This window comes from Blautia sp. HCN-1074 (genome assembly GCF_037890165.1).
Lineage (GTDB): Bacteria > Bacillota > Clostridia > Lachnospirales > Lachnospiraceae > Blautia_A.
Genome location: NZ_JBBKBP010000027.1, coordinates 1 through 57,298, shown reverse-complemented (window position 1 = coordinate 57,298; position 57,298 = coordinate 1). Strand labels below are relative to the sequence as shown.

45 protein-coding genes and 1 pseudogene are annotated in these 57,298 nt (G+C 38.1%); 10 read left to right on the top strand and 36 right to left on the bottom strand.

Translation table 11 applies throughout. The features are described from left to right. The first annotated feature begins 100 nt into the window (after positions 1 to 100). Complete coding sequence (locus tag WKT11_RS17175) at positions 101 to 358, top strand: hypothetical protein (protein ID WP_117677204.1); 258 nt, start codon at positions 101 to 103, stop codon at positions 356 to 358. Positions 359 to 477: 119 nt separating this feature from the next. Here WKT11_RS17175 and WKT11_RS17170 read toward each other — a convergent pair whose 3' ends face one another. Both WKT11_RS17170 and WKT11_RS20105 read right to left on the bottom strand, forming a co-directional pair. Next, complete coding sequence (locus WKT11_RS17170) at positions 478 to 1,557, bottom strand: tyrosine-type recombinase/integrase (protein WP_117677203.1); 1,080 nt, start codon at positions 1,555 to 1,557, stop codon at positions 478 to 480. 769 nt (positions 1,558 to 2,326) lie between these two features. Further along, positions 2,327 to 2,667 (bottom strand): annotated as a pseudogene (locus WKT11_RS20105) (IS66 family transposase); the annotation flags it as partial. A 440-nt stretch (positions 2,668 to 3,107) separates the two neighbouring features. On the opposite strand from WKT11_RS20105, the gene WKT11_RS17160 reads away from it, so the two are divergent. The 3 genes from WKT11_RS17160 (at position 3,108) to WKT11_RS17150 (ending at position 7,438) form a co-directional block, all read left to right on the top strand. Next, a complete protein-coding gene (locus WKT11_RS17160) occupies positions 3,108 to 4,223 on the top strand; it encodes a hypothetical protein (protein WP_117677202.1) in 1,116 nt (371 codons plus the stop codon). Positions 4,224 to 4,522: 299 nt separating this feature from the next. Further along, entirely contained in the window at positions 4,523 to 6,706 is a 2,184-nt protein-coding gene (locus tag WKT11_RS17155) for an MBG domain-containing protein (RefSeq protein WP_340285242.1), read from the top strand. 474 nt (positions 6,707 to 7,180) lie between these two features. Continuing rightward, on the top strand, positions 7,181 to 7,438 hold the full coding sequence (locus WKT11_RS17150) for a hypothetical protein (RefSeq protein ID WP_147348974.1): 258 nt from the start codon (positions 7,181 to 7,183) through the stop codon (positions 7,436 to 7,438). A 919-nt stretch (positions 7,439 to 8,357) separates the two neighbouring features. On the opposite strand, the gene WKT11_RS17145 is transcribed toward WKT11_RS17150, so the two are convergent. The 5 genes from WKT11_RS17145 to WKT11_RS17125 form a co-directional block, all read right to left on the bottom strand. Continuing rightward, positions 8,358 to 9,746, bottom strand: a complete 1,389-nt coding sequence (locus WKT11_RS17145) for a hypothetical protein (protein ID WP_147324780.1) — start codon at positions 9,744 to 9,746, stop codon at positions 8,358 to 8,360. After that, a complete protein-coding gene (locus WKT11_RS17140; protein WP_117677197.1) occupies positions 9,715 to 10,725 on the bottom strand; it encodes an ATP-binding protein in 1,011 nt (336 codons plus the stop codon). Before WKT11_RS17140 ends, WKT11_RS17145 begins: the two co-directional genes overlap by 32 nt. Before the next feature lie 5 nt (positions 10,726 to 10,730). Next, positions 10,731 to 12,647, bottom strand: a complete 1,917-nt coding sequence (locus WKT11_RS17135; RefSeq protein ID WP_117677196.1) for a Mu transposase C-terminal domain-containing protein — start codon at positions 12,645 to 12,647, stop codon at positions 10,731 to 10,733. Beyond that, positions 12,637 to 13,314: a TnsA endonuclease N-terminal domain-containing protein gene (locus tag WKT11_RS17130; protein ID WP_117677195.1), complete on the bottom strand. Its 678-nt coding sequence runs from the start codon at positions 13,312 to 13,314 to the stop codon at positions 12,637 to 12,639. Before WKT11_RS17130 ends, WKT11_RS17135 begins: the two co-directional genes overlap by 11 nt. A 349-nt stretch (positions 13,315 to 13,663) precedes the next feature. Beyond that, the gene (locus tag WKT11_RS17125; protein WP_117677194.1) at positions 13,664 to 14,311 is read right to left on the bottom strand and encodes a hypothetical protein; all 648 of its coding nucleotides are present in this window, start codon (positions 14,309 to 14,311) and stop codon (positions 13,664 to 13,666) included. 243 nt (positions 14,312 to 14,554) lie between these two features. On the opposite strand from WKT11_RS17125, the gene WKT11_RS17120 reads away from it, so the two are divergent. Beyond that, on the top strand, positions 14,555 to 15,910 hold the full coding sequence (locus tag WKT11_RS17120; RefSeq protein WP_117677193.1) for a CAP domain-containing protein: 1,356 nt from the start codon (positions 14,555 to 14,557) through the stop codon (positions 15,908 to 15,910). 65 nt (positions 15,911 to 15,975) lie between these two features. On the opposite strand, the gene WKT11_RS17115 is transcribed toward WKT11_RS17120, so the two are convergent. Further along, the gene (locus tag WKT11_RS17115; protein ID WP_340285240.1) at positions 15,976 to 20,790 is read right to left on the bottom strand and encodes a SpaA isopeptide-forming pilin-related protein; all 4,815 of its coding nucleotides are present in this window, start codon (positions 20,788 to 20,790) and stop codon (positions 15,976 to 15,978) included. A 232-nt stretch (positions 20,791 to 21,022) separates the two neighbouring features. On the opposite strand from WKT11_RS17115, the gene WKT11_RS17110 reads away from it, so the two are divergent. Next, positions 21,023 to 21,223: a hypothetical protein gene (locus tag WKT11_RS17110; protein ID WP_207662551.1), complete on the top strand. Its 201-nt coding sequence runs from the start codon at positions 21,023 to 21,025 to the stop codon at positions 21,221 to 21,223. A 929-nt stretch (positions 21,224 to 22,152) separates the two neighbouring features. On the opposite strand, the gene WKT11_RS17105 is transcribed toward WKT11_RS17110, so the two are convergent. The 11 genes from WKT11_RS17105 to WKT11_RS17055 form a co-directional block, all read right to left on the bottom strand. Then, the gene (locus WKT11_RS17105) at positions 22,153 to 22,572 is read right to left on the bottom strand and encodes an acyl-CoA thioesterase (protein WP_117677191.1); all 420 of its coding nucleotides are present in this window, start codon (positions 22,570 to 22,572) and stop codon (positions 22,153 to 22,155) included. A 61-nt stretch (positions 22,573 to 22,633) separates the two neighbouring features. After that, the gene (locus WKT11_RS17100; protein ID WP_117677190.1) at positions 22,634 to 24,187 is read right to left on the bottom strand and encodes a peptidoglycan DD-metalloendopeptidase family protein; all 1,554 of its coding nucleotides are present in this window, start codon (positions 24,185 to 24,187) and stop codon (positions 22,634 to 22,636) included. 125 nt (positions 24,188 to 24,312) lie between these two features. Beyond that, positions 24,313 to 25,770, bottom strand: a complete 1,458-nt coding sequence (locus WKT11_RS17095; protein ID WP_117677189.1) for an AI-2E family transporter — start codon at positions 25,768 to 25,770, stop codon at positions 24,313 to 24,315. A gap of 357 nt (positions 25,771 to 26,127) precedes the next feature. Further along, complete coding sequence (locus tag WKT11_RS17090) at positions 26,128 to 26,763, bottom strand: cytidylate kinase-like family protein (RefSeq protein WP_117677188.1); 636 nt, start codon at positions 26,761 to 26,763, stop codon at positions 26,128 to 26,130. Positions 26,764 to 26,829: 66 nt separating this feature from the next. Continuing rightward, positions 26,830 to 27,744 (bottom strand): RluA family pseudouridine synthase, encoded by a 915-nt coding sequence (locus tag WKT11_RS17085; RefSeq protein ID WP_117677187.1) that lies wholly within the window; start codon positions 27,742 to 27,744, stop codon positions 26,830 to 26,832. Positions 27,745 to 27,748: 4 nt separating this feature from the next. Next, positions 27,749 to 28,273: a signal peptidase II gene (lspA, locus tag WKT11_RS17080; protein WP_117677186.1), complete on the bottom strand. Its 525-nt coding sequence runs from the start codon at positions 28,271 to 28,273 to the stop codon at positions 27,749 to 27,751. Next, positions 28,270 to 29,361 carry a 3-dehydroquinate synthase gene (aroB, locus tag WKT11_RS17075; protein WP_117677185.1) on the bottom strand — a complete coding sequence of 364 codons (1,092 nt, stop codon included), beginning with the start codon at positions 29,359 to 29,361 and terminating at the stop codon, positions 28,270 to 28,272. Before aroB ends, lspA begins: the two co-directional genes overlap by 4 nt. 138 nt (positions 29,362 to 29,499) lie before the next feature. Then, positions 29,500 to 30,252: a YlmH family RNA-binding protein gene (locus WKT11_RS17070; protein WP_117677184.1), complete on the bottom strand. Its 753-nt coding sequence runs from the start codon at positions 30,250 to 30,252 to the stop codon at positions 29,500 to 29,502. A gap of 7 nt (positions 30,253 to 30,259) precedes the next feature. Next, entirely contained in the window at positions 30,260 to 30,919 is a 660-nt protein-coding gene (locus WKT11_RS17065) for a cell division protein SepF (RefSeq protein WP_117677183.1), read from the bottom strand. 19 nt (positions 30,920 to 30,938) lie between these two features. Further along, positions 30,939 to 31,640, bottom strand: coding sequence for a YggS family pyridoxal phosphate-dependent enzyme (locus WKT11_RS17060; protein ID WP_117677182.1), 702 nt, complete (start codon positions 31,638 to 31,640; stop codon positions 30,939 to 30,941). A gap of 15 nt (positions 31,641 to 31,655) precedes the next feature. Next, positions 31,656 to 33,146, bottom strand: coding sequence for an HlyD family efflux transporter periplasmic adaptor subunit (locus WKT11_RS17055; RefSeq protein WP_340285239.1), 1,491 nt, complete (start codon positions 33,144 to 33,146; stop codon positions 31,656 to 31,658). Between the two features lie 496 nt (positions 33,147 to 33,642). Here WKT11_RS17055 and lexA point away from each other — a divergent pair, with 496 nt between their 5' ends. Then, a complete protein-coding gene (gene lexA, locus WKT11_RS17050) occupies positions 33,643 to 34,263 on the top strand; it encodes a transcriptional repressor LexA (protein ID WP_117677180.1) in 621 nt (206 codons plus the stop codon). 159 nt (positions 34,264 to 34,422) lie between these two features. Here the strand turns inward: lexA and rsfS are convergent, their stop codons facing one another. From rsfS to WKT11_RS16970, 16 genes are all read right to left on the bottom strand, one after another. Next, the gene (gene rsfS, locus WKT11_RS17045) at positions 34,423 to 34,782 is read right to left on the bottom strand and encodes a ribosome silencing factor (RefSeq protein ID WP_117677179.1); all 360 of its coding nucleotides are present in this window, start codon (positions 34,780 to 34,782) and stop codon (positions 34,423 to 34,425) included. A 171-nt stretch (positions 34,783 to 34,953) separates the two neighbouring features. Beyond that, on the bottom strand, positions 34,954 to 35,544 hold the full coding sequence (gene yqeK / locus WKT11_RS17040) for a bis(5'-nucleosyl)-tetraphosphatase (symmetrical) YqeK (protein ID WP_117677178.1): 591 nt from the start codon (positions 35,542 to 35,544) through the stop codon (positions 34,954 to 34,956). Between the two features lie 7 nt (positions 35,545 to 35,551). Further along, the gene (gene nadD / locus WKT11_RS17035) at positions 35,552 to 36,187 is read right to left on the bottom strand and encodes a nicotinate-nucleotide adenylyltransferase (RefSeq protein ID WP_117677177.1); all 636 of its coding nucleotides are present in this window, start codon (positions 36,185 to 36,187) and stop codon (positions 35,552 to 35,554) included. A gap of 13 nt (positions 36,188 to 36,200) precedes the next feature. Beyond that, entirely contained in the window at positions 36,201 to 36,497 is a 297-nt protein-coding gene (gene yhbY / locus WKT11_RS17030; protein ID WP_008703127.1) for a ribosome assembly RNA-binding protein YhbY, read from the bottom strand. 74 nt (positions 36,498 to 36,571) lie between these two features. Next, entirely contained in the window at positions 36,572 to 37,867 is a 1,296-nt protein-coding gene (gene obgE, locus WKT11_RS17025) for a GTPase ObgE (protein ID WP_117677176.1), read from the bottom strand. 233 nt (positions 37,868 to 38,100) lie between these two features. Beyond that, the gene (rpmA, locus tag WKT11_RS17020; RefSeq protein WP_008703124.1) at positions 38,101 to 38,388 is read right to left on the bottom strand and encodes a 50S ribosomal protein L27; all 288 of its coding nucleotides are present in this window, start codon (positions 38,386 to 38,388) and stop codon (positions 38,101 to 38,103) included. Positions 38,389 to 38,392: 4 nt separating this feature from the next. Then, positions 38,393 to 38,713, bottom strand: coding sequence for a ribosomal-processing cysteine protease Prp (locus WKT11_RS17015; protein WP_117677175.1), 321 nt, complete (start codon positions 38,711 to 38,713; stop codon positions 38,393 to 38,395). Positions 38,714 to 38,725: 12 nt separating this feature from the next. Beyond that, positions 38,726 to 39,031, bottom strand: coding sequence for a 50S ribosomal protein L21 (gene rplU, locus WKT11_RS17010; protein WP_020993901.1), 306 nt, complete (start codon positions 39,029 to 39,031; stop codon positions 38,726 to 38,728). A 260-nt stretch (positions 39,032 to 39,291) separates the two neighbouring features. Beyond that, positions 39,292 to 40,506: a ribonuclease E/G gene (locus WKT11_RS17005; RefSeq protein ID WP_340285238.1), complete on the bottom strand. Its 1,215-nt coding sequence runs from the start codon at positions 40,504 to 40,506 to the stop codon at positions 39,292 to 39,294. After that, positions 40,490 to 41,197: a TIGR03936 family radical SAM-associated protein gene (locus WKT11_RS17000; RefSeq protein ID WP_117677174.1), complete on the bottom strand. Its 708-nt coding sequence runs from the start codon at positions 41,195 to 41,197 to the stop codon at positions 40,490 to 40,492. Before WKT11_RS17000 ends, WKT11_RS17005 begins: the two co-directional genes overlap by 17 nt. Next, on the bottom strand, positions 41,181 to 43,052 hold the full coding sequence (locus WKT11_RS16995) for a TIGR03960 family B12-binding radical SAM protein (RefSeq protein ID WP_117677173.1): 1,872 nt from the start codon (positions 43,050 to 43,052) through the stop codon (positions 41,181 to 41,183). The genes WKT11_RS17000 and WKT11_RS16995 overlap by 17 nt, the downstream gene beginning before the upstream one ends. 389 nt (positions 43,053 to 43,441) lie before the next feature. Beyond that, positions 43,442 to 45,682 (bottom strand): glycoside hydrolase family 95 protein, encoded by a 2,241-nt coding sequence (locus tag WKT11_RS16990; RefSeq protein WP_117677172.1) that lies wholly within the window; start codon positions 45,680 to 45,682, stop codon positions 43,442 to 43,444. A 27-nt stretch (positions 45,683 to 45,709) separates the two neighbouring features. After that, on the bottom strand, positions 45,710 to 47,149 hold the full coding sequence (locus WKT11_RS16985) for an alpha-L-fucosidase (protein ID WP_117677171.1): 1,440 nt from the start codon (positions 47,147 to 47,149) through the stop codon (positions 45,710 to 45,712). A 46-nt stretch (positions 47,150 to 47,195) separates the two neighbouring features. Then, complete coding sequence (locus WKT11_RS16980) at positions 47,196 to 48,023, bottom strand: carbohydrate ABC transporter permease (RefSeq protein ID WP_117677170.1); 828 nt, start codon at positions 48,021 to 48,023, stop codon at positions 47,196 to 47,198. Between the two features lie 10 nt (positions 48,024 to 48,033). Further along, complete coding sequence (locus tag WKT11_RS16975) at positions 48,034 to 48,915, bottom strand: carbohydrate ABC transporter permease (RefSeq protein ID WP_117677169.1); 882 nt, start codon at positions 48,913 to 48,915, stop codon at positions 48,034 to 48,036. Positions 48,916 to 49,102: 187 nt separating this feature from the next. Beyond that, positions 49,103 to 50,449, bottom strand: a complete 1,347-nt coding sequence (locus WKT11_RS16970; RefSeq protein ID WP_117677168.1) for a carbohydrate ABC transporter substrate-binding protein — start codon at positions 50,447 to 50,449, stop codon at positions 49,103 to 49,105. 278 nt (positions 50,450 to 50,727) lie between these two features. Between WKT11_RS16970 and WKT11_RS16965 the strand changes: the two genes are divergently transcribed. Then, on the top strand, positions 50,728 to 52,530 hold the full coding sequence (locus tag WKT11_RS16965; protein WP_117677167.1) for a sensor histidine kinase: 1,803 nt from the start codon (positions 50,728 to 50,730) through the stop codon (positions 52,528 to 52,530). Between the two features lies 1 nt (position 52,531). Beyond that, entirely contained in the window at positions 52,532 to 53,707 is a 1,176-nt protein-coding gene (locus tag WKT11_RS16960) for a response regulator transcription factor (RefSeq protein ID WP_117677166.1), read from the top strand. A 139-nt stretch (positions 53,708 to 53,846) separates the two neighbouring features. Here WKT11_RS16960 and gnpA read toward each other — a convergent pair whose 3' ends face one another. Continuing rightward, on the bottom strand, positions 53,847 to 56,009 hold the full coding sequence (gnpA, locus tag WKT11_RS16955) for a 1,3-beta-galactosyl-N-acetylhexosamine phosphorylase (RefSeq protein WP_117677165.1): 2,163 nt from the start codon (positions 56,007 to 56,009) through the stop codon (positions 53,847 to 53,849). A 265-nt stretch (positions 56,010 to 56,274) separates the two neighbouring features. Between gnpA and WKT11_RS16950 the strand changes: the two genes are divergently transcribed. Continuing rightward, positions 56,275 to 57,129: a helix-turn-helix transcriptional regulator gene (locus WKT11_RS16950; RefSeq protein WP_117677164.1), complete on the top strand. Its 855-nt coding sequence runs from the start codon at positions 56,275 to 56,277 to the stop codon at positions 57,127 to 57,129. Positions 57,130 to 57,298 lie beyond the last annotated feature (169 nt).

The window sequence follows — 57,298 nt, the reverse complement described above, 5'->3', positions numbered from 1 at the left end:
TTGCATTTTCTGGTGACGTCTGTTATGATGAAAAGACCAGCAACGTGTCTCTGGCATACAGTAAGTATATTTCATAAATATCGAGAAAAAGGAGAGAAAAATGGAAGAATTATACAAATCAATAGAAGAAAAAATTAAAGCTTCCGGCTATCCAAGAGTGATTTCTGGTGAAGCGGTTTATGGAGATATCTGTGATCAGATTGAAGGAAAAGAAAATGGATCATATGTTTTGCTTTCTAAATTTGAAGATGATGTTATCTTTGAATATCACATTACCATTATGGATGATGAATTTAATCTTGGAGTGTTGACAATGCGTACTCCGGAAGGTGTATTTGAAACAGATTTTGATAAATAATAGAAATAGATATGAAAATGTAAATTCTTAAATGCATTTTCGTAGTTACAGGCGGAAAAATTCCGCCTGTTTTATTGTCTGTTTTTTGGAGGACCAGAAGTTCTGTAAAATGATAGCACTTAATCTTCACGTAAATGTACTGCAGTAGCCGCTTTACGACGTCTGGCGTCGTCCATCGCAGCATAATGCTTTTTGGTTGTATTTACGTCTCTATGCCCCAATACGTCAGCCACAAGATAAATATCACCTGTTTCCTGATATAAGGTGGTACCATAGGTGCTGCGGAGCTTATGAGGCGTAATTTTTTTTGTAGTTGTAATAGCTTTTGCATATTTTTTGACAAGGTTTTCAACAGCCTGAATACCGATTCTTTTTCTTTGAGTAGAATAGAAGAGAGCGTGTTCGTGTCCGGATATAGGAATGATATTTTCGCGAACTTCAAGGTATTTTTTTAAAGCTTTTTCTACTTCATGACCAAAATATACAACCATTTCATTTCCACCTTTTCGGGTGACTTTGATTCCATTATTTTTAAAATCTACATCTTCTACATCAAGTCCTACACATTCAGATACACGAATTCCTGTGCCAAGCAGGAGAGTAACGATTGCCAAATCACGTTCTTTTGTCTTTTCGTAATAAACACGTTTCTGACCGGTAAGTTCATCACCACAATGTTCAATGTAATCAAGCAACATAGCAACTTCATCGGCATCAAGACGTATAATACTTTTTTCGTGGGTTTTCGGAACATCCACAAGAACGGTTGGATTGGTTTGGATGAATTCATGTTTGTAGTAATATGCATAAAAACTTCTCAAAGCAGATATTTTTCTTTTGAGCCCACGTTCACCGTTTGTCTCTGTTTTATCCCCATTTTTGTAAACCTTTAAATATTCCTGATATTCCTCTATATCAACAGCCTTAAGCTGATCCAGAACATCTACGGTAAAATCTTTCATTGAACAGTCTTTAAAAGCAGGATTTTCATCCAGTAAAAACTGAAAAAAAATACGGATATCATATGCATAGGAAATTCGCGTTTTGGTGGTAGTAAGCGGGTCCATAGCACGAAAATAATCTTTACAGAAATCTGGAAGGGTTTTTAAAACAGCACGAAGCTTCAGAATATTTGAGATATCAGTTTGTTCATGGTAGGTAACTTTTTTGTTATCATTATAATCTGTGTAATTATCCATTAGAAAACTCCTTTAATCTTTAATAATTAAATTAAGTATTTCAGCTGTGGCTTATTATAAATTGTATAGTGTTATACATCCCTGAGTATTGGAAAACCCGTCTTTATGATTTGTGCGAAAAATAATAAAAGAATATAGATCATATATAAAATTAAAAATGTAAATTAGTTAACAGTAATAGCTTTATGTAAATACAGAACGTATAAAATATGCTAAAAAATTATAAACTATAGGAAATAAGTGTCCTTTTAAGTATAAATGGTTCTATAAAAACATCGATTTTATTGGGCTTTTCGATTGATATAAACCATTTATATTTAAAAAATTTAAGTGAAAAGTGGTTTATTACGGTCGATTTTAAGTGAAGTTAGATTGTTACGACCGAATTTAAGTAAAATTGAATCATAAGAAACAATTTTTTATTATTGAGACTATATCCCAATCAAATTCATCTGCTATATTCCAATCTTTTTATATTTTAAACGTAAAATGGATTCCCAGGTTTCAGAAAATCTATTTCTTTATATAACGAAAGGCCCCCGCAGGAGCCTTCCGGACTGAGGGCTTCACAAGTTTCCCCAGTGCGTTCACTAAGCAAATCGTACTATAACTTTACAGGAAAGTCAAGCAGCAAATGTTCATAATCAGGGAACAAATAAACCCAGTGTTACTGTTCAAAGGTTAGCTGGACTTAGAAGAACCGATGGTGTAGACTGATAACAGTTAAAGCCATCGGTTCTCTTTATCCAAATATCCTGGACACTCTGTCATATATATTTGCCGGAATGTCCTCATATTCTTTCCGGGCCGTTTCAAGTATCTTCAGATACCGTTCTTCAAATCCGGAGATCTTTTCCGGGTCTGGGTTACAAGACAGCCAGGTCTTATTCCGGAGGTGGATCATTTCCTGTATCAGACCATGCATTTCTTTATTCCAGTACGGTCTGGCTCATTATCCATGCTGTCTTTCAGATACCGCAGCACATGGGCAAGACATTCCCGATGGTCTGTCCCATAATTATAAAAAGTGATATCATGGTCATGGACAAGGATACCCTGGTAATCCTCCGCAACAGTTCCCTTTACTCCTTCGTGCCCTTTTTTCGCACGGGTTATCTTACTCCTGAAATCGTTGAAATCTATACACACATTATAAAGGAAAAGCCGCAAAAAAGCGAATCCGGGTGATTGTGGATAAAGTAAAAATGACGGATAAAAAACAGTACATATTTTGTGGATAAAAAGGATCTCCATATGACTGAAACAGGAAAAGTATTCCTTCGCTATCTGTATAAACGTTTCTGGTGGAAGGTTATCCACCATAAAAAAGCTCTTTCGCATTATCCACAAAAGAACTTTTGAGACATCAATGAAAAAATTAAAATTCGTCATTTTTACTAATTCCCCCTGCAAGGGTCTGAACAGTAACGCAATTTTGTCCTGTTAAAATGTATTTCGACATGGAAATATATACAAAATAAAAAAGGAGTGCTATAATTTCCTAAAAAACAAGAGATGGAAAACATCAGATAAAAAGGGAGGAATGGAGAATGATTAAGAAATCAAAGATAACTGCGGCAGTTATGGCGGCAATACTTGCTGTAACCACTATTTTCAGTCCTGTATTAGCAGGTGAATTTTCATCACCAGAAGAAATAACGGAAGAATTCTCTGATGGTCAGGAAAATCAGGATTATAAAAATGAAATTTCAGATGATATGCCACAGATTCAGAATGAAGATGGAGAAGGAGTTTCTGCTACAGAAAGTGAAACAGAGAGAGGGACAGTAGTTACAACGGATGATGAATTTAAGAGGGCAGTAAATTCTTCTGTGGATATTATTAGAATCAGAGGGAATATAGGAGGAAATGGTAAAAATATATATGAGTTGCCAGATGGTGATGGTAAGAAAATAATAATAGAAAGTGGTTATACATTTAAGATTACCAGTGGTCTCTCAAGAAAGTATACTACAGATATAGAAATTTGTGACAATGCTAAGTTAATTATAGATTCGACAAGACAATTTGAAACGATTTGGCTTAAAGGTATTATAAAAAATGAAGGTAATATCGATGCCACTGGATCTGGAAATGTATATGTGAATTACCAGGAAAATCTTGGAACGATAAATGATAAATTAAAAATCAATATATTACAGGATGGGGAGGATGAGATAAAGGTAAGTATACCGCCAAAGGTAACTGCGGGTGATATGATAACGCCAACTATAACAGGGATGATACCTGGTTCTGAAATTAAAACATCTGAGATATTTACAGGAAAATGGGAGTTAAATGGAAATCCATTGACTGGAGAAACAGGAATTTCCTATAGAGTTCCAGTTAACAGAGGCGAGTCCCGTATAAAACTTATGTTGACACTTAATGAACAATATGGTGCTGTAAAACAAAATATGCAGAATCCTGATTATGTTAATGTACAGAAAAGTACATCCCCGTCTAATGTATGTACGATAGAAAAGAAGACATTAGATATTATTTATGTAGACAATAATAACGGAAATGACCAAAATACGGGAGAAAGTGAAACTACTCCGGTTCGAACATTTTCAAGAGCTCTTGATGGTATAAGGAATGGCGGAACGATTATATTACTTTCGAACTGTGTGGAAACAAACAGGGTTTTTTTGATAAGACAGTAACAGTTGCTGGTAAATCAAATGATAGTTCTGTGACATTGACAGGAAATCAGAATTGGTATATAGATCCGAACATAACAGTTACATTGAGCAATATTTCTATAAAAACTGCTGGTATATTCCCATACAAAGAAAAACCTGGAAAACCTGGAAATCTTGTTTTGGATACTGTTAAGAATGCAAATATAAAAGAAATAAATGGATTAAGTGCTGTAACGTTGAATGATAGCAAAATTGCTTGTCCTACTATAACAGCCAATAAAGTTGAATTAAAAAATAATACGGAATTAAATGGCCGATTTTTGACCGATAATCTTACAATTGATGGAGACAACACACTTATTTATACTTTAAATTCTCCGGGAAAAATAAATCAAGGAATAGCAGGAACTGGAAAACTAAAAGTACGTTTAAATGATATAGGGCAAAAAGAATTAAGAGGAATAAAAGTACTTGAAGTACCTAAGGCAATATCTAAGATATCTAATATAGAACTGGATAGTTCATATGGTATGCAATATGAATTAAAAATCAGAGAAGACTATATGTACATTTCCGAAGGCATTGATCCCCAGATAGATTTATACGTTGGAAATGAACCACGGGATAAAGAAAATGTGGATATGTCATCCGGTGAAAATATTTCTGTTAACGCAAAGATGACAAATTTTCCCGGTGCGCATATGTCAGTAGTTGGAAAATGGAGTGGATATGGGGGAGAGAATACCGTTTGGTCTGGCGGTGATGTCCCTGTATTAACAGTAGAGGTTACATTAACTGACAGTGAGTATAATAACTGTCATTTTAATCAGATTCTGGACTTTGCAAATCTTATTAATGTATATTCATGGAAAGATACAAACACAGCCATAAATAAAGATGTGAAGAGCAAAGCTACAGTGACTGTAGAAAATGAGCAGGGAATCAGCGCAGATGGACGACACTGTACATTTACTCTTATATATCCGAAAGTAAAATACAGAGCCTCGATATCAATCTCAGCCGATAGTTTAGATAAATTTTACGATGGAAATGCTGTGGCGTCTCCTGCTATAACTGTACCGGAAGGAGTGAAAGCTTCTTTAAAATGGTATCAGAAAAGCGGAGAAGACTGGACAGAAATTAGCGCTGCTCCGACAGATGCAGGCGAATATTCTGTTAAGGCATATGCAGAAGAAAGTGATGATTATGAAGCCGGATATTCTAAACGAGTAGAGTTTACCATAAGTAAAGCACAGAATGAATGGACAGTGAATCCGGCAATCAACAACTGGACAAGTGACCAGACTCCGTCGAAACCTGTAGGTGAAGCGAAATTTGGAACAGTATCTTTTAGCTACAGCGATAAACAAGATGGAACTTATACAGAAACCCAGCCGACTTCATCTGGCAGCTGGTATATGAAAGCAACTGTTGACGGAAATGGCAATTATGACGGTTTGAAAAAAATCATACCATTTACAATTTACACTCCATATTATCCACCAATAGTAATACCGACAGCAACACCTACTCCAAGTCCGACACCGACCGTGAAACCTGTTCCGGATAATTATCCGGATGGTTCAGAATATCTTCCGGATGGAAGCATCAAAACACCGAATGGTACGATCGTAGACAGTGACGGAGAGATTACACTTCCAAATGGAGTAATCGTAAAACCAGGCAATGAGGAAAATAAGCCAGCGCTCAATAAAGAAAATGAAGTGATTACAGGTGATGGAACTCTGGTAATTCGTCCGGGACTTTCTGAACTGGAAACCGGTGCAGGATGGAAAATATTCAGTGATGGAAGAATCGTGGATACAGATGGTAATGTTTATGAAATGGACGGAAGCGTATCAGATAAAGATGGAAACTGCGTGAAACCTGCAAAAGCGATGATAAAGAACGCATATACATATAAGAATAAAAATCAGGTAAAGGTTGTTCTGTATGATAGCTGCAAAGGTGCGCAGGGCTATGATTACGTGATTGGTAAATCTTCCAATATGCTGCAGACCAAAGAATATGAGAAAGTAAATAAAAACAGAAAAGGACTGAAAACAACATTTACATATATGGACAAAGGAACTTGGTATGTAGCATGCCACGCCTGGGTCAAAGATGCAAATGGGAAGAAAACATTCGGTAAGTGGTCGGAAGTAAAGAAAGTAGTTGTTAATGCCAAAACTCCATCTCAGCCAAGAATTATCAGTGTTAAAACAAATGGTTCAACAATAACAGTCAAATTCTCCAAGACCGGAAAAGCAACAGGAGCAGAGGTTATTCTTGGTAAAGAACTGGAGAAATTATATGGAGAAAAACGTCCTGTTAAATACAAGAGATACGTAATTGAAGAGGACGAGGATGTAACAACTGTGACATTTAAAAATGTAAAGAAAGGAACTTATTATTTAAGCCTGCGTAAATGGAATCGGACTGCTGACAATAACGAAAAAGTATTCGGACCATGGGCGAAATATGTAAAGGCTAATGTCAAATAGTAAAAACTATGGGAGACAGTAGTTGTTAAAGTATTATAGTTGAAGTAATAAATATGCGCACTGGTGTTAAACTGGTGCGTATATTTTGTCGTATAAAAAAGAACTGTTTTGCAGAACAAATCCGGCAAAATCAGTTCTTTTTCACTTTTATATTTCAGAGTCTCAAGACGCGCTTGTTCATTAGCCATTCAACAACTCCATCACGATCCGTGTGGAGCTGCGCTGATAATTCAGCGCGGAGTGAACAGTAACAACCCAGTTAGTCCCTGAATAGTAATCGGATAATGAAAAGAATTAAAGAAATACGATTGACATATTTAAGTGCCTGGGCTGTTATAATATTAACAACAGACAACAAGAGTGTCTGTCAAGCGTTGAAGTAAGGTGTTGTACCAGAAGGCAGTGCGTTACCAGCTTTATAAGGGTTTAGCATTTACCACAATCTGGCTAGAGAGCAAAAGCTCTTAAAAGAAAATGCCGGGAGGCGCTGCCAAAGTGCAGGGCCTTTCTTTTGTTTGCTTTATAGGAAAGACCTCCCAGATCACTGCAACAGAGATCAAGAAAGACAGACCGATCAAACATCATAGAAACATCTGCTACGAAAACAGCAACACCAAAGTAGCAACCGTAACACCAGACGGTATGATCCAGGCAAAATGCAAGAGAACCTGTACAATCTGGGTATATGCGCAGAACGGTGTTTATAAGGCTGTTACAGTAACAGTTAAGTGATACGAAACACTAGACCAGTATCTGTTTAATATGAAAAGGATATACGCATTGGTTATTCAAAGGCCGATGCGTATATTAGAAAATAAGGAAGTATCTAAGTACATGAAAAAAGAGAACCTGTTGGAATATTTGAGGAGAAAGTCAGGAATCCCGTTTTTGTCAGATCTACGTGATACATATTATTTCAACCATATCGAATTGGAAGTAACAAGAATCCATCCGGATGATTTTGACCTGGATGACTGTAGTAAAACGATACATTATATTACAGGAAAAAATGAGAAATTTACAGATACAGAACAAGCCATGTCATTTTTTATTAAAGTATTACGGATAATGCATAGTGATAGATTCTTTATTAAAGTATTACGGATAATGCATAGTGATAGATTCCAATGAAAAGTCCCTGGAACTCTGAAATCCGGGGATGTTTCATTGGAATTTTCTTTTTTTAAATGGAATTCAATCATTTTTACTTAAAAGGACATATAGGAAATAAGCCAGTTGATAAATGAATTATACCATGAAAGTGGGTTTTTAGCAACATCTATATGAAAAACTCGCGTTTGTCGTATAGATGTAAATAACATAAAACACTACTATTTTTTAATATTCATTGTTTTTGTCGATTTAACCTTAATGTGTACAATGTCTAAACTTAACCTTGTACAAAGCATTATTTTAAGACTCATGCTGCTACTTTGTACAAGGTTAGGTTTAATTATTAAATCTGTAACTTGTACAAAGTAGAATGTTTTAACTCTAGTTTGTACAAAGTAGAACTTTTTTATTAAATATTAAAGCCATAACTTGTACAAAGTAGAATGTTTTAACCTAAGTTTGTACAAAGTACTCTGTTTTAAATCATACATTGTACAATATTTTTATTAATCTTGATATCTATCAGCACATTTAGCACTCATTTTTCATATCTGTATACAACAAAATTATTGCATCCACTTACCTTGGTCACATAATATTCTGGTAAATAAATATCTTTCCATCCAGTATATCCATTTATGAATTTATTTGTGCGTGCTAATTGTTTGTATTTATCATATAAAAAATCGTATTGGTCGTCAATGATTTTTAATGCAATATTTATTCCGTTTACATCTGATATTTTTGTGAAGTTTTCTGGTATGTTTTCTCCAAGATATGCCAGATGCATGTCTTTAATTCTACGGTAATTGAAAATATAATTTCCACCATTATTATTTAACCAATCTGCTCGAAGTGCATCCCTGAATCTGTTACAGCTTATAACAGCATAAATAAAACTGCAGCATAATAATTCCTTCTGCTTGTAACTGATATCTATATTTATATCTCCAGTATAAAATGATTCTGGATTTTTTTTGATAAACGATTTCAACCCTATCTGTTCTGCGCTTTTACATATTTTGTAATACAGATATCGGTCTATGTAATATTGTGGAAAACGCAGGCTGCCCTTTTTTGCTAAAGGTGGTATGTAAAATTTATGATTGTCTTCCAATATATCGTATGGAAGATTCATAGTATTAAACCATTCTGTAAATTTCTGGTCAAATTCCACAGGAGTATCGTGACAGTGATTAACAGAAATAATATGTGCTGTTTTGTATTCACTGTTAATCAACGGTTCTATCTGATACTTGTAATCAGTTTTATAATGCCTTGTTCTCACTATCGGCAAAAAATAATCATATTTAGGGATTTTTATCTGGCTATAAAAAGATGGCTGATTTATTCTATCACATGGTAATATGCTATTTGCCACATTCCATTTTCCAGCTGTTTGGAGGTCGATATACAGACTTGCTATTTCATATAACAAATCAGTCTGTATCAGTGTCGTTTTGTGAAATGGACATATTTTTATACCAGCGATATTATGTAACAGCGAATGATAATTTTCTTTCATGCATTCTGGACAGTATGAGACTTTTTTATTAATTTGCAAAGATTCCTTCTCTTCTATTCCACCGTTACGGAAGAGAAAAGTCTGTTCTAAATACCAGTCAGGAAGTATACTATCATATAACTTTTGATAACAGTCGATATGTATCGCAGAATCAGAAAACATCATTAATCCAGGACAAAATACGGGCACATTATATGTCTGGTGAAGCCCAAACAGACTTAAAGCCTTTCTCCCATTAAGGACATTTACTTTACAAAAATTACGCAATATACTGAACATGGATTCATATGGCCTTATCCATTCTTTTCGCCATGTATATGGGCTTAAGTAAGAAACATAAGTGTCTATGCCGGGTTTGTTTAATTTGCGCTTATTTACACCTTTTACGTTCATATTCATCATCAGATTCTCCATATCCTGATATTTTGATACTTGCCATCAATTCACTTACACTAGGAAAATATACAGGGTCAAAACTTAGTATTCCATACATATCTAAACATACATTAAAGCTGTCGATAAAATACTTCATTGGGATATCGTCTGCAAGGATGTTATATTTTGCGCGCACATTCTGAAAAGCATCCCAGTATTCATCTGCAAGGGAATAAAAAGTTCTGTCGTCAGCATGTGGAAAATAAAATTCCCGTATTGTTTTATCCGCTTCGATAAAGTTTCGTGTTCTGACATAAAGCTTGTCAAATGCTGTCAGACAAAATGATAACTCCTGTTTCGTACGGATGCCAAAAAACTGTTCCTCGCAAACCATAAAGCGGCCAACAATCTGGTCTTTTCCACATAGCTTTAACTCATTTTTCAGATTTTTTAGTTCTCTGGTTCCAAACAAAAATGATACAATATGAATGTCTTTACATTTTAGGTTATTATATAAGTCCATCAACCATGAAAAGTCAGCTTCGTTTAATTTCCATGCTTCATCAATAAATATAACAACTTCTCGGTATGGAGTATCGGAAGCTCTTATAATGAGTTCATTTAGCACCCGTTCTTTTAGAAATAGCGCAGTATCACGTTTCGGGCATGAAAGTCCCATTGCCATCAAAAGAGAAGCGTAAAAATTCTTTTCAGTAGCTGGGTGGTCTGTAATATTCCAAATAATAACCGGAAAATTCCCGCCGAATTTTTGTTGGATACTTTTGGCAATATACTGGACGGCATATGATTTGCCAATCCTTGCTCGTCCCCATATACAGGCTCCGGTTATGCCTATCTTAAGCCATGTATAAACTTTTCGTTCTAATTCCAGAATGCTTCTGGTCGCGATGACAAATCTTACTGAAGATATATAGCGTAAAGTTATGCCGGAAAGCTCATCTGCAAATTCTTTTTCGTTTTGTTGGTTTAATATTGTATTTTCCATGTCTTTTACCTCTTATCCCCAAACATCAGGTTATATAATTCATACGGTGTAAGGTCTTTGATATCTTCATATGCAAATTCTTTTTCGTTTTTTGAAGAAGCTTTAGTACAATTTTCCTTATTTTTGGTCTGTTCTTTTTGTAACTCAGAGTAAGTTGGCTTTCCTTGCTCTCGCCTGACAATATCAGCCTGAGTTGCTGCTCTCCTACTCTTTTTTCCTTTGGCATTGAGGTGTTCTTCATAAGTTGTAATTGACATATTGTAGTCCTGTTTCTTTCTCCCCTGTTCTCTGGCAAACTTGGTGGCATTTTTTCGTGTTTTGACAGAATGTGATTTTGTTCCAAATTCTCCTCTCGCAACAAGAGTATCAATAAAGAGCCCATCGGAAGTATATGCCTCTACTGTAGAGATATCTTTGGGATTATAAATGATGGTGATAGTTTGTCCGATATAGTTCCCTGTCAGGGCAAGCTTATTGCTGCGGTATTCTGTTCCCATGAAATTAATATAAGCGCGTTTTCCTGCTTTAGTTCCACCTACAACTTTACGGGTATCTGTTCGGAAATTTAGTTTTTCCACAACAGATATCATAGTTTCATCGGCCATGGTTGGAGTCATGCCAGCTTCAAATATTTTTTTTCGCATACATTCAAGCGGGGAAAGATTATCAATGCCACTGTTGGGTGTATTGTTATATTCAGCAATCAATATCTCCAAAAGTTCTGTAATTTCATCGTAAGTAATATCATATTTAATGGATGCAGCTTCTGGCTCTTTCCTTTTTAAATCATTGATGTTACTTCCTGTTGTGGATGGCAACTTATGGAAACCTCGCGTTTCGAGACTGCCAAAAAAACGTTCTATGATACCGCGTGTTTCAGGAGTCGCAACAGAACCAAAATTAATTGCAGATTTTAAATCATCTACAATTTTCCTGATTGTGTTATCGGCTAAATGTGACTTCGCATTATCAAGCATAATCGTATCAAAAAGAGCATACTTCAACTCAGGATAAGCCAGACTATAATACCCTCCATTCGGAGGATATTTGAGGCCCCTTATGTTAAGCTTTATTTCTTGGTGCGGTGTTATAGAATTTTTTAGTGCTTCTATGACATCATACTGATTATAGGTGAATTCCTGCGATACAGAATACCCAAGAATACATCTGGTTGCTACGTCAATAACTGCAATAAGCCATGCGCGTGTAGCAATTGTTTTATTTATTGTGCCGTCATTGTTTACTATTTCGATATTATAAATCATATCGATAATGTGCCCGTCTATCTGTACAGTATTAAATGGTGCAAGGGCATTATAGGCATGTCTCTTTCCAAGACCAGTAGAGTAAATTTTTTGCATAGCATTTGCATTTTCACGTTTAGCCTGTTTATTAATGTTTTCAGATTTAAGCTTTTGTATATATTTACAAAGTGAGACATATCCACGGTTTTCAGTATTAAATGGGTATTCATGTTGCTGGATACCGATGCGCAGGCATTCTAACAGAAATTTTTCATGAAGCGTTGTTAGATTCATATTTTTTTCTAATGTATATTTTTTATTACCAAAATAATTACCGTCTATAAACTCCTCTAATTCAGGATGCTCTTTTAACAATCTTGAAAAGTTTCCTACACCGGATGTTCGTCGACGAATATTAGGAATCAAAGCACTATATCCGGTCACTCCTGATTCCGAGATACCAATACATTTGTTTATCAGAGAGGGCAATCGATTATGCAGAATGCCTGTTTTTAATTCAATATCTGACAATTTGTAGCCATCAATGTACATATCCACGGCTTCTTTCCTTTTTTTGTACAAATCCAGACTATTTTCGGGAATCACCTCTACAGGAAATTCCTGCCATTGCTGACGCATAATCCGAAGGTCATAGATATTATATTTCTTAGATGCCACAGAATATCACCTCCGTTTTGTTGGTGAGGCAATCGTTACAGATATCATCAAATTTAATAATTCCTCTGTAATAAAGGTCTGACAGATAGTCCAACGTTTTGTTTATTTCAAATCTTCCACTTTCAGATAGCAGCCCTATTGTGGTTCTTTTAATTTTTGAAAGATATGAGATGATAGCTTTATCGGCCTCTTTGGATTCAATATGAAATCTCCTGGCTTTGGCAGACAAAACTGATAAATTGCGGATGAAATATTGACCCTTTTCAATATCTTTATCTGTACGTAAAACATATGGAAAATCATTCTGGAGGCACCACATTTTCTGAATTTCTATCTGTTCTTGACTACGTTTTCCTTTTGGAGAGTCAGAATCCAGTTCCTGTTGATATTTTACTTCCTGAAATTCTTCTCTTCCATTTTTGTATACAATGTATACGTCAAAAATTGTCTTATGCTCTTTTCCACTAACAAATACCGTAGTAGAACATGGCTGTTCGCAATAATATACAACCTCTGGATTCATTTCCAGTGTAAGAAGGTTTTCATATTCAAGATTAGAATAGGCAGTTACACGCCGATGAAGCTTTCTGCTCTCAAATATCCAGTAATTGTTTCCATAATGTGTGCTGCGTGGCATTTCAATAGGTGTTGTAAATTTGTAGTTCATTTGGCACCTCCCAGATAAGTGGCTGATGATGGAACTCTCGGATAATTGGGGATTGTAAAAATTTGATAATTTGTTTATTAGGATTTTGGGGTTATGAGGTATAAAAAGATACCTGAAAAATAGATTAATATGGGAACAAAAATCAATTTACTTAGAAAATATTTGATTATAATGAATATTATAAATATTGTATATTTTTAATATTTTAACATAAATATTAAAAACATACAATTAAAAATATACTTTTTGTAAAAATAAAAACCGTCTGAATTTTCAGAACGGTTAATTATATGGTGTAAGTTGAACGGTAGCTTATTATTGAGTTTTTTACAGATAATTGTCGTATATGTCATATAAGGTCTATAATCATTGGTTTTGTTTCCTCATAAAAACGTAGCTGCTCTTTTTCGAAGAAAGCCTCCATGCTTGTTATTTTTTTACAACTGCTTTCGTATTCCGTCTTATTTTCTTCATGGATGATGAATGGTACAATATTGGCATTCAGACATTGGATAAAAGTAATAATTCTTGCTACTTTGGAATCCCTGCCTTGTTTTAACCATTCTGCATGATAATCTGAAATGTCTTTCAGATTGCAAGGAACTTTAGATGTTAATTCAGAAAAATCATGGCCTATCTGTATATTGCATCCACAATATAACAATCTATGTATTTCTTTTATGTCTTGCTGCGATATTCCTATATGGTATCCCATACAATTGCTAATTGCATATTTTAATGCTGCAAAATGCCCATCAACTGCAATTATATCTTCGGCTCTGAAGATTTGTTCTTGCTTATCTGCATAAATGATTCCATGTTCATACATATTGCATACATTTTTCTTTGATAATTCACAGTCTTCCAATCGACATGAATTATAAGCAAATTCGCACTGTACATATTCATAAATTCCACCATTTTTTCCGGTTCTGCTCGTCACGCAAGCACATTCAAGAACTAAATATCGCATAAGCAATTCAATATATTTATTCATGGCGCACCTCCTATTTTTATAGTATAACACGAAAAAATCAATCAGTCACTATGTCTTATGCAATATGTGTAATAAATCCGAAAAAAATATATCATCAGCTTAGTTTTTCAGCATATTAATATTGTCGGTAAAAATTTTTGCGGAAAATAATGATATTACAACATATCATAAAAAATTTGCAAAATACTCTTGTATACAGTAAAATATATACAAAGAAAAAATAAAAAATGGAGGTAGTTATATATGAAAGAAACAAATATCAAGAAATATTTTTACCAGATACTTTCAATTTTCGCCGCGCTCCTGCTATCTTTTAGTATTGCGCAGATTCCAGTGCAGGCGGCAGCCAAGCCGGGCACGGTCAAACTGTCAAGTATTAAAGCCACTGATTATAATAAAATTAATATCAAATGGAAAAAAACTTCCGGAGCTACGAATTATATTATATATTACAAAAAAGCCGGAAGCGGTAAGTGGATTAAAGTGAAAACGGTAGACAATACCAAATCCAGTTATACCCATACCTCTTCCAAAAAATTTCCAATTACTGTGGGTCAAAAATATCAGTATACAGTTAAAGCGTATAATAAGAAGACGAAAAAGGCCGGAAGCTATAATACAAAAGGATTGACTGCCAAAACGTTACCTCAGAAAGTTATCCTGAGCGAAATTACCTTAAATTCAGATAAGACACAGCCTATTATTTCATGGAAAAGGGCTTCTGGATGTACGGATTACATCATTTACAGAAAAACAGGAAACAATAGCTGGGAGTATCTCGTGACAGTTCCATCATCAAGGTTAATGTTTGCGGACTCAAGCCCGATTGAGGGTAGTGTTAATTACTATACGGTCAGAGCATATTATAGCCCAACAAGAACATACGGAAAATATAACTCTACGGGATTAAGCATTAAAGTGCCGAAAGAAAACGGGGGCTCTGTTTCAAAACCTACTCTTACTCCAGTTCCAGACGAGCCTAAATATACGGAAGAGCAGTTTGCAGCTGAAGTTTTCAGGCTGACTAATCTCGAGAGAATCAAATATGGTGAACCGCAAGTTCAATATAATGAAGATTTACATAAAGCAGCTATGCAGCGCGCGAAAGAAATATCTGTTAAATTTTCGCATACAAGACCTGATGGAACTGATAGTACATCAATCCTTAGCGAATATGGAATCCCGGACTACAATGGAAGCGAAAATATCGCTGCAGGATATACATGTCCGGAAGATGTAATTGAAGGTTGGATGAATAGTCCAGGGCATCGCGTTTCATTACTGAATACATATTCAACACATCTTGGCGTTGGAGTGTATTATTTAAATGATGTATATTATTGTGTACAGGAATTTACCGCCTACGGGCAGAAAGAAAAACTGACAATTGATGCTAATGGCGGATATTTTCCTACACTAAACAATGCTAGCGTTTATGACATGTATTTTTATCATGGGACGAAATTAAAATATGAGAGAGACTTACCAAAGCCAGTAAAAAATGGTTATATATTTGTATGTTGGGAAGATGAAAACGGATGCCGATATTCAGGTAGACAAATCGGAAACGATATGACATTACATGCAATATGGAAATAAATTACAATAACATACTTGTTCAAACAAATAAAGAGGACAGCTTGAAAACTGCCCTCTTTATTGTCTTATTTTTTATGCTTCTGCCTCTTTGTTTTTTTGTTTTTCGTTTTGCTAAGTACAAATCCAGTACTTATCACTATAACAATTCCAAATCCTGCAAGTCCATACTTCCATGTGCCGCTATCACCAGTCATCGGTATTTTAAACGTCGCATTATTTGTGATTTCAAAAAGACATTCGTAAAAATACCATTTTCCTGAATAATTAACGTCTTCTTTTGCAGATGTAAAGTCCACATTTCCATATGCATTTGCTTCCTGTTCTGTCATTGTCATAGGTACCGTTACAATGATAGGTTCCTTTAGTAATGAATTTCCATCAAGGGTTTTTATTTCCGTAATTTGATATGTTCCCTGGTCAAGATTGTCGAAGAAAACATCACCGTTTTCATCAGTATGCCGTATTGTAGATTCCCCTTCTTTTAACAGTCTCTTGAAGTTTGGATGCATTTTTGATGTAGGAACTATCGCCTGCTTTAGAAACTTTATCTCAAATTCAACACCGGCTATTGGAGTTTTTCCGTCTGCTTCATATTTTTTCAGATTTATCCGGCATCGTTCAAGTTCTTCATACCATGCTTTCGCATTATCGTATGTAAGCTTAAAGTCTGCATCTTTTGTTGTTACAATACCTACAGGCTCTGTTTCTACTACATATTCTGCCGGAGCGTCAACCTCTGTTATCTGGATATATCCTCCAATTGGGATTACTATATTTCCATTATACTTAAAGAAGTCATCGCTCCGATTATTTGTATCAAGATGATTGTTATCCATTAATACATGACCACGTTCATCGGATTTTAAGTACCATGTCTTTATAAGGTCATTTTCGTCTGGTCCGTCCGAATCAAAATACTGTATTTTGAATACTGCACCTACGACCGGTTTTCCCTTAACATCAAGTTTTTCAATATCAAGCTTTCCGTCGCAGAAGATAGGTTCATTTACAAAAGGAATTTCAAAAGTTCTTCCGTCGTCGTCTGGCATTGTGACAGATTGAGATTTTATTTCATAATTATCTTTGTGATAATTTGGCGTTTTTATCTCTTTTATGTAATAGATTGTATTTACAGGGTCTTTCCAGTCTTTTGCTTCCTGTATCAGATTTCCTTTCATATCATATACCGCATCTGAATGTCGAGGAATACTATTATCCGGAAGAGTTAATACATTTGAGTATCCAGACTCGTCTGTTGTTAGTGTTCCCATGTCTCCATCCCTGCTTGATGTTACTTTGAATTCTGCATTTGCTAAAGTATAGCTTTTCAGGCTCATAATTTCCTCAGGCGCCTTGGATGTTTTTTTAACATATAATCCTCCACTTGGCGGAGTTGTTTCTGGCGGCGTAATTTTAGGTGTTGGAGTACTTGTTACGTTTACTACATCTCCAAAAGATTTTAGCTCACCTTCTTCTGTTGCATCTTTTTTATTAAATGTGATACTTAATATCTCATCACTCATTTTAAATCCAGGCGGTGCATACTCTTCTTTACAATATAGAGTTACAGATTCTTTGTCATTATCTATACTTATTTCGACTGTATTTGTTTCTCCTGACTCTCCAGATTCAAGTTTCTCTCCAATCGGATTTGTGCATTCTGCATCTGTATAGATACCAAAAATCGCACCGGCAAGATTTTTTCCTTTTCCGTCGGTCTTATGTAATTTGACTCTTATCTTCCAACCTTTTTTGTTGACAATACCTTTCCCTCCATCTGTCAGTCCAAAAATCTGAAGCCGACCTTGTTTTTGTTCCTCCGCGCTCAGATTTTTAAAATCTGATAATTTGAATGTAAGCTTTATTGGTTTATCTATCGTAGCATAACCTTCGGGGGCCTTTACTTCTTTGCACCATACATCATAAGATTCTGTTGTTTGTGGAATTTCGTCAATCATTATTATATTTGTCATACCATCATCTTTTGATACTAATTGTCCATCTCCAACAGGGTCTCCAGAGCAAGCTTCATTATCAAAAACATCAAACTTTGCTCCAGCTAATCCTTTTCCACCTTCATCAATCTTTTTAGCCTGCACCCTTACGCGCCATTTATCTCCAGCAACAGGTTCTGGCCATGTTACGGTCATCTTTAACTTCTTGCTTCCGAATTCGGCATATCCAATATCCTGAGCTCCATGTCCGGCTTCTCGTTCTACTGTATGAATAACATACGCTCTAAAGTCTGATGATATTTTTACAGATAATGTTAAACTCTGAGTCTTTCCTGCAACCTTATCTTTATCACCTTCTAAATGAAATTTGTCTCCACCAGCGATAGTTGCTTTTCCGGTAGACGATTTTTTAGTCGTTTCATTAACCAGTGTAACACCTGAAGGAAGGGTAATTGTAGCGGTATTTTCATCAATAGATTTATATGTTACTGTCGGAGTTTTAAATTTAGAATCTCCCTTTAGTTTATATGAAGAAAATTCTGCACGCGGAAAATCCATCTTTTTTAACTCGTTATATATTTTCTGTACAATGCTTACACCTTTGCTGCTTAATACAGGGCTATATTTTCCGTTATAGTTCCATTTGCCTCCAGCTCCGTTATAAATGTAGCTTCCGATGTAGTGACTCATTGCAAAGTATTCCTGCGGGGTCGAGCATCCTGCACTCGTCAGGATATTCTTAATATTTACTTTTCCTGAGCCGTCCGTATATTCAACAGTATTCCCCCATGCCGGGCCTCCATATAAATAAAATATTGCTTTTGCCAGCATTTTGTTTTGGGTGTCAGATGAAAGTTCTTCTACCTGGCTTCCTGAATATACGCCATCTTTTGGCCATCCTTCTGCTCCCTGTAAACAGTATGCATTTCTTGTAACCGTATCACCTTCAGAAGTTTTGTATGTTACTTCGAATTTTCTGGTAAAGTTATCAGCCCAATCGTTTGTGCATAAACTTCCCGGAGGGTAATATTTATTTACAGTATTCATTTTTAATGTTACTTTTGTAGATGCTGCAGAGATAAAATCTCCATTGTCTTCGCTTTTTTCGGATTCTGTATTATTTCCAGAAGTAATATTGTCAGTTCCGTAAGTCTCAGATTCATCAGGGATAAAAATCAGCTCTCCTGTGTGAATGAGGTTGATATCATTTACAGAAGCATAGCCTGAAAATTTTGCCGCAGCTTCTGACGTAGAATTGGCTACAACATTGTAATCAACAGTTTTTCCATAATTAGAATCTCCGCGCCTTACTCCGTTTACATTACATGCCCCAATAACCCATGCTTCGGATACGTTTCCAGGAATATAACCCGATACATCAGCTCCATCATTTCCTGCGGCAGCAACAACTATAATTCCATTATTTACAGCTTTCTCGATTTCATCTCTTATAATGCTATTAGATGTTGTTGCTTTTGCATATAGGGATAAGTTGATGATATCTACGTTTTGTTCAATAGCATATTCCATTCCGGCAAGTATGCTGGAGATAGTTCCTTTTCCATCATTTCCCATTATCCTTATGGAGATAATTTCAGCATCTGGATTTTGTTTCACGATATTGCTAACCATCTCGTCGCCATGTCCATTTCCATTTAATGAATCATCAATCAAGGAAATACGGCTAATAACGTTCGGAGATTCAAGAGTACCCGTATCAAGCAGCGCAATAATTTTCTTGTTGCTTATTACACTTGTAGCATTTTCTGCTTCTTCTGCAAGCATACTTATAGGATTATTCCCTTCAGTTATTGTAATGTCGTTGTCTTCAGTTAATACATCCTGGCTTGCGGCAATAATTGGAGCATCAGGTTCAGCTGTCAATCCAGCATTTGTATATTTCATATATGCCTTCATTGCATTCTCAACAGTCTCATACTGAATCAGATAAATATTCTGATAATTTGCAATTATATATTTGCTATCATCAGAAATGCTTTCTGCATCATCAGAGATTACCACAAGTCTGGCAGAAGAAAAGACTGCGCTGTCAAGGTTTGATATGTCATATGACTGTTCGGTATCCTGTTTGTCGCTTTCCAATTTATCTTCAGTATCATCTGTTTTACTATCTGCTTCTTCTGTTTTCGCATCGTTTGCTATACTGTCCTCATCTGTATTACTTGAAGACTCATCCGGGGCAGGACTTTCAACTACCTTAGCACCCTCAGAGGTTGTGACTGCTGTCTCGTCTGGATTATCAGAACCGGTATCTTTGGTGTCTTCTGAAGCTTCATCATTATCAATGATGCCTTCACCTGACTTTTCTTCTGACTTTTCATCAGCATTCTCATCATTGTTTTCGCTGATGTCATTGACAGTAATATCTGCATCTTCATTATCTTTTTTATTGCCATCAGCATTTACTGTCAAATCGTCGTCAGTAGCTGTTTCTTCCGATGTATCCTGCTTGTTGTTATTGTCGACATCTCTACTATTCTCAGATTTCTCAGGTGTATCAGTATCTTCAGTCTTTTTTGTATCTTCGGATTTTGTATCGCTGCTCGTTTCATCCTCAGCTTCTCCGTTAGCCCTCATGTGTTCAGCTTCTAAGGCTTCTGGTTTGCTTGCATCCGCTTCTTCTTCGGTTTCTTTTTTCTTACCAGTAGCTTCTTCGGCTTTTGCACTTTTGTTCTCCTCGGTCTCATCCTTAACGCTCAAATCATCTGCAATATCCTCAGCAGATTCTTTCCTTTCAAATCCAATCTTTACGGTCTTATCATATTCCATAAATACCGGATACTTAAAAGCCTCTACTTTGTTTCCTGCGTCAAATCCCACATCTTCAGCGATTTCGGTTCCGGAAGAATCGTCAGTCAGTTCATACAGTTTGATTGAATAACCGTCGTCTGCCTTTGCCTTCACATTGACGGCATCGTCAATTTTTGCTTCATATACATATGTATATCCATTATCTTTTGTACTTTCTGATGAGATAAGTACATCATTTTTGTCATACACATCTATATACTCTGCTCCATCCGTTTTTTTATCCAGGCGGATTCGCTGTTCCTGGTCTTCACCTTCATTAAGTACAACCTTACCTCCGGCTGTCTTCAGCTTAATGAATAAAAATTTGGTTTCGTCTGCTTCGCTCATGCTGCTGTCAGTTGATGTGGACATCTGTGTTACCGTTCCATCATCGTTTACTGTGATATCACTTGCATATATCGTATATGAAGACAGTATCGGTGATGTTGTAGTAATGGCAGCCATTGCTACAGACATAATTCGTTTCATCAAATTGTTCATCGTCCCACTCCTCCTTGTTTATTATATTTTCGCTTCCAGCGAATGAGGTTAATCGCATAACTCTTTAAGGATTGGAGGAGTTTCTATCCGGAGCAAGGCTTCGAATAGATATCCAGCAAACCTTGTATCCGATGCAATTTGATATTTTTTGCATGACGGAACCCCGCCTGCTTCACACGGCATATTCTTACCGCTATATTTATTATGCAAAATGAAAAGAAAAAAATAACATTTTTTTAAAAGAGAGTTGGAATGAAATTTTGCCGGGATTTTTGGCTTGAAATCTTTTAAGATGTGCATAAAAATAGTTACAGGAATCAGAAACAGTACAGCAAAGAAAATTGACCGCCAGAAAGTGTCATTACCTCTCTAACATCTTTCGGCATCATCAATCAAGGAGGACTTTGCTGTATGTTATTACTACTGATTCCTGTAACTCGATGTCAATTTGAAAAAAAGTATTAACGGTTTCCCGTCTAATAATAGTATGCAAAATAATTTAAAAAGTGTAACACTTTTTGAAAAAAATATTTCAAAAAAATACAGAAGCCAGAAATGTGCAATTTTAGCACTTTTGCTGGTTTCTGTCGCTGGCTTCTGTATCTTAAAGGTTAAAATATTATCTGCACTAATAGTATGCAAAATAAAATGGAATACGTAACGCTTTTGGAGAAAAATTTAGAATTCTACTTTGTACAAGTTACGATTTAATAATTCTACTTTGTACAAAAGTAGCTTAAATCATTCTGCTTTGTACAAGATATAAGTTAAATAATTTAACTGTCATGTGTACAAAGTTTTCAATATGTTGGTAAAATCCGCTATAAAATAAACATTTTACCGACATGCATTGTACACGTTTGAGTTAAATTGACATAAAGCAAAAAAGCCTGCGCATTTTTTGCACAAGCTTTTTGCTTTATATTAGCTAATTTAATTTTAGAATTACTGTTTTATAATATTTATAATAACAACTTATATACAATTTGCTATTATGCAATCCAATTCAGGAATTTCTTTTTTGACAGATATTAATTTTTCATTTTTAAGGAAACAATGTCTGGAATAGGCGGTTGTACAAATTTCATTTCTGGTTGTATTAAAGAATTCATAATTAAATTCAAGGGAAATTCCATTATATTTTTTAATACTGACACGAACCTGTAATTCATCGTCAAAAAAAACCTGCTTTTTGTATGCGACAGAAATTTCTACCACTGGAGAAATAACTCCCAGTTCTTCCACTTTTTTATAGCTGAATCCCATCTGATTCATATAGCCGATTCGGGCTTCTTCCATCCACTTTACATAATTGGAATGATGAATGATTCCCATCTGATCAGTTTCATGATATTGTGCTTTTCTGCAATAAGTATATGTTTTTAGTGATTCCATAAGTTTCCTCTTTTTCTATTATTAGGTTTTTAGGTTTAAAACCGGGTTCATTAATGAGTGATCATGAAGGCTTTTTTACATAGTTCAGAGGATCCTGATTTACGCCATTTACTATCACTCCAAAATGAAGATGCGGACCTGTACTGTTTCCTGTACTTCCCACATATCCAATAATATCCCCTTTTGATACCTTATCTCCGACACTCAGCTTTGGATTAAATTTGGACTGGTGCATATATTCTGTGATAAGTCCCTTACCATTATGATTTATCTTAGTATAATATCCTGCACCGCCTGAAGCAGATGGTGATAACATAGCAACAATCGTTCCTGAGGCCGCAGCGTAAATAGGTGTACCCGTTGGAGCAGGAATATCAATTCCTTTATGGTTAGTGGAACCAATTCCGCCTGGTGACTCACGATATCCGAAATAGCTGCTGATATAAGAATAACCGGAGCTTAATGGCCATCTAAAAGAAACACCATTCTGATATCCAGGGATCAGAACTCCATTTTCTCCGACATAATTATCATCATCAATCCACTGACTTGTAGCCAGAACACCTGTAGAAGAATTAAGATAATACTTCTCTCCGTCTACTGAAATCCATCCGGTTTCTCGTTCACACGTCGACGGATTCATATAATATTTTTTACCACTTACGGTCAGCCAGCCTGAAGCAAGTACTCCATTTGACTCTGAATAATAATGGAAACCATTCTTAGTAAACCATTTACTACAGGAAAGTTTTCCATCGGATTCAAAATAATATCTTTTTCCTGAAGAAGCTTTCAGAATAATATCGTCATAACGAATGCCATTTGTTTTTTTGAAGTAATATTTATGACCATTGATTGTTTGCCATCCTGTAAGTAATTTACAGTCTGATTCACGAAAATAACGGTAATAGGAATCTGGTTTATAAAAGCCTTTGACTAACTTACCATTTGAACCGGCATAATAATAAGAACCATCCGTTTCTTTATACCACCCACTTGTGACAAGCTGACCTGTGTTTCGGTTAAAAGAATACCAGGATCCTTTAACTTTCAGGCGGCCTTTGGCCATCGTTCCATTTGCCTGAAGGTAATAAGTAGAGTTTCCATTTTTACGAAAACAGTTCTTATACATTTTTCCTTTTTCACTGAAACAATAATAAACATTATTGACTTTATGGAAACCGGCTCTTATTGCTCCGTCATTCCAGAAATAGTATTTATTTCCAGCTGCTGTGGTAATCCAGCCAGTGTACATATATCCTTTTTTCGCATCAAAGAAATAGGTCTTTCCATTGACTGTCTGCCACCCGGTAAGCATTTTTCCTTTGGAGTTAAAACAGTATTTTTTTCCACTGATTGTAAGAATTCCGGCCTTTGCTGCCCCTGTTTTTCCAAAATAATATTTATTTCCGGCAACACTCTGATACCATCCGGTAGCTTTTTTGCCGTTTTTGTCATAATAATACCAGCTACCATTTTTCATTACAAAACCTGTTTGTTTCTTGGTGGTTGTTGCTGCTTTAACTGATACCGTAGAATATTGTGTAATTCCTCCACAAAAAATAAGTGACAGAATAAACAGAAAAACCGGTAAAATAAACTTTTTTTTCTTCATATTACTCTCCTGTCATATATGATCTGAAGCATAATCTCAAAACCATAAAATAGATTCACCGAGAATGATGGTAAAAGGACCGTCATTCTCAAGATCTGCGTGATTTACACGTTGAATCAATAATTTCATTTATTTTTTTCCTGTGTATTTTTAAATTCGAGATATTTATTTTTCAAAAAATGCCACCCTCTTTTTATATATTTCCATATAACCTGCAAAATCTGTAAGATATATTTCCATATAAGCATAACAAACCTGGAAAATGGATTCCATATCTTCATAAAGAAATTATTCCGTTTTTCCTCAAGCTTTTCAGAGGATAATCTGTGAGACTCTTCTTTGCGAAATGGAATCGCCTCACCTGTTTCTGTATCCAGACAATCTATGTTTACGTAGGTTTCTTCTTCTACTGGCATTTTTCTGTCAACTAATGAGTGGTCAATCAGCCTCCATACCATAGCGTAAAGTACAGCAAAAACAGGAACTCCTGCGATCATACCAGGAATGCCAAAGAGTCCGCCGCCAATTAAGATGGCAACAATAACCATGAAACTGGAAAGTCCCGTGGATTCTCCGAGAATCTTTGGACCGAGAATATTTCCATCAAACTGCTGAAGAAGCAGAATGAAAATAGCAAAATATAAACCTTTGATAGGATCTACTACCAAAATCAGGAAAATACAAGGGATAGCTCCGATATAAGGTCCAAAAAACGGAATAACATTTGTCACACCGATAATAACACTGACCAGAATTGGAAATGGCATATGCAAAAGTAACATTCCGATATAACACAAAACGCCAATGATGGCAGAATCAAGAAGCTTGCCGTATATGAAACCGCCAAAAGTTTTATGAGTGAAACGCATAGAATGAATGAGTGTATTTGCCCATTTGTGCGGCAGTATGGCATATACAAGCATTTTACTTTTGGCAACAAATTTTTCCTTATCTGTTAATACATATAAAGCAACGATTGCACCGATCAGAAAGTTCTTCATGAAAATCAGGATATCAAAAATACCGGCAGAAACATTTTTTAGCATATCCTGCATTTGTGGTAGAATGTTGGTGGTAAGATAATCCTGTGCTTTTGTGGAATACTGATTGATCATGTCAATCATATCAGAATTCATATTCCATCCATGCTCCACAAAGGAATTAAGCCATTTTTCAATAACTTTCACATAATATGGAAAGCTGTAAATAATGCTCATGATACTTCGGATCAACTGTGGAAGTATCATCATAATTAATGCATAAATAATGACCCAGAATAAAAACATAGAAAAAAGGACACATGCCCATCGAATGGCTCGTCTTCCCTTCTTCTGTAACTGGATATTGTGTTTTTCAAGCTGTGGATAGATCAATTTCTGTTCAAAAAGATTTATCAGTGGACTGAGAATATAGGCTAATATCACACCATAGATAATAGGTGCCATGATTCCCAAAAATGTTTTAATACCCACAATAAGGGTCTTCATATGAAAGATGCCATAATAAAACAGCATACTGGCGGCAATTACCAGAAAAGCCGTCACACCCCAGTGTAAATAGCGGTTATCCCAACGAAACTTCATAACGTCCTCCTTTTTATTTAACATGGTACGATTATAACATTTTTTTTAAGGAATGTCTCTTGATTTTATGAAAAATTAATATATAAAAAAATATTTGTGATACTGAGGACAAAATAGTTGCTGTTCACTCCGTTCTCAGTATCACAAAATAAACAATAACTCAAATATTTTAAACTACACATAAATCATAATATAGCTCCTGGAATAAGTATACATAATATAGTTATGGTAAATGTGATATTTAAAAAATGAACAGTAAAAAAGAACAGCTTGCTCATTTAAAGAGATTCATTTAAAAAATCTTCAATCAAAAATCTTTAGCTGAGCTACTGTTCTTTTTATTATATAAGAGTTTTATTATTTTTTCATAGAATCAAAAATCTCAATTGCCTGAATGATTGCCTTAGCCGCACCATCAATGCCAAGTTTACTACTGTCCACACAGAGATTATAGCTTGCAGCAGCGCCCCATTTTTTGTTTGTGTAGTAGTTATAATAACTGGAACGGCTCTTATCGGTCTTGTTGATCATATCTTTTGCTTCTTTTGCCGTTTTGTTGTGTTTCTGAGAAAGACGGCTGATTCGCCAGTCTGTATCTGCATGTACAAAAACACTGAAGCAGTCTTTGTATTCTGCCAATGCATAGTCTGCACATCTTCCGACCATAACGCAAGGACCTTCTGAAGCCAGTTTCTTAATTGCGTCAAACTGTGCAAGAAATACTTTATGATTCATCGGCATATCAGTAAATCCTGAAGAGGAATATCCAAAGGAATATGTATCCATTACCAATGAATATAAAAAGCTGTTGGTAGGTTTCTCGTCATGATTCTCAAAAAGTTCCTTGCAGATACCACTTTCATTTGCAGCATGTTCAAGAAGCTCTTTATCATAGCATTTAATACCGAAATATTTGGCAACTTCCTGTCCTATCTGTCTTCCGCCACTGCCATATTCACGACCTATTGTAATAATTGAACTTGTACTGTTCATAATCTACACTCCCTTCTGTTATGGATTCAATAGAAATATTATACAATACTTTTGCGGAAATGCAAACTATTTTCGCAATTTTTCTAATAATTTAAGAAAGTATTCAGGTAAAGGAGCTGTAAATTCCATATATTTACCAGTGGATGGATGAACAAAGCCGAGAATCATTGCATGAAGTGTCTGTCCTTGTAAATGATAAGGATTTTTCCCTGAACCGTATACTTCGTCGCCAAGCAGAGGATGCCCGATACTTGTCATGTGTACTCGAATCTGGTGTGTTCTTCCTGTTTCCAGGCGGCATTCCACATAGGTGGCATTTTTAAAACGTTCTAACACTTTATAATGTGTAACAGCATCTTTTCCGTTCTTATAGTTAATAGACATTTTCTTTCGGTCAACCGGATGACGTCCGATCGGACCTTCAATAGTTCCTTCATCTTCTTTTAAAACACCTGCCACGATTGCACGATATCTACGCTTAATAGAGTGCTCTTTTAGTTGCTCTGCCAGGTCGCGGTGAGCATTATCATTTTTACATACAAGAAGTGCACCAGTGGTATCTTTATCGATTCTGTGGACAATTCCGGGACGCAGAACACCGTTAATGCCGGACAGATTATCTTTGCAATGAAACATAATTGCATTTACCAGTGTACCAGAAGTGTGTCCGGCACTTGGATGAACGACCATTCCCTTTGGTTTATTTACAATAAGCACATCCTCATCTTCATAAAGAATATCCAGAGGAATATCTTCGGGAAGGATATCCGGTTCTTCCATATCCGGAACTTCCAGGGAAATATCGTCCTGATCCTGAACTTTATAGTTAGCCTTTACAGGAGAACCATTCACCATTATTTTCTGCTCTTTAAGCAGTTTCTGAATATAAGATCGTGATAATTTTTCATTTTTTTCAGAAAGATAGAGGTCAATCCGAATACCGGACTGACCGTCAGAAACGTGATAATTAAGAATTTCCATAGTATTATTCCTTTTTTATTCGTAAAAAATCATAATCTTCATCGTTTTTGTATTTAAAACATACCAATATGATAAGCAATACGCCGCTGCATACAACGTAGATATCGGCCACGTTAAATACAGGAAAATCAATAAGTGAAAAATAAATAAAATCTACCACATAGTCTCTGAATACTCTGTCAATAAAATTTCCCAAAGCCCCAGAAACCATTATAAGAGAAGTTATAGTAAGAGGCAGATAATAGGTATTTCGTGGAATCCGAGCATATACATAGGCAAATACACCAAAAAATAAAAGACACAAAATCACAAATACTGGGATTTTACCTTCAAACAGACCAAATGCCATTCCACGATTTTCAAGATAATGTAGCTGAAGAACTCCGGGAATAAGATTTATATCAGGTCTACCTTTCAGATAAGTGAGAACCAGATACTTACTCCCCTGATCCAGAATTGTCAGCGCAAAGATGGCAATACAGCCTAGAAGCCAATGCTTCCAGGCTGGTTTTGTTGAATTTATGCTCATACGAGAATCTCCCCGATTGCCTGAAGTAATTCGTCGTCTGTAACTGTTTTGTCAATAAAACTTTTACCAATTCCGTCCATAAGAATAAATTTGATATGTCCGTCTTCCATCTTCTTATCTTTCTTAGTTGCTGCGAGAATATCTTCGGCTTTCAGTAAATCGACGGAAAGAGGCAACTTATAAGAAGAACATCCATTTCGAATCTCTTCATATTCGTGTTCAGTCAGCAATCCTCTATTCATGGAAAGACAGGCAGCCGCAATCAGACCGATACCGACACACTGTCCATGAAGCAGCTGAAAATCTTTGAGTTTCTCTACGGCATGACCAACTGTATGACCAAGATTTAGAAGAGCACGTTCGCCCTGCTCTTTGGGATCTCGTTCTACTACACCAGCCTTAATTTCACAACATCTGCGAATCATTTTAGAGAGTATACCTAAATCCAGTTCGCTGATTGTCTTTTGATTCTGGCATACAAAGCGGAAGAAATCGCCATCGCAAATCAGACCTGTCTTAAGAATCTCGCCCATACCACAGGTAAATTCACGTTCTGGAAGAGACTGTAAAGTACTCATATTCATATATACAAGACGTGGCTGATGGAACGCTCCTACCATATTTTTATACTGAAGAAAGTCGACTCCGGTTTTACCGCCTACACTACTGTCGACCTGGGCAAGAAGGGTGGTAGGAACCTGAATAAAGTCAATTCCTCTTAAATAAGTTGCTGCACCAAAGCCAGTCAGATCACCTACAACTCCACCACCTAATGCAACCAGAAGACCTTTACGATCCATTTCGTTTTCAATCAGAGTTTTATATAATTCCTGTACAGTAGATAGGTTTTTATTCTTTTCACCGGCTTCAAATTCAAAAGAAAATACACTTGAAGAGATTTCTTGAAAAATTGTTTTGACGGAATCAAGATAAAGTGGTGCTACATGACTGTCTGTTACGATACAGATTTTTCGTCCATCCAGTCCTTCTTCTTTAAGTGCACGGGCAAGATTTTTAAAGTCATTTTCGAAATAAATAGGATAATGAAAATCTCCTTCTCGTTTCACAAGTAATTTCTGTTCTGCCATTTTCTCACTCTCCTTTGATAACTTAAATTGTATAAATATAAAGAATAACATCATCTGCCAATGTACCGACACTAATCTAAAAATGACTTGTTAAGTACACTACGGCATTGTTAAGTGTTATAAATAACTATTGAGTAATTATATATAACGTAAAATGCGGACACCGCATCTTCCCTTTTTGGTCTGGTGAGACATACCATCAAAAATAAAACGTCCCTTTCCTCGTACAGAGATGATATCACCCTCTTTGGGTTCATATCCATTGGAAGTAATCAGTTTTCCATTGACAAAAACCTGTCCTCCTTCGATATAAGATACCATACTGCTTCTGGAAGCTTTAAATGCAAGTGAAATCAATGAATCTAAACGTACAGAAGCACAGGTACCATTAATAGCTTCCAATTTTGGGCGGGGAAGTTCATCAGGGTCGTCTACTTTTGTAATTAAAATATTTGTATGGCGGACACGGCACAGATTATCAAGAAAGAAGTCCGTCATTTTATTCTGGCAGAAAAACCAGGCAGCCTTTTCCTGAACAACAATATCACCAATCACACTTCGCTCTATTCCAAGATTAAGAAGTGCTCCGAGATAGTCACGATGTGTGAGAGACTCGGAAAATTTGATTGCTTTTGGCTCTATTTTAAGGCAGTCAATCGGATATTCCCATGTAAAAGCAAGAGCATCAGGATGAAATGCCACCATCTGACGCTCCGCATTTTCATAGCCCCCGAAAGTTTCCATAACAATCTGGGGAAACTGACGTTTCAGGCTACTGACCATATTCTGCTCATTTAAATTAAGAAAATCCGAAAATGTAACGATATCTCTCTGATAGGAAAGATTAGCTAATTCCCGGATTCTCTTAAGAAAAAATTCGTCTTTTTCCATTCGGGGATTAGTAGCCTGCTCTTACTGACGGAGCAGATCCTCCCAGAATATTCTGAAGATCACCGGTGATATCTACATTGTACGGTCCAAGTACAAAGATATAGCTTGATACTTTCTGAAGGCTTCCGCCTAAAGAATAACATGCACCAGATGTGAAATCGATGATTCTCTGTGCCAGTTCAACATCAATTCCCTCCAGATTTAAAATTACTGTAGAATTATCTACTAATGTGTCTGCAATCTCACGTGTATCTTCCATAGAAGAAGGCTTAATAACACAGACTTCCATATTTGAACCCTGGTTTGATTTACGGCTGCTTCTCATTGGAGTAATCTTAGAAGATGCAGCAGGACGTGTCTGGCGTTCGGCGCGTTCCTGCTTAACCGTAACTTTTGACGGAGCCGGAGCTGTCTGTTTCGGAGCGGATGCCTGTTTTGGAGCTGTTTTTACTGATTTTTCCTCTATTTCATCAAAAGCGTCATCCTCATCGGCCTCTTTCTTCTTAGAGAACTTATCAAAGAATTTCTTCTTAGGTTTTTCATCAAAATCCTCATCAAGAAAATCTTCATCATCCTCTTCATCTAACAGATCATCATCTAAGAATCCATCATCATCGTAATCATCATTTAATTTGATGGCATCTAAAAATTTATCTAAAACGCCCATTTTATTCTCCAATCTTTTTTTAGTCTTCTTTTATTGAGTAATCTCTCTCGCCAAAAATACCCGTTCCCACGCGTACCATAGTGGCACCTTCCTCAACTGCGACCTGATAATCATTTGTCATTCCCATACTCAGGACGCTCATATTAACATTATTAATGTTTTTGGCCGCAATGTCAACACTTAATTTCTTTAATTTCTGAAAAACTTCTCTATTTTCTTCAGGATTTGCTACAAATGGAGCAATTGTCATGAGTCCCATCACTTTGATATGCTGATAAGAAGAAATTTCCTCCAGAAATGGTAATACCTCTTCGGCAGTAAGGCCAAACTTGCTCTCCTCTTCCGCTACATTTACCTCGATTAAAACAGGCATACAGATTTCTTTTTTTGCAGCTTCTTTTTCAATGGTTTCTGCCAGACGGACAGAATCTACAGAATGAATCATGGATACCTTATCAATGATATATTTCACTTTATTTCTCTGTAAGTGTCCGATCATGTGCCACTGTACATCAGAAGGCATCTGATCATATTTATCCATAATTTCCTGAACTTTATTTTCTCCAAATACGCGGGCACCCGCATCATATGCTTCTTTGAGCAGTTCTACAGGTTTTGTTTTGCTGACTGCAATAAGAGTTACCTCCTGAGGAGAACGCCCGGCAGTTTCACAGGCATTTTCGATATTTTTCTTTACAAGATTTAATTTATCAGCTAACATGTTAAGCCTCCTTAATTAGTATAAAATGTCTTCTTCTTTTACTTTATCTGCATTTCTTACAATATGGTCATATCTTGCAAGACCATAGGAAGTGTTTTTTGAGACAATAGCATATTCTTCGTTTTGGTCAAGTATTTCAATACGGCGGAAAACAGCATATCCTTTATTGATACAGTAAACACCCTCTAAAGTGTCTGTTTCACCGATGATATATTTTTCTCCGGTATCCGGGTCAATAAGCGCATCTCCTTCTTTAAATGAGCTCTTGTCAATATAATAGATCATTGGCTGATCTTCTGATCCGTCGGTTGCCAGTTTGGAAACCGATGTATCTTCTACACTTGCATATATACTTACACTTTTAAATGTTCCGGAATCTTTGTTTCCAGATGCAAGCATAAATCCTGTTTCATTATTCTGGGTTGTTGCCATTCTGGATGGGACAACATAAAAATCTTTGGTCACAATAGAAGATAATGGTATCTTTAATCCAACTACTGTATTCGTTACAAGTTCAATATCAAGAAAGCGGTCAGAAGCATAACGGATAAGTCCCTTATTAAAATCAATCTGTCCATATTTCCCACCGTCTATCGTGATAATGGAAAAATCTCCGTTTTGTGTCATGTCATCTTTCAAGAATTTGACACGTATAGTTGAGCGGTCTTTCAGTTTCTCTGCCTGTTTATCACTTAGTGGAATCAAGAGGCTCCAGCGCTCATCTGTAATAATTGTGTAGACATCGTCTCCTGACTGAACAGAATCAGATGTCTTTAAATCTGTTTCATGATAAGAATTCTGATCGAAATCCTCAGCAGTCACAGTATCTATTGTTTTTCCTTCATAATTATCTGTAGAATATAAAATAATTCCATCTGACTGTGACTGGCATATCGACTCATTTCCGGCATATACATTGCTGTTCGTGATGTTGTCTTTACCACTGCTGTCATCACTTTCGTCATATTCATCAGATGTAAGCGGAGCTGAAGAACTGTTTTCAGACTCAGCATATTGAAGAATGTTTCCCTTCAGTTCATATTTGAAACTGTAAGTATTGTTAAATTTGCTGGAATTGAATCCCTTGGAAAAACTCATCATATCATTTCTGATCTTTAATAGTTCTTCCGTAGCAAGAGAAGCTGTGGATGTGGATTTTTTTGTACTGCTTAAACCATAAACAGCTCCGGAAGCATTGATTTTACTGCCCTCTCTCGCGTAATAGGTAATATACCCGGAAGAAGGCGCTGTACATACCGTTTCCTCACGAATAGCAAGTCCTGTATACGTTTCATTGCGGGACAGTGGTCCTGATGTTACCTGATAAGATTCAATGTGGGTAGTTGTAAAGTACAAGATAGCGCTGAATGACATATAAATAAATAAGATACCGAACATAATAGTACCAATATTCAGACCTGCAACCTTACGTAACCTGGCGAGAATTCCAGGCGTTTTTTCCTGTTTTTTATATTTATCAGACAATGAAATGTCTCCTTTGATCATGGAATCTATATAGAATGTAAATTATTTCTGTTACGGAAAGCTGTCGTCTTTCCATAATTTCCAAAATATTGTAACACTTTGTTAAGTTAAAAACAAGTTTATTCATAAAGAATTCACAGGAAAGTGCTTGCCATAGCTGTTACTAGGAACTGAGTGTGCGGTAATAACTTGTTACTGTTCACTGGTAATATCCCGCGAGGTGTTTTTTGTGAGCGAAGGTCACAGAAAACCCGAGACATACCGCGCGAATTTATGCGATTAGCATAAATTCTGTGCATCGCGAAGCGTGTTGCTGGGAACGGAGTGAACAGTAACAATAACTTTAAAATAAGAACGTATTTTCAGAATATAAGTTTGCTTTTCGTAATGAAATATGATATTATAAATGTAACTCTTTTTACATCAATTATATAGAACTTATATATAGAACTTACCGGTAAATGGTAAGGTTGAAAATAGATAAGAAATTTATTAAACCGGCAGGGAGGTATAAATTATGGCATATGGAAGAATAACAGAAAAGCAGCAGGAAATTCTTGACTATATTAAGAATGAGATTCTTAACAGAGGTTTTCCTCCTGCAGTACGTGAAATTTGTGAGGCTGTAAATCTGAAATCCACTTCTTCTGTGCATTCACATCTGGAGGCACTTGAAAAAAATGGATATATTCGCAGAGATGCAACGAAGCCGCGCGCAATTGAAATTATTGATGATAACTTTAATCTGGTACGCAGAGAGGTTGTAAATGTGCCAATCGTTGGTACTGTTGCAGCAGGTCAGCCGCTTCTGGCAGTTGAGAATATCGAAGGGTATTTCCCAATTCCGGCGGAATTTATGCCGAATGAACAGAGCTTTATGCTTAAAGTAAAGGGCGAAAGTATGGTAAATGCCGGAATCTTTGACGGAGATCAAGTACTTGTAAGAAAACAGTCTACTGCTGAAGATGGAGATATTGTAGTTGCTCTGATCGAAGATGGAGCTACTGTTAAGACTTTTCATAAAGAAAAAGGTTACTATCGTCTTCAGCCGGAAAATGATGCAATGGATCCTATTATCGTGCAAGGGGAATTACAGATTCTCGGCAAAGTATTTGGCGTATTCCGTTTATATCAGTAATTGTGTTAGGAAATTGTCTGAGTTTTAGTTTGAGATGTGGTATAAAAATACATATATTTATCATTTATAAAAGCATGAGACAGATATAGTATAAAAATACATCTGTCTCATGCTTTTTTGAAATTGAGAAATTATATAAATTCCTAACACCGTTTTTATTTATTTTTCAAGAAATTCGTTAATGTCCAGGATTTTGCCATCTCTCCAGATTCTTTCGAGATCGTAAAAAAGACGGTTCTCTTCATCAAATACGTGGACGATCATATCGCCGTAATCCATAAGAACCCAACTGGAGTTTCTGGTTCCCTCAATCTGTTTTGCTTCAAATCCGGCTCTGCCAAGTGTTTCATCTACATTGTCAACCATAGCCTGAACCTGATTCTGGTTGGAAGCACTTGCAATTACAAAATAATCGGCAATTACAGATACTTCATGGATATCTATCACCTTAATATCTTTTCCTTTTTTCTCATCAAGTGCGTGGCAGGCAAGTTTTGCCATTTCAAGTTCTCTGTTCATGGAAACAACCTCTCTTTCTATCTGCTTTTGTAACTGTTCAATATCTTCATGATCAACAGACTATTGAATAGCTACATATATCTTCTCTAATAAATATTTATATCAGTAATCTGTTCTCCCTGTTGTGCTGTCCCCTATATGTAAAACTCTGCCAGTCGAGACAATTTATACTCAGGACTGTCTTTTCATATGCAGATCCCTGTAATACAAGAAGGCATCTTTCGTAGCATTATCAATATCTTTCGGATTTTCCTCCAGATAAGCCAGTGTATCAGCCAAAATCTTATACATACATTCGTCAAGATCCTGAAAAGCCAGTTTACGTACAATTGCAAGATTAGGAGCTTTATCACGTTTTGGTTCAATATAATCAGCAATATAGACGATTTTTTCCAACAGTGTCATCTCCGGCTTTCCGGTAGTATGCCAGGTGATGGCAGAAAGAATATTTTCATCTGTAACATCATACTTAGCCTTAGCTACGTAAGCTCCAAGCTTGGCATGAAGTAAAAAAGGATGTTCCTGTTCGAATTCAGATACCGGAATGTGATGCTGGCTGCACATTTTCAGCTTCTTTTTGTTCGGAATACATTTTGCACAGTCATGGAGCAGTCCGGCAGTCTGGGCTGTGATCAGATCACAGTCATGAACCATGGCAAGTGCTGCACATGTAAACATAACTCCCAGCGTATGTTCATAACGATCCTCATCCAGATATTTTGCTAATTTTTTCTGCATTTTTATAAAATCATACTCTGCCATTAGAAGATCATCCTTTCTTTTCGGTCAGACTGTAAATCTGGTTTTCTCTGATATATTCAATCACCGGATCAGGAATATAGTAACGCACACTTTTATCTTCGCTGATCCAGTTTCTGAGCATTTCGCTGGACACATCAAGGTTTGTGGTATTCAGAGTCAGAAATGTGCCATTATATTTAAGCGAAAGACGGTTCATTTCTGCTTCGAGCTCTGCGATTGTGGAATGATTTCTTACAGCAGTTACCAGAATACAGTTTCTGCAGATCCTTTCCGGTTCACGCCATGTATCAAAGTCATACAGGGAGTCTGCGCCGATTATAAAATAATAATCAGTATCCGGATTCTTTTCTTTTAGCATTTCCAGTGTATGATAAGTGTAAGTATAACCATTTTCATGCATTTCAGTCAGCGACAGTTCAAAATGAGGATTTCCGGCAATCGCCCTGCGGACCATTTCAACTCTTTCTTCATCTGTGGCACGTCCCTGACGGTTCCTCTTGTGAGGCGGATTTCCGGAAGGCATGAACAGTACCTTTTCCAGCCGGAACTGTTCGTATGCTTTCTCTCCCAGAATCAGATGCCCCATGTGGATGGGATCAAATGTACCGCCCATAATACCAATTCTGTGTTTGATGTCAGCCATAAAAAACTCCGTATTATTTTCTAGGTAATTCGATTTTTTTCTTTTCGTTTTTGCCTTCGCGGTATAAAACAATTTTCTTGCCGATAACCTGTACAATCTGGGAACGTGTACGTTCTGCCAGAACCTCAGCCATCTGGCGCGGATCTTCCAGGCAGTTCTGGAGAACACTGATCTTGATCAGTTCTCTGGCTGCAAGCGCCTCATCTACAGCAGCCGTGTTCTCAGGAGTAAGACCACCCTTTCCAAGCTGAAGGATTGGATCCATTGTCATTGCAAGACCTTTTAAATAAGCTCTCTGTTTACTTGTCATTTTTATTTTCCTCTATTATTCTCTGCAAACGGACAGAATCATCCGTTTTACCACATCTGTTTCATTATTGAAATCTATTTATAGTAATCAAAATCAAATCCGTACATACGTACAGTATCGCCTTCCTGAATGCCTGCCTTCTCAAGTTCTTCCAGGATGCCTCCCTCTTTCAGGAATTTCTGGAAGAATGCAAAACCTTTCTCAGAGTCAAGGTTTGTATATCCGAGCATTTTCTCAATCTTCGGACCTTCAACTACGAAGATGGTCGGATCTTCAGGACTCTGTACCACGGTATATGGAAGATTTTCACCCATAAGCATATCTTCCGGGAAGAACTCCTGCTCAAATACAATCGGTTCCTGTTTACAGTTATCGAGAAGCTCTTTTACATGGAATAAGAGTTCTCTGACACCCTGTCCACTGACTGCGGAGATTGGATAAACCTGAATACCTTTCGGCTCAAATTCAGCTTTTAGTTTATCGATCGGACTCTCTTCGCCGTCTTCCGTATAGATACAGTCAATCTTATTTGCTGCGATCACCTGCGGTCTTGCAGCAATTTCAGGATTATAGGCTTCCAGTTCTTTGTTGATCTTATAAATATCATCAATTGGGTCGCGTCCTTCTGTAGATGCGGCATCTACGATATGGATAATGACTCTGGTACGTTCGATATGACGAAGGAACTCGTGTCCGAGTCCTACGCCTTCAGAAGCACCCTCGATCAGTCCAGGAATATCAGCAATTACAAAACCACCATTTTCAGTATCGACAACACCAAGATTTGGACTCAGGGTTGTGAAGTGATAGTTGGCAATCTTTGGCTGTGCGTTGGTGACACGGGAAAGGAATGTGGATTTTCCGACATTCGGGAATCCAACCAGACCTACATCTGCGATTACTTTCAGCTCCAGGAGAACTTCCAGTTCCTGCGCAGGCTGTCCTGGCTGTGCATATTTCGGAACCTGCATAGTTGCAGTTGCATAATGCTGGTTTCCTTTTCCGCCTCTTCCGCCTCTTAATACGATCTGGCGTTTATTTTCGCCGGACATATCAGCGATTACTTTACCGGATTCTGCATCCATGATAACAGTTCCTTCCGGAACTTTTAATACAACATCTTTTCCATCGGCACCATGGCAGCGTTTTTTGCCGCCTTCCTGCCCGTCTTCTGCTTTATATTTTCTTCTGTGTCGGTAGTCGCCAAGGGTGTTCTGGCCTTCATCTACCTCAAATATCACGTCTCCTCCACGACCGCCGTCGCCGCCGTCAGGTCCGCCATTCGGAACATATAATTCTCTGCGGAAACTTACATGGCCGTCGCCGCCTTTACCGGAGCGGATATAGATTTTCGCTCTGTCTGCAAACATATGACACACCTCTGTCCTTTATAATAATTATTTCTTATAGTAATCCTCTTAATTAACGCATTTTAGACAGTTCAACATGATTTCACGCTCTGATGGGCCGGATCAATGTGCATTATTTTCAAGGATTGCTATGGTTACTTTTATATCATATAACTCTTTTAATCTATAGCTATTTCACTATAAAAGAAAGGCTCCAAACCCATATTAGATTTGAAGCCTTCCGCTTAACCAGATTATTCTGCTTCTACTGGAACGATAGAAACCTGTTTCTTATCGCGTCCTTTTCTGGTAAATCTTACGACACCATCTTTAAGTGCGAATAAAGTATAATCTTTACCGCAACCTACGTTCTCACCAGCATGGATCTTAGTTCCGCGCTGTCTGTAAAGAATATTTCCAGCTTTAACAAACTGTCCGTCTGCTCTCTTCGCACCTAATCTCTTGGATTCGGAATCACGACCGTTCTTTGTAGAACCAACTCCTTTTTTATGTGCGAATAACTGAAGGTTCATTTTCATCATGTTGTTACACCTCCTTGACTTTTACTGTCAAATATCGATTGTTATAACTATGTTCAATTTCTGTTAATCCGAGAATCAGCGAATCCATGAGAAGTTTTCCCTTCTCAGAAACCGGAGTCGTGAAATGAAAAGATACATAACCATCACCTTCCTGTACCTCAAACTGATCGTCTGTAAACGCCTCAAGAGAATTCACAGTATTGATCACCAGTACAGAAACAGCAGCACAGACAATATCCTGTCCTTCTTCTGCATATCCGGCGTGACCTTTTGAAACAAATTCCAGATAATTTCCATTTCTCTTCTTAACTGTAATTGTAATCATAATGACACCAGATTAACCGTTAATCTTTTCGATTTTTACTTTAGTGTACTGCTGTCTGTGACCGTTTTTCTTGTGATATCCAGTTTTTCTCTTGTATTTGTAAACGATAACTTTTTTTGCTTTACCGTTCTCAACTACAGTAGCGGTAACACTGGCATCTTTTACATCTTCACCAGCTTTTAATCCATCATTGCTTACTGCAATAACATTATCAAAAGTAACAGTTTCACCAGCTTCAACACCGAGTTTCTCAACTCTGATTACGTCGCCTTCAGCAACTTTGTACTGTTTACCACCTGTTGCAATAATTGCGTACATCTGTGGCACCTCCTATAATCTTTACTCGCCAGATATGGTGACCTTTCGGTGCTTGTACCTCTCTGTGCGGCATCTCGTTTATAATAGCGGACAAAATTCGATTTGTCAATATGTTTTTTTGGAATTTTTAAATATTTTTTAGCAGCTATAATTGTTACTGTTCACACGCCACTATCCCGCGAGGTGTTTTGGCATGTGAATGCCAAAATCCCGAGACATACCGCGCGAAGCGTGTTACTGGGCGCGGAGTGAACAGTAATCTATAATTCTCTGATATCTTCAATTACAGGCTTGCGAACTTTCTTTCTGGTGAGTTCCAGGATATGCAGTGGAGTGATATCAACCGCTTTTGACTTTACCGGGTCTTTGCGAAGATATTTTTGCAATACATGGAAAAGTTCATCCTGATGGTCAGGATTCTCCATATTAATAAAGTCAATCAGGATAATCCCCGACAAATTTCTAAGGCGCAGCTGTCGGGCAATCTCTTTTGCAGCTTCCAGATTAATCTTACGATAGGTTTCCTGCATTTTCTTTTTGCCTGTAAATTTGCCGCTGTTTACATCAATAGATACAAATGCTTCTGTCTGTTGGATTATCAGAAAACCGCCACTGTTCAGCCAGACTTTTTCGTGCTGAATCTCTTCCAGCACGGTTTCCAGACGGTGAAGTTTATAAAGAGGCAGAAGTTTATCTTCGTAAAAGCGCAGTTTATCTTTTTCTTCCGGGCTGTTGTTTTCAAGATAATCAGAAATCTGCTGAGAGATTTCCGGAATATCCGTTACGATTTCTTCAAGATTTCGGCTGTTGGCATCCCGGACTGCAGAGATATAAAAAGGCTCGGTCCGATAGACACAGCTGAAGCAGGTACGTGATCTGCCATCTACAGCAGCTTTCTGATACAGACCTTTCAGATACTCCAGTTCTTTTTGAATTTCCTCTTTTGAGGCATCTGCGGCATTTGTGCGGACAATGATTCCAAACTCTTTATCCGGGCGGTTGATCTCTTCTTCCATCCATTTGCTGAGACGACTTCTGTCTTCGTTAGAAAGTTTGGAAGATAATCCGAACTTCTTATCTCCTGTTGTAAGAACAAGATATTTTCCAGTAAAATTCAGATTGGTGGTTACTGCCGGAAGCTTGCCTTTCATTGCATCGCGACTGATCTGTACCAGAATTTCGTCGCCGGATTTTAACGGGCGATTTCCCTTTCTTACAGAAGTGTAGATCGCATTTTGCGCATCAGAAAGCTGGAGATAACATTTCTCATTGGCTGAGATCTGTACAAAAGCAGCCCCGATATTGGCAGCGACATTCTCAATCTGTCCGACATAAATATTGCCAAGAGAAGATTTCCTGTCGACCGGTTCGAAACGCAGCTCCATGATTCTTCCATCTTCTTCGTATGCACATACATAACAGGAAACCTGTCGGATTTCCATTTGTGTAATGACCAGTTTACTCAACTTCTTCACCTAATGCTTCCAGAGTTACAAATTTATGTTCTTCTTCATTGCCTTTGTCTGCGTATACTTCCAGACGTTTGATCGTATAAGCAAATTCCGGAAGTTCAACACCAAGCCAGGAAAAGAAAGTATCTGTTACAAGCTCTGGTTTTGTATAATTGGCACTTGCGGAAGCAAGCATCATGAAAATCTTATCGCCCTGAATTTCCATTTTATAGATAAAAGGGCGGATATCGATTTCTTTTTCGCTTCGCTTCGTCTTTTTCATTACTTTAATCTCCGGCTGTGCAAGGAAATCATTGATTTTATCTCTCCAGGAGATTTCCGGTTCTTTTCCAGGACGGAATTCTACGTAATAATCGGCTGCTGCCACCAGAGACATTGCCTTACCTGCCTTTCCGTCTTCTACCTGACGGGTACTGATCACATGAACACCTTCAACCATTACTTCATCCAGACGTCTGGTAATCTCTGAGGTAGGAATTGTTTCTACAAGTTCCAGGTCAAAATATTCTCCCAGACTCTCAGTGCCGACACCAAGTGGTGCTGCAAAAGACATAATCATATGCGGGCTGTATCCGCCGGAAAAAGCTACCGGAAGATTTGCCCTGCGGATTGCCTTCTGGAAATAACGCATCGTATCCAGATGTCCAACAAATTTAACCGGACCCTCTTTGCTGAATTTAATTCTTACCTTCATAACATACACCTCCGCCATAACGCATAGCACCGCAGCCGGAACATTTCTGTCGGCAGTTTGGTGTTACGGTTTCGTTCTTTGCCTGCTCCCATTCGTGGATCAGGAACTTCTTAGTCACTCCTGCATCAATAAAATCCCATGGCAGGATTTCGTCTGTAGAACGTTCACGGAGTGTGTAGAAATCAATATCTGTATCAGTTTCTGCAAAAGATTCTTTCCAGATATTATAATCAAAACTCTCTGACCAGGCATCGTAGATTGCGCCTTTTTCATATGCTTTCAGGATAACCTGTGCACAACGGCGGTCACCTCTGGCAAGGAATCCCTCCAGGATTGTCACATCCGGTTCATGCCAGTTGTATCGGATACTTCTCTGATTTACCTGTGCGCGGATCTCACTCTTAACTACTTTCGCCTTTTCTACGAAATCTTCTTCTCTGTACATACCGGCCCACTGGAATGGAGTAAATGGTTTTGGAACAAAGAAAGAGGTACTTACGTTAATCTGAACTTTGCCGTTACGTTTTTCTTTCGGAACTTCTTCATAATAAGTTTCTGCGATTTTCTGGGCAAGATGGGCGATACCTTTCATATCATCTTCCGTCTCTGTCGGAAGACCAAGCATAAAGTAAAGTTTTACCTGATTCCATCCGCCCTTGAAAGCCTCTCCTGCACCATGAAGGATATCCTCTTCAGTAAGACCTTTGTTGATAACATTACGCAGACGTTGGGAACCGGCTTCCGGAGCAAAGGTAAGGCTGCTTTTCTTTACATCCTGTACCTTACTCATAACATCCAGGGCAAACGCATCAATACGCAAGGATGGAAGGGAAATGTTTACGGCATTTCCATGTAACTCTTCGATTAAAAAGTTTACCAGTTCTTTCAGTTCAGAATAGTCACTGGAACTTAAAGAGCTTAAAGAAATTTCTTCATGTCCGGTATTCTGAAGCATTTCTCTGGCACTTGCCTTCAGAGTCTCCACATCACGCTCTCTGGTAGGACGATAAATCATACCTGCCTGACAGAAGCGGCATCCGCGGATACATCCACGCTGGATCTCCAGGGTAACACGATCCTGGGTTGCTTTGATAAAAGGAACAACAGGCGCTTTGATTGCACGATATTCTTTAGTAATGTCTGTAATCAGCTGTTTACAGACTTTTTCCGGTACACCCTCTCTGGCGGGAGTAAAGGAAGCAATGGTTCCGTCTTCCTTGTAAGTTACATTATATAAAGATGGAACATAGATTCCCGGAATCTGAGAAGCTGCGAAAAGAAAATCTTTTCTGGAGCCGCCTGCTGCCTTATTTGCCTTATAAGCATCAAACAAAGCATCATAGACAGTTTCGCCTTCGCCGATATAGAACATATCAAAAAATTCGGCAATCGGTTCAGGATTATATGCGCATGCACCGCCGCCGATCACAATAGGATCATCTTCCTCACGGTCTTTTGCAAGGAGTGAAACATGACTCAGGTCTAATACCTGAAGGACGTTGGTATAGCACATTTCATATCCAAGAGTGATTCCAAGGAAGTTAAAATTCTTTACCGGTTCCTGAGATTCCAGTGCAAAAAGCGGAATCTCTTTCTCACGCATGATCTTATCCAGATCCAGCCACGGAGAAAATACACGCTCCGCCCAGACATCCTCACGTTCGTTGAACATATTGTAGAGAATCATCATGCCAAGGTTGGACATGCCGATCTCATAGACATCCGGGAAGCACATGGCAAAACGAATGTCTACTTTATTTTTATCTTTCATTACAGAGTTGACTTCACCGCCGATATAGCGGGCTGCTTTGTCAACGCTGAGCAATATTTCGTCACTAAGTGCTAATTTTCTCATTCTTTTCCTCTCACAATTTATCACTATTTACCAAATGCAGAACTTCTTCTGTTTAGATTTGGATAGTGCCTTTTTTCTGAATAAGTGGGAAAAATAATGCTCATTTTTGAACTTATTTTTACCCCGAAAACGGCATTTGGTCACGACGGTACCGGCTGTGATATATGCCGTTAATTATCCTATTATAATACAGGTCATTTCAGAAATTCAAGAGAAATCGTGTGCTTTTGTGGAAATGGTGAAAATTGTCTGCTGTCCCTCCTTTTTTACAAGACGCTTCCTTCATACGCCGTTGACAAACAGCTCTGTTCTTTCCTTTCTGGGAAATGTTCAATTTTCAAAGTTCAATGCCAGAGTTTTGCTGGCATGATCCTCAAGATTCCGAGAGATCATATCTGAATCTCCTCTGCATTTAAAACTATTTTTTCTTCACAGCCATTATACAGGATTATACATTCTGTACGGCATATGGAATTTAAAGATATTTCTGTGACACACTTATTTTTCCATTTAAAACCAATGGTAATCCCTCCAGGTGCTTTAAGACCGCTTATTTCCCCATCCGTCCACTCATCTGGCAGTGCAGGAAGCAGAAAAATCTTATCTTCTTCATATTGGATTAACATTTCCAGAACAGCTGCTGCAAAGCCAAAATTCCCATCAATCTGAAATGGTGGATGGGCACAAAGCATGTTGGGATAGATGCCACCTCCTGTCAGACTACATTCTTCTTCTCTGGTAAAGCGCAGTTGTTTTTTTAGAAGTTTTAATGCATGATTCCCATCACCAAGTTTTGCCCACAGGCAGGCTTTCCAGGCCATGCACCACCCGGTTCCTTCATCCCCTCTTCTTTCCAGTACCACACGACAGGCATTCAGAAGTTCTGGACTCTCCCTGGAAATCAGATTTCCAGGGTACAGGCCATATAAATGGGAAAGATGTCTGTGGTGAATATCCATTTCCGGATAATCATAAAACCATTCCTGTAGCTGCCCTTCTTTTCCGATTTTCCAGGGCGGAAGTTTTTTCAGAGCTACTTTTACCTGGGCTGTTAAATCTGTACAGTTCAGAATTTTGCAGGCTTTCAGATAGATTTCAAACAATTCCCTCAAAATACTTATGTCCATGGTGGAAGCAAAGGTAAGGCTATGGCTGGTATGATCCTGAGCTATAAAAGTATTTTCTGGTGACGTGGAAGGAATTGTCACAAGAAAATCTTTGTATGGAACCAGGTAGCCAAGATAAAATTCCACAGCTCCTTTTATTAAAGGAAATGCCCTTTCTTTTAAAAATGTTTCATCAACAGTATAACAATAATGTTCCCATAAATGCCGACACAACCATCCGGAACTCATAGGCCACATGGAATAGGTACAGGGATTTTCATCCTGTCCAAAGTGTCCCACCGGACTGGAATGCCCCCAGATATCCAGGTTATGGTGGCTTACCCAGCCATTTAAGTGATAAACATCTTTTGCTGTTGTTATCCCTCTTTTTGCTGTTCGTTCTATGAGCTGGAACAAGGGTTCGTGACAGTCACTTAAATTTCCTGTTTCTGCCATCCAGTAATTCATTTCCGTGTTAATATTTACCGTATAATTACTGCTCCAGGGGGCACGTATGGAATGGTTCCAGATTCCCTGAAGATTTGTACATTGGGAACCTGGTTTTGAGGAAGAAATCATCAGGTACCTGGCAAAGTAAAACATTTTTAATACAAAGTTATTTTCTTTGGTATCGTTAAGGGTAAACCTTATCCGGTCAAAGTACTTTGCATATTCTTTCAAATGTGCCATTTTCACCCTGTCATACTGATAAAATCTCAAACGTTCCAGCATCTGTTTTTTGCGGGATATATAAAAATCCTTCTGTTCAAAGTCTGTCAGTCCAGATAAATAAACAAAAACATTCCGGGCATCTTTTATATACAGCTTGTCTTCTTGCTGAACAGTTTTCCCATCCGTCTGCACATACAGACAGAAAGCAAAACGAATTCCCAGTCCTTCTTGATATACAATCGGATTCTTACAGGAATAATAAGGAGGAGCTACAGAAACAGGAGCCTGTCCCTCCATAAGAAGTCCGTTTTTTTCAAACAAAGAAGTCTGATGGTGTATCTGACTTTCCAAGGACAATTCCATTTCAAGGCTACAATCCTTGCCGGAATGATAATGAAGTGCCATAACAGGTTCAGACATACTTACAAAAAATTCCCTTTGATATCTCTTTCCTTCCTGGCAAAACTCCACATTTTCTATGGCTTCTTTAAAAGAAAGCTGTCTTTTATAGCTGCCTGCTTCTGTCAATACAGGTACTTTTACATCAATCTTTAAATTACCGGCTGGAAGATAACTTTCTGTCCAGTCACCAAGCACATTCTCCCGGCAGTAATCTTCTGCTTCCTGATATTTTTCATCAAAGATGTTATTTCTGAGAAATTCCCAGTCAATCTCCCTGTTTGAATTTTCTTTACGCTTCCCGGTTCCAGACCAGAGGGTATCAAGGTTTAATTCAATTTTTTCATTCTGAAATCGTCCATAAGACATTGCCCCCATGGACCCGTTTCCAAGGGGCAATGCTTCATACCATTTGGCGGCCGGCTGCTTAAAAGTCATTGATAAATAATCCATCTTCTCATCCTCTCCAGAAATATATTTCTAGTCAGACTGACCACGATCTTGGTATATTCCCACAAATGATAACAGTGGTAAAACTCTGAAATCCTGGATCAGAATTTTCACTTCTTTTACATTCTCTCGGAAAACTGGAATGATCTTCTGATATCCAATTACAGTTCCATCATATATCTTTTCCCAATCAACATTTTCGTCTGTCTTTACGGATACTTGAAACGCTTCCACTCTCTGGCTATACTGGATTGCTTCTTTTAGCACCAGATAACCAACACGCCTGACTTCTGGTAGGGAAAAAATAAGTTCAGTCGGAATTTTACCCTCTTTAGGCTGATACCAGGTATTAGAAGTATCCTCCAGCAGATTGCATACCGGATGGTCCGGATTCTCATCTTTGGAAAAAACATCTGCCGTTTTTGCCAGATTACAGGAAAAGGCTTCCTGTTTCCATTCTCCAAATTCCCTTAGACGGTTTACGTCATTTTCATGGAGCAGTCCATTTGGCATTGGTGGGATATTCAAAAGAAAAGTTGCATTTCCTCCTGCTGAGCCTAAATAAATATGTTTTAACTCTTCCAGGCTTTTGACATTATTGTCCTCTTCTTTATGATAGAACCATCCAGGTCTTATGGAAGTGTTTACTTCTGCAGGATACCAGATCAGATCATTTTCTCCTTTTAGGACTTCCCGGCTTCCAAGGTCTTCCATATCACTGGTGATTTTTCGCTGACGAAATTCAGTATCGTCTGCCTGCTGGCTCTTTTCCTGAACGCTTTCTGCCAGTGCAGTGCGGGCAGGAACAACACTCCACTCTGCTTTTCGCACATCACCGGCTTCATTTCCGCACCATCGGATATCCGGTCCGCATACACAGATGCATGCATCTGGCTGGTATTTACGCACACAGGCATAATAGCGCTCCCAGTCGTAGACCTGCTTTTTCCCATTTGGCCCTTCCCCGCAGGCTCCATCCAGCCATACGCTGAAAATGTCCCCATATCCTGTCAGAAGTTCTGTGAGCTGGGAAATATAGTAATCATTGTATTCTTTCCCGCTTCCATAACAAGGCTGGTTTCGGTCCCATGGAGAAAGATAGATTCCAAACTTCATTCCGTACTCCTTGCAGGCATCCGCTACGTCTCGTACTATGTCTCCCTGCCCGTTTTTCCATGGACTTGCTGTTACGCTGTGAGCTGTGTATTTTGTTGGCCACAGGCAGAATCCATCATGATGTTTACAGGTGAGGATCACACCTTTCATACCTGCACTTTTGGCCGCCTCCACCCACTGTCTGGCATCAAATTCTGTCGGATTAAAAATTTCCGGATCTTCGGTTCCGTCTCCCCATTCCCGATTTGTATATGTATTCATTCCAAAGTGAAAAAAGGCATAAAATTCTGTAGCCTGATAGGCAAGCTGTCTTTTTGACGGAACCACTTTAATCAATTCCTGATCTGTTGGCATTTGTTCCCTCCTTATTCATAAACATTTGTTTCAAGATATCAAATAATTATCCTTTTAGTCCTCCGGCTCCGATTCCCTGCAGCAAATATCTCTGACCAATGAGATAAATGATGATCGTTGGAATCATAACAATCACAAGACCAGCAAATAAAGCGCCCCAGTCAGTGGCGTATTTCTGCACTTCAAACAGATTTGCCATTCCAATTGGCAGGGTTTTCTTTGCATCTTCTGTGAGCAGCACCAAAGCCAGGGGGTATTCGTTCCAGAATCCCATTGCGCTTAACATGGTGATTGTTGCTATTCCAGGTTTTGCCAGGGGTATCATCACTTTTAACAGAAGCTGAATATTGGTAGCTCCGTCAATCCTTGCGGATTCTTCGTAATCACGTGGGACTGCTGACATAAATCCCTGTAAAGTGAAGATACAAAACGGAAATTGCATAACTGCATATACCAAGCATAGTACAGGAAGACTGTTAAGACCATTCACCGCCTGCAGTTCCAGGAACAGAGGAATCATAATATAAGTTGCCTGAAGGAAGATACAAGCCATATAAATAGTAGAAATCAGTTTGCTGCCTACAAAACGGTATCTTGCCAGTACATAAGAAATAGGGATCACAAACAGAAGCAATAAAAGTGTGGACACAATTGTTACAAAAATGGAATTTCCAAAATAAGCGGCAATATTCGCTTTTTCCCAGGCACATACAAAGTTATCCAGATTGAGTGCTGCTGGCAGTGCATAGGGATCTGTCAGATATTCTGCATTGGTTTTAAATGCAGACATCAGATTCCAGAAAAGCGGATATAGAAATACGATCGTGAACAGAATCATTAGGATTCTGGTGCACCAGGTTCTTACAGTTTTCATCAGTTTCCTCCTATTCCTTTTCAGACGACAGTTTACGTGAGATCATGGCAAGAATCACTGCCAGTATCAGAGTAAACATGGCAATGGCCATGGCATATCCGAAGTTTGCGTTTCGCATACCCTGGGTGTACATGTACTGTAAAAGGACACTGGATGCTCCATTTGGGCCGCCGCCAGTCATGACATTGGACAATGTAAAACTTAAATTGATGGTTCCGGACAAAGAAAGGATATAAGTTGTTCCAATAGATTTCCGAAGTAGTGGAATGGTAATCTCAAAGAACTTCTGGACTCCCGTTGCACCATCAATAGAGGCTGCTTCATAAACCTCCTGGGAAATTCCGTCAATGGACGCCACATGCATGACCATATAGTAACCCACTGCCTGCCATACCAGTGCTGCACCGATACACCAGAGCGCTGTTTTTCCTTCTCCCAGCCAGGCATGTTTCCAGGTAGACAGATGGAAAAGATCCAGCATATGGTTAAAAATTCCCCTTGTAGGATTAAAAACAAAGGACCACACAATACCAACCACTGTCATGGAGACGATGCTTGGAAAAAAGAATACCGTACGGTAGAAGGATTTTTCTTTCAACTGTCCCTGTGTGAGGATAAACGCAAATACAAGGCTTAAAAAGATTGTCACAGCGGGGATCACAAGCATTAATTTAAAGGTATTATACAGGGCCTGAAGGAAGTCCTTGTCCCGAAACATGTAAATATAGTTATCAAAAAATACAAATTTACTGTTAAACCCAACGCTTAGTGCAGTAGAACTGGTAAAAGAAAGATAAATGGCGTTCAGCATTGGTGCGATCATGAAAACGATCGTAAGAATCAGTGCCGGAAGTGTACACAAGGCAATGAATAATTTTGGTTTTTTTACCACGTTTGGTCACCTCTTTTTTATTTTAGGATGCCCGACAGATTATTTTGCCGGACAACGGATCTTATGGCTATCAGAGTCAAGAAAAGCTGCTGCATATATTGTGCAGCAGCTTTTCCAGGAGTGTTACTGTTCAATTCCAAACATGTGTTACTGAATGTTATATGTTGAAAGTAACTATCCTACATGATCAGTTCGCAGCTTCCATATCTGCACGAACCTGAGCAAAAGCGTCTTCCACATTCTGTGCCCATTCTTCTACTGTCATTTCATCATTCATAACAGAAGTAATCGGGTTGAAGATCTCATCTTTTGGATTGATCTTACAGTCAGCAGGAACTGCTGCAAAGCTCATGATCAGGGATGAAGCGTTGGCTTCTTCATAGATTCCGTACATGTTGTAAATTGCTGTGGAAAGCTTGTCTTTTGCTACTTCACGAGCACTCTTTGTAGCATACAGGGCACCGGAAGCTTCTGCAAATGCAGATACGGATTCATCACTGTACAGGAAACGAAGGAATTCTTTTGCAAGTTCTGGATTCTTGGCAGCTGCCGGAATGGAGAACTGCTCACAGCTGTCAAATACATAATGTACGTCATCTGCATTCTCGGTTGGGATTGGAGCCATGGCAAATTCAAATCCATCTTCTCTTGGTGCATCCTGCATTTCATTTTCCATCCAGGTTCCGTTTGTGATGAATGCTGCCTTTCCAAGCATCATTTCTGTCTGGGATTCGGTATGGTTCATACCAACAGTGCCGTCAAGGAGATAACCGTTATCTGCAATTTCCTTGATGTGTGTAAGAGCTTTTAATACACCTTCGTTGTTAAAAGAACCTTCCTCATAATTTGCAATCTTTTTCAGTGCATCTTCGCCACATTCGTTTGCGATTGCCGGCCAGAGCATTTCTTCCATATAACCTGGATAAATTCCCTGATAGGTAAACAGTGCACGTCCGTCAATCTCTTTTACGGTATCACCAAGAGCAAAGAATTCATCCCACGTCTTTGGCACTTCCAGATTATTCTCATCAAAGAAAGTTTTATTATAGATCAGACCCTGCGGACCGCTGTTAAATGGCGCAAGATAAATCTCATCGTCTCCATAAGGTGCACATTTTGTACTTTCCAGGATTCCATCTGTAATATCATCCCTAAGTGTACCGGTTCCGGCATAATTTTCACCATCAAATACATCATTCAGATTTAAAAGCGCATGTTCTTTGATAAGGGACAGGATTACACCATCTTCTCCACCATCATTGAGACAGATAAAATCAGGTGCATTTCCGGCAACGATCTGTGGACGGATAATATCTCCAATGGTAGGGCTGATTGTCATATTTACTTTTACCCCTTCATGGCTCTGTTCAAAAAGTTCTACCATCTGGTTCCAGTAAGCATCTCCGTATCCTCCCTGGAAAATGGCAATATTCAGTTCCTGTTCTTCTGTTTCTGCAAATGCGGTGAGTGGGGAAAGCACGGTAGCTGCGCTCATGGCAAGGATCATGGCAGAAGCTGCAAATCTTTTTTTCATAGGTTGGTTCCTCCTTTTAATTGGCTCTTTATTATGTTTGCCTGATGATGTTATTATAAGCGCAATTATGCTCGTGGTAAATTGACAAAACGCTCCTGTATATAGAACATCTTCTTGTGTAAATTGTCCTATATGGATTTTCTTGTGCTATATATGTACGTTTTTTTTGCATTTTCGTTTTAAATGGATTATCCTGTCTTTTTCCTGTATAATGAACGTATAAAGGAATTTTGGATTGTAACATCAACTGATTATAGTAAGAGAAAAGGAATATTAAAATGAGAAAAAGGCGGCATTACCAGGGATTCCGTAAGTTCAGCATTAAAACCAGGCTTATGATTGCGCTTCTGATGATTTCCATTATACCATTAGCAGGAATCAGCGGCTATTCTTTTCATATTTTTTCAGTCGCACTTAGGTCAAAACTTTCCGCTTCCATTTCCCAGACTTTGTCCATGATCAATCTGAACATGGTCAGTGAAATTGAAAAATACCAGTATCTGTGCGGCTCTATCTGTGTCAGTCAGGAAATCAAAGATGGTCTTCTGAACAAGGATATGACAGATATGGAAAAAAACAAGGCAATCACTGAGATTCAATCCATGGTCCGCAGTAAGATCATCTATCCTGCACAGGCAAAAAATATAACTGTATATGATACAGATGGAAATATCTTTTATGATCTGGGGTATGACGGATTCTATCAGGAGGATGTGGATATGCTCCTGGACCGGCTGGAGACAGAAACAGGGGATGTATGGGCTTATGTTCATACTTATCGTGACAGGGACATTCTTGTTCTGGGCCGTAGAATTTATGAGCAGTATAATCAGAGCCAGGTGATTGGTTATACGTTGATCTCTATTGATGAAAAGATCTTTTCCAAAACGGTACTGGAGCCTATTGGTTTGGCTGATTCTTCCAATATCATGTATCTGAATATAGATGGCACTATTCTTTCCTCCTGGGACAGAAAAGTAGGAATGGGTCAGAAAGCAGATGAGGAATTACTGGAAAACATAGAGAACAGACTGCCAAAGAAAACGGATTCCTTCAGTATTGATGAAGACGGACAGGAACAGCTGGTCACATATATCTTTAATAAAAATCTGAATCAGCTTTTCGTGTATACCATGCCCTATCACTATATCAATTCGGAAGTCTACATCATGCTGAAAAGGATTCTGATCGTTGCCGTTTTTCTGGTTCTTCTGTGTGTTGCAATTGTCTCAGCCGTATACCTTGGAATCACATCACCAATCCGAAGTATGTTGGGTTTTTGTAAAAAACTCTCTGACGGAGATTTAAGTGTCCGGATCCAGGATACCTGTTCGGATGAGTTATCTGATCTTTCCGGAAGCATGAACCATATGGCGGATACCATTGAACGGCTGATTCATCAGCAAAAAGAACAGGAGGAGAAAAAAAGAGAATTAGAATTACAGATGCTCCAATACCAGTTAAATCCACACTTTCTGTTTAATACCTTAAACAGTCTTCGATTTGTGGCTGCTATGCACAAAGATCAGATCGTCAGTGATGGTATCCAGGCACTTAGCAGTCTTTTACAAAATACACTTACCAATAAGAATGAGTATATTACCATCCAGGAAGAGTTGGAAAACTTGGAAAACTATTTTTCCATTCTTAGAATCCGTTATGCAGGAAGTTTTGAATATTCCATCCATACAGAAGAGGATGAACTGCTTTCCTGCCTTATTCCAAAACTGATTCTTCAGCCTCTTGCTGAAAATTCGGTCATGCATGGTTCTTCCGATGACGGCTCTGTCATGGAAATCATGATCACATGCTGGGAAGAAAATGGAAATATAATGATAGAGCTTACAGATAATGGGAAAGGGTTTGAAGTAACTCCTGCTGCACTTGCGCCCCACAAGGATCGCAAAAAAATCGGAGTTTCCAATGTAAATGACCGAATACAGCTGAACTTTGGCCGGGAATACGGATTGAAAATTGAAAGTCATCCAGGTGATGGGACAACCTGCACTTTAACGTTACCGAAGCTGAACACTGACCACAGGGATTCCGTTTCAGAATGTAAAAACACAGAAAGGAATTAATATGTATACCATACTTATCATAGATGATGAACCAATCGTAAAAATTGCTCTCCGTTCTATCCTTCCCTGGGAAGAACATGGTTTTTCTATCTGCGGAACTGCCTCAAACGGTCTGGAGGCGATGCCATTGATTCAGAAACATCAGCCAGATGTGATCATTACAGATTTAAAAATGCCGGAAATGGATGGACTGGAACTAATCCGTACCTTGAAGGAAAAGGGATATCCTGGAGCAATCCTGGTACTTAGCAACTATGAGGATTTTGATTCTGTGAGAAGTGCGTTGCTCCTCGGGGCAGCCGATTATCTGCTGAAAATAAAAATTCAGCCAGATAATCTTTTGGCATGCCTTAACAAAACAACGGAAAAACTACAGAAAAAAGCTGGAGAAAGATCTGCTTTAAATGTAAATACTTCTTCGAATAAAACAGGGCTACTCCTCTCCTTTTTTCAAGGAGAGGCTACACTTCCAGCATTTTTGCAGGCACATTCAGAGACTGATCTTTCTTTTATGGAGAAAAGCTGTGCAATCTGCTATGTCACTTTTGAAAAATACCTTTCAAATGAAGCGTTTTCCATATCTGGGAAACTTTTGTGTGATATGATTCTTGATGCAGTACAGGGAGTATTACAGCCTTACATTCTTGTTCTAAGTGATTTTAGCGCACTGGTTGTTTTTTCCCAGAAGGAACTGATTATAAGCCAGGTAAAAGTTGAGCAGCTGATAAAAAAATTATATAACCGTTTTACGATGTATCAATCCTTTGCTCCCGATATGCCTTACCAGGAAAATCTTAAAAACTATGAAGAGGCAAGGAAGATTTATCAGACTTTTATCTCAAATGAAGGGCACTATAAAGACGATGTGGCAAAAACCTTGACCTATCTGGAAGAGAACTATATGCACCGGCTTACACTTGCTTCCATTTCTTCTAATGTCAATCTTAGTTCCAGTTATTTGTGTCGGGTTTTTAAATCTGAAGTGGGGACAAATATTACCAGTTATTTGAATAATCTCAGGATACGGAAAGCGGCTACTATGATAAAGGAAGATAAACTTTCCCTAAAAGAAATATCTGCTATGGTAGGAATTGAAGACCAGCTTTATTTCAGCAGACTATTTAAGAAATGTATGGGAATTTCACCATCTGAATATGGAAAACGGTTTCATCAGTAATTTATGATAGAAAGACAGTTCTTCTCTAAAAGAAACGGCAGAAGTTCAGCAGCAGATTTGATCTGCCACTGGATTTCTGCCGTTCTTCTTAGTAGGATGCTAGAGCCTGCTCCAAAAATCATTCCTGCAATCTGCAGAACTAAATTTCATACCACTTGATTTCATTTGCTTTCATATGAAGCGTAAAACTGCTGCCATCTCCCCGGTAAACAACCGTTTTCTGCGGTTCATAAGTATTATTTACCACACAATATTTGCCATTTTTTACATAGGCGTGAACTTCCACGTTGTAGTTTGTGGAATACCAGCAGTTCAGCTCCTTTTCAGCGGATGAAGACCACAGGACAGCACGATAAAGAATTCGGCTGTTCTTAAAGCTGTAGGGGAGACCACTGACATAGACACCACGGCCTTTTCCAAAAGTTTTTACCGCCATTTGCACTTCCTGGTTATTCTGAATTAAAATGGTAGTGTCCGGAAGGGCAAAGATATTTTTCTTACCTTCTCCGAAATCTACAGTTCCGTCTGTATCAGCCAGAATGAAATGGTCCTTATGCTCTTTCCAGTTATATTTATCTGTATTTAAGTTAAATCCCCGTTCTTCTTCTACTCCCAGAACATCATCCAGCTGGAAGAATTTTCCCTGCCATTGATGGGCAGCAGGCTCGCCAACTCCGATAAAACCTCCGCCGTTATAAACAAATTCTTTTACAGCTGTGATAATTTTTTCCTGACACCAGTATTCACCGCCACTCTGGGCTGTATCAGCATCTCCTGCATTGATTACTACATCAAACTTTTTCAGCAATTCCGAATCGGCCAGGATATCGTCGAAGCTGATAAAGGAAACATCAAACGGCGCTCCACTCAAAGCTTCAATAATTCCAAAATAGGAATAATTCTGTTTATAATAAATGGCATGATGTACCATATGATTGCCCCAGGAACGCATTTTTCCCCAACAGTTTAAGACGGCAACCCTTTTCACGCAATACGGTGTTACACCCTGGATATTGTCATAAAGGGTACGGAATTCCTGGCATACTTCTTTGATATACTGAACAAAATCCGGGAACTGAAGTGCCAGTTTCAAATATCCGCCGTATCCGATCCGCTGAATCGGACTTCTTAAAATGGCACGTCTTGCTGTTACCCAGTTTACCTTTGCTTCTTTTACCGGATCACCACCTTCATGGAAAGTGTCCGGGAAGAAATAAGGAAGAAAACGGCCTTCTGTATATTTTACATTTTTAATATCACTAAACAATCGCAGTGTTGCACCATTTCCTACGCTTCCAACTACTGCATCAAGTCCGATGGATGCAAATTCATCCATAAACGGTTCCATGCCGATCCAGTGATCTCCCATGAACATCATAGCTTCTTTTCCATATTCGTGAACGATATCTACCATTTCTTTGGCGAGCTTTGCTACTTCCCTTCTCTGGAATGCCTGGAAATCTTTAAATTCTTTGGATGGAATCCGGTAGGTATTATTCATGTAACCCTGATCGATGATATACTCTGGGCGGAAAGGATAACCTGCTTCCTCTTCAAACTGTTCCAAAATGTATGGGCTTACTGAAGCTGAATATCCAAACCAGTCTACATATTTTTCCCTTGCAAACTCATCAAAAATCAGAGTGAACTGATGGAAAAAGGTGGTAAAACGTACCACATCAACATAGGGATGAGTGTCCAGAAAGCGGCGCAGGCGTTTCAGAGAATGCGCCCTGGTCTTAGGCTGCCGGACATCAAAGGTAATTTGCGGTTCTACATTTTTCCAGTCATTTACTACTGCATTGTACATATGAACCGGGTCCCACATGATATAAGCCAGAAAACTTACGGTATATTCATGGAACAGTTCTGCCGGCTGGATTACTACATTCCCGTTTTCTTCCTTATAGGTCCATTTGGTGGTGGGGACTATTTTTCCTGTAGTTCGGTCTATTACTTCCCACCATCTTGTAATATCATCATGGGTATTTACTTTCAGCATATCCGGATACAGATGATCCATCAGATGAATTTCCAGTTTGTCTGATGTTGCGGTATGAAAAGAACTCATAATATACATCTGCTGGATCTCATCCGGATTTTCTTTCGCCCAGGTATTATCTTTTCTTGTAGTGTAGTAAGTAGCATAGATTTTGGCTCCGGTATCTTTTAATTCCTGGGGAAATTCTGTTCCGTCACAGTCACGTATGGCATCTGCTCCCCATTCATCCATAATGTTTTGTGTTTCTTTTACCATGTCCAAATCAGTTGGAATGGTAATCCGTCCTTTTGTCTTTTCCATTTTGTAACCTCCGCTGCAATTATTTTTTGGATCCACTTTCAAAAATTTTATGTTTGCAATTATGTATATGTTTCTTAAGTTTAAGAATACGTTTTTACAGACGGGATTTCTAGGGACTTGTTGCGATACTTTTTAGAAATCTTGCGATTTTTATCTGACTATGGTATTCTGGAACTATTCAAAAACAAGTAGATTCTCATACGGCGTACGAGTTATGTTTGTATGAACAAACGGATTCACAATTTTTATACAATCAGGAGGTCTTATGAGTACACGGTCTTTTTCTTTTATAGACGGAAATCCCCTTTCTACGGAAGCAATTCTGGTAAATGCCTCTTCTTCCCATTATGGTGAGGACTGGTCCAGCATCCGGCATACCCATCCGTTTACAGAACTTTTTTATGTCTGTGATGGAAATGGAGAGTTTTTCATTGAAGACCAGGTCTTTTCTATTGCAAAGGACGATCTGATTATTGTGAACCCTTATATCCAGCATACGGAAAAATCCCAGCCTGACACACCTCTTTCTTATTATACGGTAGGTGTAGATGGAATCAGCTTTTCCTTCCACGACAAAAGAGAATTTCGGATTTTCAACTGCAGGGAAAAAAAGGCAGATCTTTTGTTTCATTTTCATTCTCTATTTCGGGAATTGGAAGAAAAAAAAGAGGGCTATGAAGAAATATGCAAATATAATCTTGCAATTCTCATTGCCCAGCTTCGCAGAATTACTGTATCTGGATTCCAGCTGGTTCCTTCTTTTCATCCAAGCAAGGAGTGCGCTATGGTCCGGCGCTATCTGGATTCTCATTACAGTGAGAATATCACGCTGGATCAGCTTGCCAGTTTCAGTCATCTGAATAAATACCACTTAAGTCATGAGTTTACCAGATATTATGGTATCTCTCCAATTAGTTACCTGAACTGTCGCAGAATTGAAGTCTGTAAAGAACTTCTGGAAAACACAGATTATGAAATTTCAGACATCGCACATATGGCAGGTTTTTCATCCCAAAGTTATCTGGCGCAGAGCTTCCGGAAATCTTGTGGTGTTACAGCCGGAGACTACAGACGTACTATAAAAGAGAAAAACCTGACGGTAAAAAACAAACCGTTTTAAGATACTTTTCTTCCATAAAAAAATCCATGATCTTTTTATGTTTATACGGGGCTTTTTCTGGATTATCCCATTCGACACCATAGATGATCCATTCACCTGATACGGCAGTGATGAGTGATGAGTTAGACGCGTAATTTTTTGTTAAAAAAGAACATATGTTTACAGAATG

Coding starts and splice junctions, on each gene's coding strand:
- WKT11_RS17175 (WP_117677204.1), top strand. CDS start 101: ATGGAAGAATTATACAAATCAATAGAAGAAAAAATTAAAGCTTCCGGC.
- WKT11_RS17170 (WP_117677203.1), bottom strand. CDS start 1,557: ATGGATAATTACACAGATTATAATGATAACAAAAAAGTTACCTACCAT.
- WKT11_RS17160 (WP_117677202.1), top strand. CDS start 3,108: ATGATTAAGAAATCAAAGATAACTGCGGCAGTTATGGCGGCAATACTT.
- WKT11_RS17150 (WP_147348974.1), top strand. CDS start 7,181: ATGCCGGGAGGCGCTGCCAAAGTGCAGGGCCTTTCTTTTGTTTGCTTT.
- WKT11_RS17145 (WP_147324780.1), bottom strand. CDS start 9,746: ATGATGAATATGAACGTAAAAGGTGTAAATAAGCGCAAATTAAACAAA.
- WKT11_RS17140 (WP_117677197.1), bottom strand. CDS start 10,725: ATGGAAAATACAATATTAAACCAACAAAACGAAAAAGAATTTGCAGAT.
- WKT11_RS17130 (WP_117677195.1), bottom strand. CDS start 13,314: ATGAACTACAAATTTACAACACCTATTGAAATGCCACGCAGCACACAT.
- WKT11_RS17125 (WP_117677194.1), bottom strand. CDS start 14,311: ATGAATAAATATATTGAATTGCTTATGCGATATTTAGTTCTTGAATGT.
- WKT11_RS17120 (WP_117677193.1), top strand. CDS start 14,555: ATGAAAGAAACAAATATCAAGAAATATTTTTACCAGATACTTTCAATT.
- WKT11_RS17110 (WP_207662551.1), top strand. CDS start 21,023: ATGCTGCTGTCAGTTGATGTGGACATCTGTGTTACCGTTCCATCATCG.
- WKT11_RS17105 (WP_117677191.1), bottom strand. CDS start 22,572: ATGGAATCACTAAAAACATATACTTATTGCAGAAAAGCACAATATCAT.
- WKT11_RS17100 (WP_117677190.1), bottom strand. CDS start 24,187: ATGAAGAAAAAAAAGTTTATTTTACCGGTTTTTCTGTTTATTCTGTCA.
- WKT11_RS17095 (WP_117677189.1), bottom strand. CDS start 25,770: ATGAAGTTTCGTTGGGATAACCGCTATTTACACTGGGGTGTGACGGCT.
- WKT11_RS17090 (WP_117677188.1), bottom strand. CDS start 26,763: ATGAACAGTACAAGTTCAATTATTACAATAGGTCGTGAATATGGCAGT.
- WKT11_RS17085 (WP_117677187.1), bottom strand. CDS start 27,744: ATGGAAATTCTTAATTATCACGTTTCTGACGGTCAGTCCGGTATTCGG.
- lspA (WP_117677186.1), bottom strand. CDS start 28,273: ATGAGCATAAATTCAACAAAACCAGCCTGGAAGCATTGGCTTCTAGGC.
- aroB (WP_117677185.1), bottom strand. CDS start 29,361: ATGGCAGAACAGAAATTACTTGTGAAACGAGAAGGAGATTTTCATTAT.
- WKT11_RS17070 (WP_117677184.1), bottom strand. CDS start 30,252: ATGGAAAAAGACGAATTTTTTCTTAAGAGAATCCGGGAATTAGCTAAT.
- WKT11_RS17065 (WP_117677183.1), bottom strand. CDS start 30,919: ATGGGCGTTTTAGATAAATTTTTAGATGCCATCAAATTAAATGATGAT.
- WKT11_RS17060 (WP_117677182.1), bottom strand. CDS start 31,640: ATGTTAGCTGATAAATTAAATCTTGTAAAGAAAAATATCGAAAATGCC.
- WKT11_RS17055 (WP_340285239.1), bottom strand. CDS start 33,146: ATGATCAAAGGAGACATTTCATTGTCTGATAAATATAAAAAACAGGAA.
- lexA (WP_117677180.1), top strand. CDS start 33,643: ATGGCATATGGAAGAATAACAGAAAAGCAGCAGGAAATTCTTGACTAT.
- rsfS (WP_117677179.1), bottom strand. CDS start 34,782: ATGAACAGAGAACTTGAAATGGCAAAACTTGCCTGCCACGCACTTGAT.
- yqeK (WP_117677178.1), bottom strand. CDS start 35,544: ATGGCAGAGTATGATTTTATAAAAATGCAGAAAAAATTAGCAAAATAT.
- nadD (WP_117677177.1), bottom strand. CDS start 36,187: ATGGCTGACATCAAACACAGAATTGGTATTATGGGCGGTACATTTGAT.
- yhbY (WP_008703127.1), bottom strand. CDS start 36,497: ATGACAAGTAAACAGAGAGCTTATTTAAAAGGTCTTGCAATGACAATG.
- obgE (WP_117677176.1), bottom strand. CDS start 37,867: ATGTTTGCAGACAGAGCGAAAATCTATATCCGCTCCGGTAAAGGCGGC.
- rpmA (WP_008703124.1), bottom strand. CDS start 38,388: ATGATGAAAATGAACCTTCAGTTATTCGCACATAAAAAAGGAGTTGGT.
- WKT11_RS17015 (WP_117677175.1), bottom strand. CDS start 38,713: ATGATTACAATTACAGTTAAGAAGAGAAATGGAAATTATCTGGAATTT.
- rplU (WP_020993901.1), bottom strand. CDS start 39,031: ATGTACGCAATTATTGCAACAGGTGGTAAACAGTACAAAGTTGCTGAA.
- WKT11_RS17000 (WP_117677174.1), bottom strand. CDS start 41,197: ATGAAGGTAAGAATTAAATTCAGCAAAGAGGGTCCGGTTAAATTTGTT.
- WKT11_RS16995 (WP_117677173.1), bottom strand. CDS start 43,052: ATGAGAAAATTAGCACTTAGTGACGAAATATTGCTCAGCGTTGACAAA.
- WKT11_RS16990 (WP_117677172.1), bottom strand. CDS start 45,682: ATGGATTATTTATCAATGACTTTTAAGCAGCCGGCCGCCAAATGGTAT.
- WKT11_RS16985 (WP_117677171.1), bottom strand. CDS start 47,149: ATGCCAACAGATCAGGAATTGATTAAAGTGGTTCCGTCAAAAAGACAG.
- WKT11_RS16980 (WP_117677170.1), bottom strand. CDS start 48,023: ATGAAAACTGTAAGAACCTGGTGCACCAGAATCCTAATGATTCTGTTC.
- WKT11_RS16970 (WP_117677168.1), bottom strand. CDS start 50,449: ATGAAAAAAAGATTTGCAGCTTCTGCCATGATCCTTGCCATGAGCGCA.
- WKT11_RS16965 (WP_117677167.1), top strand. CDS start 50,728: ATGAGAAAAAGGCGGCATTACCAGGGATTCCGTAAGTTCAGCATTAAA.
- WKT11_RS16960 (WP_117677166.1), top strand. CDS start 52,532: ATGTATACCATACTTATCATAGATGATGAACCAATCGTAAAAATTGCT.
- gnpA (WP_117677165.1), bottom strand. CDS start 56,009: ATGGAAAAGACAAAAGGACGGATTACCATTCCAACTGATTTGGACATG.
- WKT11_RS16950 (WP_117677164.1), top strand. CDS start 56,275: ATGAGTACACGGTCTTTTTCTTTTATAGACGGAAATCCCCTTTCTACG.